The sequence below is a fragment of the Pseudomonas spartinae genome (assembly GCF_965197125.1).
In the GTDB taxonomy this organism is placed as follows: Bacteria; Pseudomonadota; Gammaproteobacteria; order Pseudomonadales; family Pseudomonadaceae; genus Aquipseudomonas; species Aquipseudomonas composti_A.
Window position 1 is genome coordinate 53,657 of sequence record NZ_CBDAMB010000003.1, and the last position, 56,762, is coordinate 110,418.

Below are 56,762 nucleotides of genomic sequence, written 5' to 3' on the forward strand. Positions count from 1 at the left end.
CGTCAAGGACGCCGAGCTGATGGAGTTCGGCTTCATCCAGAGTGACTTCTTTTAACCAACTAGGGCCCAGCGCCCAGGAGGTTGGTCATGCACAGCAAACTATGGTTAGCGGCGAGCATCCTCGCCGCCAGCTTGCCGGTAGGAGCCAGCACCCTGTTCCAGCCCGCAGAGGTCAGCGATCAGGAACTGGCACAAATGCGCGGTCGTTATGTATTGCCGGACCGCATCATCAGCTTCGGTGTGGTGATGACTTCAACCTGGCAGAACGGTGCGGGCCAGGTCATTGGCGCGCAGGTCGCACTGAACGTTGCCAATGGTCAGATACAACCGTCGCTCTACGTCAGGCAGATCAGCTCGTCCGGCGCTGGCAACGGCAGCGTCGTCACCGGCAGCGGCACCATCACTGGCGGCGCTGGCCTGGATAACGTGCAGGGCATCGTGCAAAGCGTGCGTACGGCTGGTGACCTCAATGCCGGGCTCAACGATCTGCGGCTACGGATCACGACGGGCGGTGGCGAAACACTGGTCGACCCCGATGCGCAACCCTGGAGCGGTAGTCAGGACTTCAGCAATGCCGCTGGACTGGTTCGCGTCAGCGCTCGCGCTGGCGGTATCAGCATCGCTCTGAATGCCAGCCAGGGGCAGGGCTCCAGTAGTCAGCAGATCGGTGGAGGTGTGGCCCAGCACGCCAATATCACCGGCACCCTGAACGATGTGCGGAATCTGGCGGCCCTGAACATCGCGCTGCGCGATAACCCGCGCAACCTCAACCTCGAGAACTGCATCGAACAAATTCGGGCCTTGCGCCCTCACGGCTACTGAGACAGGTGCCCATGCGGCACAAGGATCCGGTATATGCGCCGAGCATATGGCGTCATCGTCACGTTCAGCATGAGCTTGTGTTCCAGTCTGCCGGCCGTCGCGGCCGACGACGCCCAGGTCGAGGCTCTGCAGAAGGAACTGCAAACGCTGCGAGCCAATTACCAGACGCAGCAGAATGCGCTGATGGTTCTTGAGCAGCGCCTGCGTCAGATCGAGGGCAGGGCGGCTGCGGCAGGCGGCGGGGCGGCGCCGCTGTCACGCAACCCTCAGGTGGCCAGCGCCGGAACCTCCGCCGGCTATGGTACCGCCTTGAAAGACAACGCCGAGCCGCCCGCGAGCGTGGAGAACCTGTACCAGGAAGCCAGTGGCTTCTTCGGCGGCGGCACCTTCAGCATCGAGCCGGGAATTACCTACAGCCACTACGATTCACGCCAGCTGTTTCTCAACGGCTTTCTGGCACTGGATGCGATCTTCCTGGGCAATATCGGCGTGGATCAGATCAATGCCGACACCTTCACGTTCGACCTGACCGGCCGCTACAACTGGGCGCAGCGTTGGCAGCTGGACATCAATACGCCGTGGATCTATCGGGAAAGTACCTATCAGTCGGCCGGCGCCGGCGGCTCCAGCACCTCGGTCAGCGAGGCGACCGTAACGGGCGATGCAAGGCTCGGAGACATCAACGTGGGCATCGCTTACAAACTGCTGGATGAAGGGGAAGGTACGCCGGATGTCGTCTTGAGTTTGAGGGCCAAGGCGCCGACCGGCGTTGAACCCTATGGGATAAAACTCGATCGCGTGGCAGGGAACGACAACCTGAGCATCCCGGAGGACCTGCCGACGGGTAATGGTGTGTGGTCCATCACCCCCGGTATCACGCTGGTCAAGACCCTCGACCCCACCGTGGTGTTCGGCAATTTCTCCTACACCTACAACTTTGAAGAAAGCTTTGACGACATCAGCCCGCAGCGCGGGGTAAAGGTGCCGGGTAAGGTGGATCTGGGCAATTGGTTTCAGTTTGGCCTGGGTGTGGCGTTCGCCCTCAATGAGCGGGCGAGCATGTCGATGTCGTTCAGTGAGCTGATCAGCCAGCGAAGCAAGATCAAACCTGAAGGGCAGGGCTGGCAGACCATCACCGGTAGCGATGCCAACGCCGCCTACTTCAACATAGGCATGACCTTCGCCGCGAGTGACAAGCTGACCATCGTGCCCAACCTGTCGATCGGACTGACACCCGATGCGCCGGATTTCTCGTTCAGCATCAAGTTCCCTTACTACTTCTGATCCGCAGTGTCAGCGTAGTTGGTGCTTATGCAGCAGTCGGTAGAAGGTCGGCCGCGACACCCCCAGGGAGCGCGCGGCGTTGCTCATGTTGGTCGAGTAGTGCATCAGCGCATCTTCGAGCGCCTGGCGTTCGGCGCTTAGCAGGTAGTCGTCCAGCGGTCGGCAGGGAGCGGAGGGAGTGGCAACCAGACCGATATCCGCTGTTTCGATCTGGCGCCCCTCGGCCAGAACCTGGGCACGCCTGACACGATTGGCCAGCTCCCGCACGTTTCCAGGCCAGCTGTGGCTCATCAGCGCAGTCATGGCGCCGCCACTGAACTTGCGTGGGCGACGGCCTATCTCGCCAGCGTACTGGCGAGAAAAATATTCGACGAACAAGGCGATGTCTTCCTTGCGCAAGCGCAGGGGGGTCGTCTGTATCTGCAGTACATTGAGGCGGTAATAGAGATCCTCGCGAAACCGCCCGGCACTGATGGCCGCCTCGAGGTCGATATGGGTCGCGGCCAGTACCCGTACATCGGCTGCCATGCTTTTGCTGGAACCGACCCTCTCGTAGGTCATTTCCTGGAGGAAACGCAGCAGGTTTGCCTGCATCTCAAGCGGCAGGTCACCTATCTCGTCGAGAAACAAGGTGCCGCCCTGCGCTGATTCGATGCGACCAATCTTGCGTTGACTGGCTCCGGTGAATGCGCCCTTCTCATGACCGAACAGCTCGGAGTGGATCAACTGCTCGGAAATAGCCCCACAGTTGATCGCCACGAAAGGGCCATTGGCCCGCCGAGACTGGTTGTGCAGACGACGCGCCACCAGCTCCTTGCCCGTGCCGCTTTCACCGGTGATCAAAACCGAGGCATCACTTGGGGCAATCTTGTCGATCAGATGACGCAGCTCTCGTGTCGACTGGCTCTGCCCGATCAGTAACTCTCCGGCCGTTACCGGTGGCGGGGTAGTGATACGGCGATAGAGACGGGCCATGCCAGAGGCGCGGCCCAATGTGCAATGCAGGCGGGATGAATCGAAAGGCAGCGTGTGAAAGTCGAAGAACCATTCATATATAAAGTTTGCCAGCCCCGTATTACGGCGCAGGTCGTCACTCATTACCGCTATCCATTCGGTCTGGCTGTCGCGAATCTGTTGCTTTATACGCTCCAGATAATCCAGGTGGTGCGTTTGCAGACAAATCACGCACACATCATAAACCGGTTCGACTTTGCTACTTAAGTCGGCATGGTCCACCAACCACTTGTTTCTTCGCAGCTCGGGAATGAGTTGTTCACAGTCGCTTACAGGTTCTACGATCAACAGACGTCTAGGGTGGTCAAGCGAACCCAGCATACGAACTCCTTTGCCCTTGACGGACAGGAACAGCGCTCGCAGGTTGTTTCTTGGCATGGTGAATGCTTTGCAGTTCACCTATCGAAGCACTTAATATTCACCGCTTAATTCGGTACGGTCGTGCACGAAAGTATGCACTTAAAATACCTGCGAGTCATAAGCGAAGTGTTTTAATAGTTATTGGCTATGTAAGTACTGGCGCGATGGGGAAGTTATAGTCGATGCCATCTGCAAGGCAAGTTAAATCCCCGCAATCCGATGTATGGCGGCTGTTGTGAAAGTTTGATTGCTTATCTCGCCATGCCGCAGTCTTGATGACTGCTGCCTGGCTGGTCAGGGCTGCCAGCCAGGCAGTGATTCGAACAACGTACATGTATACGTCCCCTTCGATTGGAAGCAGCTGCCAATCGAAGGGGAGGGCTCAAGCCGGCGGCTGCCAGCCGCCGCCGAGCGCCTTGTAGATCGCCACGATTCCGCTGTAGAGCTCGACTTCCGCCGAGGCCTGGGCGTCTTCGGCGGCCAGGCGCTCACGCTCGGCATCGAGCAGCACGAGGAAATCCACCGTGCCTTCTCGGTAGCGGATCGCGGCCTGGTCAGCCGCTGCACGGCTGGCTTCGGCCTGGCGCACCAGCGCCACCAGGCGTTGCTGGCGTTTGGCGTAGTCGCTGAAGGCATTTTCCGACTCCTCCAGCGCCAGCAGTACCTGTTGCTCGTACTGCGCCAGGGCGCCGTCGGCTTCGGCTTCGGCGCCGCGCAGACGAGCGCGAACGCTGCCCAGGTCGAAAGCCGCCCAGGTGATGCTCGGCGCCACGCCCCAGGCGCGAGCAGCCGATGCGCCCAGTTGCGAGCCGCGCCCAGCGGTGAAGCCAAGGAACCCGGAGAGACTGACACGCGGAAACAGGTCCGCCGTGGCCACGCCCACTTGCGCCGTGGCCGCCGCCAGCTGGCGCTCGGCCGCCTGGATATCCGGGCGGCGGCGTAGCAGTTCGGCCGGGTTGCCAATCGGTAGCGCTTTGGCGATCACCGGCAGTGGCTTGGGCGCCAGATCCACCTGCAACTGCTCCGGCCGCTGGCCAAGCAGCGTGGCGATGCGATTCTGCGCGCGCACCTGCTGCGCCTGCAGTTGCGGCAGACTGGCTTCGGTGGCGGCGAGGCGTGCATCGGCGCGCAGCACATCCAGTTCGTTACCGACGCCGGCGTCACGCAATTGCTCGGTGATGGCGCGCGAGGCCTGCTGGTTCTTCAGGTTCTCGCGGGCGATGCTTTCGCGCAGTTGTGCGCCGCGCAGGGTGCCGTAGGCGTCGACCAGCTCGGCGATCAGGCTGACCTGCAGCTGGTAGTAGTCGGCCTCGGCCAGTTCGATGCGTGCTTCGCTGGCCTCCAGTTGACGCTGGATACGGCCGAACAGATCCACCTCCCAGGCCATGTCCAGGCCAAGGTCGTAGCGTTCCTGACGAACCCGCTCGTCCGTGGTCGGCGGCTGCTGCGCCTTGCCGAATTCGCCACTGGCACGGCTGGTGACAGTGGGGAAACGGTCGTTGGCCACGTCATCGCGAATCGAACGCGCCGCGCGCAGGCGGTTGAAAGCCACGCGCAGTTCACGGTTGTTCTGCAATGAGCGCTGCACCAACTGATTCAGCGTCGGGTCGTCGAACTGCTGCCACCAGGCGGCTTCGAAGCGACTGCGGTCGTAATTGGCCGCTTCCATCGCGGCAATGCGCGCAGGATCGGTCACGGGTGCTCGGTAATCCGGGCCGACGGCGCAGGCCGACAGTGCCAGGGTCAGGAGAGCGGGGGCAAAGGCTTTCATGCGTGCACCTCCTGCAGGCGGGCGGCTTTGCGGGCTTCGCGTTTCTCGACGAAGGCGCGGATCAGGACATAGAACACCGGCGTCAGCAGCAGGCCGAAGAAGGTCACGCCGATCATCCCGGAGAACACCGCCACGCCCATGGCATGGCGCATTTCAGCACCGGCACCGGAGCTCAGCACCAGCGGCACCACGCCCATGATGAAGGCGATCGAGGTCATCAGGATCGGACGCAGACGCAGGCGGCAGGCTTCCAGCACCGCAGCGACGCGGTCGAGGCCTTCTTCCTGTTTCTCCTTGGCGAACTCGACGATGAGGATGGCGTTCTTGCACGCCAGGCCCACCAGTACGATCAGGCCGATCTGAGTGAAGATGTTGTTGTCGCTACCGGCCAGGATCACCCCGGTGATGGCCGAGAGCAGCACGGTCGGGACGATCAGGATCACCGCCAGCGGCAGACTCCAGCTCTCGTACTGGGCAGCCAGCACCAGGAAGGCCAACAGCACGCAAAGCGGGAAGATGAACACGGCGGTGTTGCCGGCGAGGATCTGCTGGTAGGTCAGGTCCGTCCACTCGTAGGTCATGCCGTTGGGCAGTTCCTGTTCCAGTAGTTTGGCGATGGCGGCTTCGGCCTGACCGGAGCTGTAGCCCGGCGCGGCGGCACCGTTGATTTCGGCGGTGAGGAAACCGTTGTAGTGCATCACCCGATCCGGGCCTGAGCTGTCCTCGACCTTGACGAAGGTCGACAGCGGCACCATCTCGCCACGGTTGTTGCGTACCTTGAGCTGGCCGATCTGCTCCGGCTCCAGACGGAACTGCTGGTCAGCCTGGACGTTGACCTGATAGGTGCGGCCAAAGCGGTTGAAGTCGTTGGCATACAGCGAGCCCAGGTACACCTGCAGGGTGTCGAAGATGTCGCTGATGGCCACGCCGTGGGTCTTGGCCTTCTCGCGGTCGATGGCAGCATCGACCTGCGGCACGTTGACCTGATAGCTGGTGAACACCGACATCGGGTTCAGCTCCGGCAACTGACGGGCCTTGCCCAAGATGTTCTGGGTCTGCAGATACAGCTCCTCATAGCCCAGGTTGCCGCGATCCTGAATCTGCAGACGGAAGCCGCCAATGGTACCCAGGCCCTGCACAGGCGGCGGCGGGAAGATGGCGATATAAGCGTCCTGGATCTCGCTGAACTGGCCGTTGAGTGCGGCCGCGATGGCGCCGGCCGACAGGCTTTTGTCCTTGCGCTGGTCGAAGTCCTTGAGGGTGACGAAGACGATGCCGCTGTTCGGGCTATTGGTGAATCCGTTGATCGACAGGCCTGGGAAGGACACGGTGTTTTCCACGCCTGGGTATTTGGCGGCGATCTCGCTCATGCGCTTGATCACCGTCTCGGTACGGTCGAGTGTGGCGGCATCGGGCAACTGGGCGAAGGCCACCAGGTACTGCTTGTCCTGCTGTGGCACGAAACCGGCCGGGGTGCTGGAGAAGCCCAGGTAGCCGAGCACCAGCAGGCCGCCATAGACCAGCATGGCGATGCTGCTGCCACGCAGCACGCGGCGTACGGTGCCGACGTAGCCATGGCTGGCGCGGTCGAACACGCGGTTGAACGGGCCGAACAGCCAGCCGCCGAACAGTTTGTCGAGCAGCCGCGAGAAACCGTCCTTGGGCGCGTGGTGATCCTTGAGCAGCACGGCAGCCAGTGCCGGTGAAAGGGTCAGCGAGTTGATCGCCGAGATCACCGTGGAGATGGCGATGGTCAGCGCGAACTGCTGATAGAACTGCCCGGTGAGGCCGGAGATGAATGCCGTCGGCACGAACACCGCGCACAGCACCAGCGCGGTGGCGACGATGGGACCGGTCACTTCTTTCATGGCCTGGCGCGTGGCTTCGACCGGTGACTTGCCCAGAGCGATGTTGCGCTCGACGTTCTCCACCACGACGATGGCGTCGTCCACCACGATACCGATGGCCAGCACCAGGCCGAACAGCGACAGGGCGTTGAGCGAGAAGCCGAACAGGTGCATTACCGCAAAGGTGCCGATCAGCGACACCGGCACGGCGGCCAGCGGGATGATGGAGGCGCGCCAGGTCTGCAGGAACAGAATCACCACCAGCACCACCAGCACGATGGCTTCGAGCAGGGTGTGCACCACCGCCTCGATGGAGCCACGGACGAAGATGGTCGGGTCGTAGACGATCTCGTAATCCATGCCTTGCGGGAAGCTTTGCTTCAACTCGGCCATGCGCGCCCGTACCTCGTTGGAGATCTCGATGGCGTTGGAGCCTGGGCGCTGGAATACCGGGATGGCCACGGCCGGCTGATTGTTCAGCAGCGAGCGCAGGGCATACTGGTTGGAGCCGAGTTCGATGCGGGCGATGTCACGCAGGTGAGTGATCTCGCCGTCTTCGCCGGCGCGGATGATGATGTTCTCGAACTCTTCCTCCGTGACCAGACGGCCCTGGGTGTTGATCGACAACTGGAAGCTGTTGCCGGCATCGGAAGGCGGCGCGCCGAGAGCACCGGCGGCGACCTGACGGTTCTGCTCACGGATGGCGTTGACCACATCGGTGGCGGTCAGCCCACGCGAGGCCACCTTGTTCGGATCGAGCCAGACACGCAGCGAGTAGTTGCCCATGCCGAACAGCTGCACGTCGCCCACGCCCGGCAGACGCGCCAGCTCGTCCTTGACGTTGAGCGCGGCGTAGTTGGACAGGTAGAGCATGTCGTAGCGATTGTCCGGCGAGGTCAGGTGCACCACCATGGTCAGGTCGGGGGAGGCCTTGTCCACGGTCACGCCAAGACGCTGCACCTCGGTAGGCAGGGTCGGCATGGTACGGGTCACGCGGTTCTGTACCTGCACCTGGGCGTTGTCCAGGTCGGTGCCCAGAGCGAAGGTCACGGTCAGGGTCAGCTTGCCGTCGTTGGTCGACTGCGACGACATGTAGAGCATGCCTTCCACGCCGACGATGGCCTGCTCCAACGGCGAGGCCACGGTTTCACCGATCACCTTGGGGTTGGCGCCGGGGAAGTTGGCGCGTACCACCACGGTCGGCGGCACCACTTCCGGGTATTCGCTGATCGGCAGCTGGAACAGCGAGATGGCACCGCTGATCAGGATCAGCAGCGATAGCACAGCGGCGAAGATCGGCCGCTGGATGAAGAATTGCGAGAAATTCATGGGTCTGTCCTCAAGGCGCAGGCTTGATCAGCCGCGCGGCGAGCGAGCGTCGATTTTTTCGGCGGCGATACGCGGAGTCTGGCTGCCATCAACGGCTTGGCGCATGCGAGCCAGGTGCTCAAGGGTGTTGTCATCGGCCATGGACACCGACTGCGGGTCGACGGTAGAGCCAGGCATGGCGCGCTGCAGGCCATTGACGACGATCTTCTCGCCCTTGCTCAGGCCGCTACGCACGATGCGCAGCCCCTCCAGCTTCGGCCCCAGCTCGATGGAGCGATAGGACACGGCGTTGTCATCGCCCAGTACCAGCACGTACTTCTTGCCGAGATCGGTGCCGACCGCTTCGTCCTTGATCAGGGTGGCTGCGTAGGACTTGCTGCCCACCAGCTTCAGGCGAGCGTAAAGACCCGGGGTGAAGCGGCCATCCTGATTGTCGAACACCGCACGACCACGGATGGTGCCGGTGCGCGGGTTGACCTGATTGTCGAGAAAGTCGAGCTGGCCCAGGTGCGGGTGATCGGTCTCATCGGACAGGCCAAGGTAGACAGGGCTGGCGCCACGGGCGTCGGTGCCGGCTTCACGGGCCAGTTCGGTGTACTTGAGGAAGGCGCGCTCGTCGGCATCGAAATAGGCATAGACCTTGTCGGTGGACACCACCGAAGTCAGCAGGCTTTCACCCGCGCTGACCAGGTTGCCCCGAGTGATTTCGGCGCGGCTGACACGGCCGTCGATGGGAGAGGTGATGCGGGTGAATCCGAGGTTCAGACGAGCGTTCTCCAGTTCGGCGGCAATCGCTGCGACCTGAGCCTGAGCTTCGGTGGCGGCACTGGCGCGAGCATCGGCCAGTTCGGCGGAGATGGCGTTGCTCTGGCGCAGACGTTCGCCGCGGCGCGCTTCGCTGGCGGCACGGGCCTGGTTGGCGCGGGCCTGCTGCAACTGTGCTTCGAGACGTTTGACTTCGGCCTGGAAGGGGCGCGGATCGATCTGGAACAGCAGATCGCCTTTCTTCACCAGAGTGCCTTCGTCGAAGGCGACTTTGTCGATGTAACCGGAGACGCGCGGACGGATTTCGACGGACTGTGGGGCTTCCAGGCGGCCGGTGAATTCGTCCCACTCATTGATCGGCTGTTCGATCACTTCGGCGACGCTGACCTTGGGCGGCGGCATTTGCGCCTGGGTCTGCGCGGCCTGATCGCAACCGCTGAGTGCGAGGGCGCCGGCGAGGGCCAGAGGGAATATCCAGATGTTCTTGTGCTGCTGTTCCATGGGTGACTCCGCCAGTCGGATTTGTGGATGGGCGGAGTCTGCGGCGAGTCTCGTAGGGCTACGAATCGAACGCCATGAATTTGAATATCATCGGGAATGATAAAAGATAGAGTTGAATCAATTTAGAGCTATGACAGTGCGCAAAGGTTCCTGGCGGCACTTCGCTGGTGCGTTTCCGGATGTTTTACAGGCTATCGGGGTCGCCACAGAACATCTGAATGCGCGAGCGTAACCAGCGCTCGGCCGGGTCGTTGTCCTGGGCGCCGCGCCAGGCCATGTGCAGCTCGAAGGTCTGGGCCTGGATAGGCAGGTCTTCGGCGCGCAAGCCGCCTGCGGCAGTCAGAGCGGCGGCGGTGTAGTCAGGCACGCTGGCGACGATGTCGGTCTCTGCCAACAGGGTCGCCAGGCCGTTGAACTGCGGCACGGCCAGCACCACATGGCGCTCGCGGCCGAGCTTGGCCAGTTCATCATCGATGAAGCCCGTCAGGTCGCCGGCGAAGGACACCAGCGCATGGGGGCGGGCGCAGTAGTCATCGAGGCTCAGCGCACCGGGCACGGTATCGGCGCGCAGCAGCTTGGCCTTGCTGCGGCGCAGAACCTTGCGCTTGGCATTGGCCGGCAGTTCCTCGGTGTAGGCCACACCCACGGAAATTTCGCCGGAGGCCAGCAGGCCGGGCATCATCAGGTAGTTGGTACGACGAATCACCAGCACCACACCAGGGGCTTCGGCACGCAGACGGCGAAGCAGCGCAGGCAGCAGGGCGAACTCGACATCATCGGAGAGGCCGATGCGAAACACCGCCTTGCTGGTGGCAGGATCGAAATCGGCGGCGCGGCTGACGGCGGTGGAGATGGAGTCCAGCGCTGGCGAGAGCAGGGCATAGATTTCCTGCGCGCGCGGGGTCGGCTCCATGCTGCGGCCGGTGCGCACGAACAACGGATCGTCGAACAGGGTGCGCAGGCGGGCGAGGGCGGCACTGATGGCCGGCTGGCCCAGGAACAGCTTCTCTGCGGCCCGGGTGACGCTGCGCTCGTGCATCAAGGTCTCGAAAACGATCAGCAGGTTCAGGTCGAGGCGACGCAGGTCGTTGCGGTTCATCCGGGTACCATTCGAGGGATACGGGCCTTGTCAGCACGGCGCTGCAAATGAGAGCCTTTGCCTGGGCAATAGTACGGGCAGTGTGCAGCGGATTGAAAGCTGCCGAATCACTGACAGGCATGAAGACTATCGATAGAGTCTGATAGTGTCGCCGCCGAACAGCGGATAGAGTCCACAGTCATTGAAGTGTTAATCCGCGATCAAGCTCGAGGTAAGCGATGTCCCGCATGATCCGTTTTCATAAGTTCGGCGATGCCGAAGTGCTCCAGTACGAAGAGGTTCCGACGCCCGTGCCCGGCCCTGGTGAGGTGCTGGTGCGCGTTCAGGCCGTGGGCCTGGGCTGGAAAGACGTACTGTGGCGACAGAACCTGGCGCCCGAGCAGGCCAAGCTCCCGGCTGGTACCGGTTTCGAACTGGCCGGCACCGTGGCCGTATTGGGCGATGGTGTCAGCGACTTCGACGTAGGCACCGCCGTTGCCGGCTTCCCGGCCAGCACGCCGAACCGTTACCCGACCTGGGGCGATCTGGTGCTGATGCCCAGCCACGCCCTGACGCGTTACCCCGATGTGCTCAGCCCGGTCGAGGCCAGCGTCCATTACACCAGCCTGCTGTTCGGCTACCTGGCGCTGATCGAGCTGGCGCACCTCAAGCCCGGCCAGCACGTGCTGATCACCGAGGCCAGTCACTGCATGGCGCCGCAGACCGTGCAGCTGGCCAAGGCACTGGGCGCCAAGGTCATCGTCTCCACCAGCTCGGCGGAGGATCGCGAGTTCCTGCGTGGCCTGGGGGCCGACAAGGTGATTGCGACCGAAGAGCAGGACCTGGTCCTGGAGGTTGAGCGTTACACCGAAGGCAAGGGCGTCGAAGTGATTCTCGACCAGTGTGCCGGCCCGCAGATGAAACTGCTGGGCGATATCGCCGCGCCGCGCGGCAAGCTGATTCTGTACGGGATCAACGGTGGCAACGACACGGCCTTCCCTGCCTGTGCAGCGTTCAAGAAGCACCTGCAGTTCTTCCGCCACTGCGTGCTGGATTTCACCGGTTGCCCGGAGCTTGGCATCGAGCCGAACAACGAGGCCGTGCAGCGTGCCATCACGCACATCAATCAGATGACCGCCGACCGCTTGCTGACGCCGGTGATCGACAAGGTGTTCGACTTCGAAAACTTCATCGAAGCGCATCGTTACATGGAAACCTGCCCGAACCGTGGGCGAGTGGCCCTGAAACTGGCTGCGGATTAAAGTCCGCGGTCAGATGGTCGCTATACCCGGTAGGTTTACCGTTAGTTCAAGGACAGTTTCATGACTATGGTCATCGGTGACGCGCTATCGCTGTTGTTGTTTCGTTTGCATAGCGGCCGTTTGCTGGGCATCAACCTGCTCAAGGTCAACGAGATCATTCCCTGTCCTGCGTTGACCAAACTGCCCAGCCGCCACCCCAATGTGCGCGGCATCGCCAGCCTGCGCGGTGCTGCGGTGACGGTGATCGATCTGGCGCGCGCCATCGGCGAGCAAGGTGCGGCTGACGAGGATGACGGTTGTCTGATCGTCACCGAGGTGAGCCGCTCGCGTCAGGGCCTGCATGTGAAGGGCGTCGAGCGCATCGTGCAATGCTCAACCCGCGATGTGCGTCCACCGCCTGCCGGATCCGGCAGTCGTGCCTTCATCACCGGCGTGACTCAGATCGATGGTGCCATCGTGCAGATTCTCGATATCGAGAAGGTATTGCATGACATCGCTCCAGCACTCGAAGAAGCGCCGGTCGGGCAACTGCTCGACGGTCAGGATGGCCGCCTGCTGCAGGGGCGTCGCGTGCTGCTGGTCGATGATTCGCAAGTCGCACTGCAACAGACCCTCAATGTCTTGCGCCAACTAGGGCTCGACTGCACGGCAGTGCGCAGTGCCCAGGCAGCGCTGGAACAGCTTCATGAGTATCAGCAGGCCGGCATGCCGTTCGAGCTGCTGGTTTCGGATATCGAGATGCCGGAGATGGACGGCTACACCCTGGTTCAGGAAATCCGCCGCAGCTCCGATATCGCTGCTACCTACGTGCTGCTGCATACCTCGCTGGACAGCACCATGAATACCGAGAAGGCGCGTGCAGTCGGCGCCAATGCGGTACTGACCAAGTTCTCCTCGGTCGATCTCAGCCAGGCACTGCTCGACGCCTTTCGGCAAATGAGCGGACAAGACTGAAGCGCTCCCTGCAAGCCCTTGCCGGCAAACGGCAAGGGCTTGCCAGGCTTTCTCTCGATCAAAAATAAAACCCAATACTTTCAATGAATTAAGCGCGCCGTTTGAGCTGGCATGCGCTTTGTATCAGTGCGCCTGGCAATTGCAATTCAGTCAAGGAGCACGACATGAGCACCATTGGAGGCGTTGGCAGTTACGGCGGTCTATCGCTGAGCGGATTGCGCAACAAGCAGAGTGAAGAGCAAGGCGAGTTTGCCCAACTGGCGCGCAACGTGGAGAAGACCACGCGCTCGGCAAACGCCGAGTCCGAACGCGAGTTTCGCGCCAGACAAGCCACGGATGAGGGCTTTGCCCGCTTGCGTGTGGAGTTGCAGAACGGGTCCGAAGGCAAGGTGGAAGCTGCCGTCAGTTCGGGGGCAGTGGAAGAGCCGAAGGGCGAGGATAGCGGTGACGCCGCATTGGCGGAGTTCATGGCTTACATGGCGATGACACCGGCGGAGAAGATTCGTCACGGCATCCTCAATGAGATGGGGCTGACCGAAGAGGACATCGAAGACATGTCGCCCGAGCAGCAGCAGGCTGTCGAGCAGGAGATCGCTCAGCGCATGAAGGACCGTGCGGATATGCAGGCTCAAGAGGACGGCAAAGGCCGCTCTTATGGGCTGATTTGAGCCGTGCTTGCCGGCGCTGATTGAGCCATTTCCCGGGGAAGAAGGGGCAACGGACTGAGAAACGAACCGTGGAGACTCTCCATCTTTGGTTAAGGCCGTTTGGAATTTTTATGGGCTGGATTGTCTATCAATCTACGACAGTGCAACCGTTGCGTTGCGACCTGTCGAGCAGTCATCCCCATAGAGAATCTTTATCCGGACGTTTCCAATATGGATGTTCTTTCCGAGTTCTTCGAGCGCACGAGCCTGCAGGGGCGACTGTTATTCGCCGGCCCGGTAGACGGTACGTTGGTGCTGGACAGACCCCCTGGCATGGCATTCATCCACGTGATCGAGCGCGGCGCACTGGATATGGTGCACGCCGACAAGCCGCGCATTGCGATCAGTGAACCCAGCGTGCTGTTCTGTCCAAGCACCTGTTGCTACAAGTTGCGCGCGCACCAGCCTGGCGGTGTGGATCTGATCTGCGCTTCCTTTCAGTTCGGGCGCTCGGGGCAGCAGCCCTTTCCTCTGGGACTGCTGGAAACACTGGTGTTCCCGTTGAGTGCCCTGGAGCAGCTGGGGCCTGTGATCGGTTCCCTGGTCAACGAATTTCGCACACCGGCACCAGGGCGCAGCAAGGCACTGAATCTGTTGTTCGAATATGTGTTCGTCCTGCTGGTGCGTCGCGCAGTGAGCGAAGAGCGCATCACCAGCGGTCTGCTCTATGCCTTGCAGGACAGCCAGCTTGGGCCAGCCTTGATCTGCATCCATCAGGAGCCTCAGCAGGCCTGGAGCGTCGAGCGCCTGGCCGAGCTGGCGAAGATGTCGCGCACCAAGTTCGCTGCGCTGTTTTCCGAAGTCATGAGCATGACGCCCATGGCCTATGTGACGGCCTGGCGCATGAAGGTCGCGCAGGACCTGCTGTGTGAGGGCATGCCGATCAAGGTGGTCGCCGATGCGGTGGGTTACGCATCGCAGGCGTCGTTCTCGCGCACCTTTGCTCAGCATGTCGGGCAACCGCCAGGTGAATGGCTGCGCGCAGAGGGCGAGGACCCACCTGCGAAGCTGCAGGTGCAGATCTACCAGGATTGACCCGCGCCCAGGGCAATAAACCCTGGGGCGGGGTGCCCGCTCAGGCGACGACGGGGATCAGCGGGTCGGCAGCCGCCAGGGCGACGTCGCGTTTGGCTTGCGGCGGGTAGATCCACTGGGTGTTGATCTGCATCTTGAGTTCTTTGCCAGGCTTGCCGGTCAGCACCACCTTGCGTTCCCAGCCTTCGGTGAACACCGCGCCCCAGGCGCCCAGATCCAGGCAGGTGACGTACTTGGGCTGGCTGTAGGGAATCGGCTCGACACCGAGCAGATCGGCTGCCGCGTTGTTGCCGGAGGAGCGGCCGAGGGCAATGGCGTGCTGGCAGGTCATCAGTGCGTGGTTGCCCAGATCGTCCACTGCGGCATAAGCGGTATCACCGGTGGCGTAGATGGCGTCCTGGCCCAGCACCTTGAGATTGCGGTCGACGTGCAGGCGCCCGAAGGCATCGCGCTCACCATCGACTTGCTGGGTCAGCGGCGAAGCTTTCACGCCCACGGTCCAGACCACGGTGCCGGCTTCGATGCGCTCGCCGTTATCCAGCCGCACTCCATGTTCGTCGACCATCGACACCGGGCTGCCGAGTTTCCAGGTTACCCCCAGGTCGTCGCTCGCTTCAGCGATTATCGAGGCGATCTGCTCACCCATGACGCTGCCGACCTGATCACCCATGTCGACGACGATCACCCGCACGTCGGCCTGGTCACCCAGGATAGCGCGCAACCGCGCCGGCATTTCCGTGGCGGTTTCGATACCGGTAAAACCACCGCCGACCACCACGACGGTGTTACGCGCCTGGCTGGCCGGCTTGTCGCGCAGGCCCTGTAGATGGGCTTCGAGTTGCTGCGCCGACTCCAGGCTGTCGACATCGAAGGCGAAGCGGTCGATACCGGCCAGAGGAGGCCTGGCAACCTGGCTGCCAGAGGCCAGAATCAGGCGGTCGAAAAGCAGCTCGGCCTGTGCGCCGTTTGCGTCACGGTAGATGACCCGCTTGCCTGCGGCGTCGATGCGTGTCGCGCTGCCTTGCACGAATTGCACGCCGACTGCTTCGAACAGCGGGCCGAGTGGCGCAACGCAGGTGCTCAGGTCGCTTTCGTAGAAGCGCGGGCGCACGCGCAGTTCGGCTTGCGGGGCGAGCAGGGTGACCGTGACATCCAGGCGTTGGTGCTGGTCCAGCAGGCGAACGGCGCTCAGCGCACTCCACATGCCGCCGAAACCGGCGCCGATGATCAGGATCTGCTGTTTCATAGGGTTGATTCCCGTAGTTGAAGATAAAGGTGTTGGCTGACTACGGGTTCGATTGTGTGGTTGTTTTGGATCAAGGTATTGATCCAATATCTGCACAAATAAGTGGTCCACTTTGGAGCATCCATGCCCGTCGAAAAAGCCCTGCCACACGTGGTCTTTCTACCGCTGGGAACACCGGAGGAGGGGACTAGCCTGCAGGAGTGGCTGTATGACTCGTTGCGCAGCGCGATTCTGGGCGGGCGCCTGCCGGCTGGCAGCAAATTGCCCAGCACCCGCGCCATGGCCGAGTACTACAGCCTGGCGCGCGGCACGGTGCAGGCGGCCTATCAGCAACTGCTTTCCGAGGGTTATCTGCAAGCGCGTACCGGCAGCGGTACACGTGTCAGCGAGGTATTGCCGGACCCGACGCTGAATGCAGGGTACGTCCGGCGCAAGGTGGTGGCGGCGATCGAGGACAAGCGCGCGGCGCCCGATACGCCATGGCTGAAACGTCTGGCGCAGATCGAACCCATTTTCTCCCGGCACACATTGCCGAGTGGTCTGCGCGCGTTCTTTCCTCATCGTGGTGATATCAACGCCTTTCCCATCGATCTGTGGCGCAAGCTGCACACGCAGCAGCTGCGCAGCTCGCGCCTGAACATGCTGCTCGACGCCGATCCGGTGGGGTTGCCGGGGTTGCGCGAGGCCATTGCCGGTTATCTGGCCATCGCACGTGGCGTACAGGTTTCGCCCGAGCGCATCCTGGTGCTCGGCAGCGTGCAGCAGGGGCTGGATATCTGCCTGCGTCTGTTGGCCCCGGGTGATTCTCAGGTATGGATGGAAGACCCCGGCTACCCCGGCGCACGGCAGTTGATGGATATCTCTGGCGTGACACGCGTGGACGTGCCAGTAGACCGCTCCGGCCTCGATGTGGACGAGGGCATACGCCTGGCGCCAGGTGCTCGGCTGGCTTACGTCACGCCGTCACGGCAGGCACCGTTGGGCGGCGAGCTGTCGCCAGCGCGCCGTCTCGCCTTGCTGAAGTGGGCAGCGGAGCAGGGCAGCTACATCTTCGAGGACGACTACGACAGCGAGTACCGTTTCATCGCCAAGCCGATTCCGGCCCTGCGCTCGATGTCAGGCGCCGAGCACTCGGTGATCATGGCAGGCACCTTCAGCAAGCTGCTGTTTCCCTCGATTCGCCTGGCCTACCTGGTCATGCCGCCGCAATTGGTCGAGAGCTTCACCCGCGTTTCGGCGCTGATGTCGCGCCATGCCAACAGCCTGGCGCAGGCCGTACTCGCCGACTTCATCCATGAGGGCCACTTCGACCGTCACGTGCGGCGCATGCGCAAGCTCTACGCAGCGCGTGCCGATGCCTTCGCCGAGGCGGCGCACAGGCATTGGCGAGGGTTGATCGAGGTGCCGGAAATTCGCGCGGGGATGGATATCGCCTGCCGTTTGCAGGTGGAGAACGAGCAGGAGGCTTTTGCCCGTTTTCAGGCGGCCGGTATCGATGCCATACCGCTGTCGCGCTACTGCGTCAGCCCTCGTGGTCCAGGCCTGGTGATGGGCTTTGCGCCCTACGAGGAAGGCGCCATCGAGGCGGCAGCCAAGGCCGTCGCGCAGGCGCTGCGCAGCTGAGAGCCGCCCCGGGCGAAGCCGGGGCGGAGAGCATCAGAGGATGCTCAGCGGGTACTCGACGAAGGCGCGGATCTCGTTGAGATCCGGCCCGACGTCGGTGCTGGAGCGGTAGATGGAGTTGCGCAGGCGAACATGCAGATCCTTGGCCGCACCACTCTGGATGGTGTAGCCGATCTGGTTGAAGATCTCGCGTTCGGTGCCGTTGTTGTCGTTGCCGGTATCGATGTTGTCACCGCGTACGTAGGCGAACTTGTAGCGCAGACCCGGCACGCCGTACTCGGCGAAGTCCAGCTCGTAGCTGGCCTGCCAGGAGCGCTCGTCCTTCAGGTTGAAGTCCGAGTAATAGGAGTTGGCCAGGTAGATACTCGAGCCGCCGTCGCCATAGTCATAGGCAAAGCCGGCATCGCCGCTGTTGCGCTGATGCGCGACGATGAAGGCATGGGCGCCGATGCTGTACTTGGCCGCCAGGCTCCAGATGGTGTTGCGATCGCCCTGGCCATCACCGCCGAGATCCACGGCGGCCACCGAGCCGGTGTCGTACTTGGTGCGGTAGATGTTGAAGTCGAAATTGAGCGCCTGCTCAGCCGCCAGCGCCAGGTTGTAGTTGATGTTGGCGTAGTAGCGTTTGTACATGTCCTCGAGGTCGGAGTGATACACCGCCAGGCTCAGATCATCGCTCACGGCGTAGCTGCCGCCGAGCACGTCGATGCTCTTGAGTCGGTTGGGATCGCGTGCCGAATCGCCCATCGGGCTGTCCGCGGTGAAACGGCCGGCGTTCAGTTCGAGCCCTTCGATCTCGTTGCTGGTCACCAGCGTACCGGTGAAGGATTGCGGCAACAGGCGGCTGTCGTCATGGGCCAGAACCGGCAGGGAAGGGAACTGATTGCCGTACTTGATCACGGTATTGGAAACACGCAGTTTCACCGCGCCGCCGGCCTGGGACAGATCGTCCACCGGACGGCCTTCGCTGTCGGTGTCGAAGAAGGCGCGATAGTTACGTCCGCGGCCGCTGTCGAGCTTGACCCCGAGCAGGCCGAAGGCATCGACGCCGAAACCGACGGTGCCCTGGGTGAAGCCGGACTCGAAAGTGGCGATGAAACCCTGACCCCAGGTCTTGGCGTCGTTGGTGTGGTCTTTGTAATCACGGTTGAAGTAGGCGTTGCGCAGCAACAGATTGAGGTTGGCGTCTTCGACGAAACCATTGGCTTCGGACTGGCTGCTGGCATGAGCCAACTGCCCACCCAGCGCGAGGCTGCAAGCCAGCGCGAGACAGTGCTTCTTGTGCATGGGGGCTCCCGGTGTTGGTGTGCTGTTCTAAACGCGCCTCACATCGAGGTAAGGCCCGGCCCAGAGGGGCGCGCATAGAGTTATCACCCGGCATGCAGATGCACTATTCAAGCTGATCGATGATCACTATCGACGACTTCGATGCGCTGATCAGGGCGAAGGACGATAGGCTTTACCCCGATGAAGACTTCCGAGCGGCGGCCTTTGTATCACTCACGGAGGCCGACGCTCTGGCTCCACTTCATCTCCTTTGGTTAAGACGACTTGTGGCCGCCTGGTGATCCAGTGCGGCCTTTTTTTCGTCTTCACCATGGCATCGCGCAGGCGGCCAGATGCTCAATGAAAGTCGCGGCTGCGGATATCCAGACCGGTCAGCATGCTCGTCAGATCCGTCAGGCGCCCGGCAATCACGTGGCGCACACCTTCGACCGTTTCCAGATGACCATCGACGCGCAGCATCTGCGACTGCACCAGGGTCCGTCGTTGCCGCTCGGCCAGGTCGTGCCAGACAACCACATTGACCAGGCCGAACTCATCTTCGAGCGTGACGAATATGACGCCGCTGGCGGTTTGCGGCCTTTGCCGGCCGATCACCAGGCCGGCGATGCTGACCGGCCGGCCATGCTCGACCGCCAGCAAATCATGGGAACTGCGGCAGCGCTCGGCGCGCAATGCCTCGCGCAGCATGGCCAGCGGATGCGGGCCGAGAGTAGTGCCAAGCGTGGCATAGTCGGTCAGCAGATCTTCCCCCTGCGAGGGTGCAGACAGGCTCAGGCAGGCTTCACTCGGCGCAGACACGCCGGCGAACAGCGGCAACTGCTCCTCGACGCCGGCCACCGCCCAGCGCGCCTGGTAGCGGTGGCCAACCAGAGCCCCAAGTGCGCCGGCATCGGCCAGCCGCTCACGCGCCGAGGCGTCCAGGCGTGCGCGCCGACTGAGGTCTTCGACATCGTGAAATTCACCTGACTGGCGCGCCTGTTCTATACGACGTGCATCGGCCTCGCGCAGGCCGCGGATCATTCTCAGCCCCAGGCGGATGGCCGGCTCGCCCTGTTCATTGGACTCCAGGCTGCAGTCCCAGTCGCTGTAGCGGACATCCACGGGACGTACCTCGACGTCATGCCGCCGCGCGTCCTGCAGCACCTGATCGGGGCTATAGAAGCCCATCGGCCAGCTGTTGACCAGGGCGCAGGCGTAGGCCGCGGGCTCATGACACTTGAGCCAGCAGCTGGCGTAGGCGAGCAGGGCGAAGCTGGCGGCATGCGACTCGGGAAAACCGTAACTGCCGAAGCCCTCGATCTGACGGAAGATCCGCTCGGTGAATGCCTGCGTGTAGCCCTTTTCCAGCATGCGCGAGGTGAGCCGCTGCCGATGAGGCTCAAGGCCGCCATGGCGTTTCCAGGCGGCCATGCTGCGGCGCAGTTCATCCGCTTCGCCTGGGGTGTAGTCGGCGGCGACGATGGCCAGTTCCATCACCTGTTCCTGGAACAGCGGCACACCGAGGGTGCGCTCGAAGACCGGTTCGAGTTCCGCGCTGGGGTAGTCGATGGCTTCTTCGCCGTTTCGCCGGCGCAGGTAGGGATGCACCATGTCGCCCTGGATCGGCCCCGGACGAACGATGGCCACCTGGATCACCAAGTCGTAGAACTTATTGGGGCGCAGACGCGGCAGCATCGCCATCTGCGCGCGCGACTCGATCTGGAACGCGCCGATGGTGTCCGCGCGGCTGATCATGGCGTAGGTGTCCGGGTCTTCCTGGGGCAGGGTGGCCAGCGTCCACCGCTTGCCGCGATAGCGTTCGACCAAGGCGAAACAGCGGCGCAGCGCGCTGAGCATGCCCAGGGCCAGCACGTCGACCTTGAGCAGCCCGACCCTGTCCAGATCGTCCTTGTCCCACTGAATCACGGTGCGTTCGGCCATGCTCGCGTTCTCCACCGGCACCAGCGTATCGAGCGCATGCTCGGAGATGACGAAGCCGCCGGGATGTTGTGACAGGTGCCGGGGAAAACCGATGAGCTCACCGGTCAGTATCAGCACGCGCCGGAGCAGTGGATTTTGCAGATCGAATCCCGCTTCCTGCAGACGCTCGGGCGAGGGCGGACCGCTGCTCCAGCGACCACAGCAATCAGCCAGCGCATTGACCTGATCCGGCGGCAGGCCGAGGGCCTTGGCGACGTCGCGTATCGCCCCGGCGCCGTGGTAGGTGTTGACCACCGCCGTGAGCGCTGCACGCGTTCGCCCGTAGCGGCGAAACACGTACTGGATGACTTCTTCTCGGCGCTCATGCTCGAAATCGACGTCGATATCCGGTGGCTCGTTGCGCTCGCGGGAGAGAAAACGCTCGAACAACAGCCGGCTGTGCGTAGGGTCCAGCTCGGTGATGCCGAGCGCGAAGCAGACGCTGGAGTTGGCCGCCGAACCCCGGCCCTGACAGAGAATATGCTGCTCGCGGGCGAAGCGGACGATGTCATGCACGGTCAGAAAGTAGCTTTCGTATTGCAGCTCGGCGATCAGCGCCAGTTCGTGCTTGATCTGAGTGCGGGCAGCGGGCGGCACGCCCTTGGGCCAGCGCTCGCCGGCACCACGTTCCACCAGATGCCGCAGCCAGGACGTGGCGTCATGACCTGCCGGTACCAGCTCGTGCGGGTAGTGGTAGTCCAAGTGCGCGAAATCGAAGCTGCAGCGCTCGGCGATGCATAGTGTTTGCGCGAGCAGCTGCGGCGGATACAGCTCGGTCAATTCTTCGCGTCGGCGCAGATGGCGTTCGCCATTGGCGAACAGATAGGCACCGGCCTCGGCCACGGGCAGATGATGGCCGATAGCGGTCATGCAATCCTGCAAGGCGCGGCGGCCACGGGCATGCATGTGCACATCGCCACAGGCCACGGCCGGCAAACCGTGAGCGTCGGCCAGATCGAGCAGGCGCTGCAGGCACGCGGCATCGTCCGCGCCGCGATGCAACTCCACGCCCAGCCACAGGCGCCCCGGCAATAACGAACGAAGCCAGGGCAGGGCGCTGCTATCGCCATGGCTGAGCCAGATGCCCAGCAGCCCCTCGAGCGGCGCAACGAAGTCTTCATGCAACAAGCGGTAGGCGCCCTTTGCCGCTCGGCGTCTTGCCCGGGTGATCAGCCTGCATAGCGCCTGATAGCCCTTCAGATTCTCGGCCAGCAGCACCAGCTTCGGGCCATTTTCGATCAGCACCTCACTGCCCACGATCAGCTTTACGCCGCTCTTCTTCGAGGCCTCCCAGGCGCGCACGATGCCTGCAAGCGTGCATTCATCCGTGATCGCCAGGGCCCGATAACCCAGCAGGGCCGCCCGCTCGAACAACTCCTGGGCACTGGAAGCGCCACGCTGAAAGCTGAAATTCGACAGGCAGTGGAGTTCGGCGTAATCGCTCACGCGAACCACCCGTGCAACAGCAACGGACCGTCACTGCCAACCGTTCGGTAGGCCCAGCCGCGCTGGCCGGCACGGGTTTGCACCACGTAGTAGTCGCGGCGCACATCCCCGCCATCCCACCAGCCGGACTCGATGCGTTCCGGGCCGCAGAGGATGCGTAGCGAGCTTTCACGCAGTGGCTGGGGTTCGCTCAACAGCCAGCCGGGACGCGCACTGCAGGGTGGCAGCAAGGGGCTGATCGGTTCGTTCTGCCAGGCATATTCGGGGCGATGATCCGCTCTGGCTCCAAGGCCATGCAGGGCGCCATCACCCAGGCGAGCGCGCAACCGTTCGCGTAACTGCTCCCAGGGCTGGTTCTGCTGCGGGCGCTCATCGAACAGTTGCTGGTGTTGCGGCGCGAAGACTGGCAATTCACGCGCCACCAGGCGCACGGCCAGCACCGGCGCCGCTAGCTGCTGATGCTGCAGACGGCCGCGGGTCAGCTCGAACAGCATGCCTGGATCACGCTCGGCGCTGAGCAAGCCCACCTGCACCTGGGTATCGCCCCCCGTGCGGTGTTCCAGGTGCAAAGCAAAGCGCTGAACGCCACTGTCACGACCGGCCAGGTAAGCCGCCAGATCGGCTGTCAGGCGGCGCAGTGGGAACAGCAGCGCCTGATGCGACTCCACCTCGAAATTCAGCTCGATACGGGCATCGAATACATCCGCAGGCGTATAGAAATCCAGCGCCAGTGGGCGCTGGCCAAGCAGGGTATCGAGGTGGCGCAGTACCTCGGCAGGAAAGCGCTTGGCCAGGCTGTCGCGCGGCAAAGCCAGCAGCTGGCGCAGTTGCCTGAGCCCCATGCGATTGAAGGCAGTGGTTACCGAGGCAGAAAGCCCGAGTCGGTCCACTGGCAAGGGATCGAGCATCTGCTTGAGCGTCTGTTCATCGCTTGCCATCAGGCCATCGCCGATATTGACCAGCACCCGCGCAGCAGCCGGATTCGGCGCGACGGCAATGCGGTGCTGGAAAGCCAGTGCCGACAGCTCGCTGCGCAGACGCGCCTGAAAGCGCGGCCAGGGGCCGAACAGGCCCAGGCTCGATTGCACTTCCAGCAACAAGCAGCGCGGATAATGGAGACTGACCTGGGCACTGAAGCCGTAGGCCCAGGCGGCCAGAAATTGCTGCCAGTGTTCGATGGCCGCAAGATCATACGGCGCTGTTGCGAACCCGTGCGTGAGCGCCTGCGCCGCTGTCAGTGACTGCCCGGGTTTCAGCCCCAGAGCTCGGGCTGGCGGGTTGACTGCTTGCAGTACGCGCCGTTGCGGCGAGCCGCTCAGTAACACCAGTGGCTCATCAGGGTTGGCGCGCTGCCGCTGCACACCGTCCATGGCCAGCTGCGGCAACAGGATGCAAGCCCAGAGCATGGCCGGCTCAGTGCCAGGCAAACGCAAGCGGCTGCGCAGGCGGAAAACCGCCCCTGCACTTGATCACCCGCAGCTGCGCAGGCTGACCTTCGAGCACCAGACGCAGAGCGGCCGGCGAGGGATTGGCGGCCTCCGTCTGTGGCCGATAGGCAAAAGCCAGGGTTTGCCCAGTGCCAGCGGCCACTTGCAGGCGTCTCAGCGAACGGTCATCGGCCTGACGCAACCAGCACAGCACCGCCCCGCAACTCCCCGAGCGCAAACATTGCTCGGCAGCCCACAAGGCATCGCGGCCATTGGCCTGGATGATGCTCAGGTGGCGCAAGTCGACGCCGGCCTGAATCCAGGCCTGGGGATAGGGCAGGTGAGGAGGGGAGACGAGCACGACCCGCTCCCCCGCGCTACTGAGGCTTGCAAGGGTCGGCCACAGCAAGCTCAGCATCACCGATGCCTGGCGCACTCGTGAGAATTTCACTGAGCGCAGCCGTAGGCCAGCCGCCTCCAGGCAATGCGGCATCGAGAAAAGGGTGTCCAGTTGAGACATTGGCGCTGGATGGCGATGAAACGGCCTGGCCTCGCCACACACGGCGAGCGTCGATCAATCGGTCAAGCGCAACCACGGATGACATGGGGTAACGACCATATACTGTATATAGATACAGTATTGTGCGTGCGAGTGACCCTGGTCAAGTGGCTGGCATCGGGCCTGCTGCGGTCCATGCTCAACGCCATGCGATGCATGGACGCTACAGGTAATAGAGGGCCGCACGGGTAACCCAGTGCGGCCCTCTATTTGATGGACATGACCCTTGGCCGTCAGGGATGCAAGACCGTAGCAGCCTCCGACTTGAATAGCCGCGTGCGAATGTCCTTGGCAAGCATCAGGAAGAGCAGGGCAAAGCCCACATAGCCGTTGATCACGTAGACGATATTGATCAGGCGATCGAAGGGGATGGTCAGGCCAACCAGGGTACCGATTACTGCCAGCACTACCAGCAGGATGCGGTGACGCTGACTGTTTTCGTCCGGAGCAAAGCGCTTTACCGGCGCCCACAGCAGTGGCGCTGCAGTGGTGAAGATGGCAACGAACACGATGAGTGCAAAGCCCAACGCCAGTGTCGGGTGAAGCTTGGCGATCAACGCCAGCGTGGGAATCTGCGTACCGGCCACGTCATCGAGATGGGCCGCCAGGCCCAGCATCATGGCCAGTACCGCCAGGCTGAACATTACCGCGCCCAGCGTCGCACCCCAGCGGGCTTCTTTTCTGCTGGAGGCCGATTTGCCCAGATTGGTCATGAACGCCGCCAGCCACATCATGCAAAAACCGACATAGGACGCGCAGGCAATGAACCAGTTGCTGCTGGCCTGCAGGACGGTGCGATCAGTCACCAGTGGTTCCAGTTGCTCCGCATAGTTTTGCAGCCCGTCAGGCGCCATTGCATAGCTGACGATGCCAATGACGATTGCCAGAACACTCAGCAGCGGGCCTATCAAACCGATGATTTCCACCAGCCGCTTGAAGCCCAGCAGCAGCGTCACCAGGGCAAGACTGCCCATTGCCACGCCACCGATCCAGTTCGGCCAGCCGAACTGCTGATGTAGCGCGGCGCCTGCGCCGGCGATCATTACCCAGAAGGACATGAACAGGAAAACGACTGAGAAATAGTCGAAAAAACTGCCGAGCAGTTTGCCGCAGTAATATTGATAAATACTTTTAGGCTCGCTGAACTGCTGCTCATAGCCGGCACTTACGAAGCTGAAGTTGACATAGATGAACAGCAACAGCATTAGCGCAACGCTGGCGACGCCACGATAACCGTATGCCACGAAGTACTGCATGATCTCCTGACCCGTGGTGAAGCCGGAGCCCACCAGCAGGGCGATCAGTGCTCCACCTGTCAAAAGTACGCGCATCAGGCGCACAGGATTGTTGTTCCGAGTCATAAGTATTGCACCTTGAGTTCTTGGTTTTGTTGAGGTTGCAGTGGCGGTGTGGCGGGTTCCTTGCGGCTGGAGATGCAGGAACAGTAAGCTCGGGACGTCGTTTTCAATGCACCCGCAAGCGACATTGAGTCGTTCGGTTGCGACGCACCTTCAGGGCCATGGCGCTGAAAGAGTTGCGTTTTACCGAGCGCGCGGCTATCGGGGAAAATTCAGATACAGCGAGGAGAGGGCGCTTACGCGATAACGCCATTGGCAAGTTTGGTGAACATGCCAACTCTGATAACAACGCAAACAAGGGCTGGCTCGGATGGACGCCTTGAAATTGTTACCCAAACGTAGTTTCAGCGAAGCCATGCAGGGGAAGAACCTGCGTTTCGTAGATGACAAGAAGCAGCCGGTCAAACAGGCCCGGGTAGGTTTTCTGTTGCTCGAGCATTTTTCCTTGCCGGCTTACACCCAGGCGCTCGACACCATGGTCACGGCCAACCTGATCAGCCCTGGCTGCTTCATTACCGAGTCATTCAGCCTGACGGGCGAATCGGTAACCAGCGACCTGGGCTTGGTGATCTGTCCTGGCGCACAAATTCAGTTGTCGCACATGGCGGACATGGATCTGCTGGTGATCTGCGGCGGTCTGCGTACGCCGCTGAAGGCCTCGCCAGCACTGAGCGCCTTGCTGCATGGCGCGAACAAGCAGTTCGTAGAGCTGGCTGGGCTCTGGAACGGCGCCTGGTTTCTTGGGCAGGCCGGGCTACTGGATGGCTATAAATGTGCGATCCATCCGGAGAATCGCGCCGTACTGGCGGAGGTCGCCAGAAACAGCCAGGTGACCAGCGAGAGCTACATGGTCGATGGCAACCGGCTGACGGCCGCCAGTCCCAGCGGTGCATTTCATATGGTGATGGAATGGATCCGCAAGCGGCATGGCCGGGAACTGGCCGATGGCATCGTCGATATCCTGGCCTTCGAAGAGTCGCGCTACCGTCGCGCACGCCCGGCACTGCACGACAAGATGAGCGAGCCGCTGCGCAATGTGGTGCAGCTGATGTGCGCCAACATTGAAGAGCCCCTGAGCCTGACCCAGATCGCCCAGTATGTCGGGCGTTCCAGGCGGCAGATCGAGCGGCTGTTCCAGGATCAGATGACGACCACGCCGGTGCGCTATTACCTGGAGCTGCGCCTGACTGAAGGACGCCGGCTGCTGCAGCATTCCGATCTGCCGATCCTCGATGTGTCACTGGCTTGCGGGTTCGTCTCATCGAGTCATTTCAGCAAGTGCTACACAGAGTTCTATGGTTACTCGCCATCAAAGGAAATGCGCTTCGGCAACGTCCGTTCGTCAAAATGCGAAAAACCTGGACCGAGCACCTGACGGCAGCCTAAGTAATAGTTCGCATAATGTATATTATGTTAAATAGCGTATTGAGTCAGATGCCCCTTCTTGATCGGGTGTCAGCATCAACGGTCCAAGGCCAATCGTCTTTAGGGCGCTGCTTGAGAATCCAGATCGAGGCCCCGTTCTATCGGGGCCTGCGTGCCTGATGAGCGAGCGCTAGGCAATCACAGGTGGAAATCACCCGCTGCCTCCGGCTGGTAAAGCACTTTCCGGATTTCAATTCGGCGGGTCCGCTCAGAAATCCGCCAGTCGATGGCGTCTCCCTCCTGATAACCGAGGATGGCCGCGCCGATGTCGGAACACACCGAATACTTGCCGGCGCTGCTGTCAGCATCTTCTGGATAGACCAAGGCCACCTCGATCTCTTCGTCGTCCAGCTGCAGCAAGGCTCTGGAGTTCATCGTGACGACATTGCACGCCACCTGATCCGGTTTGACGACAATGGCCCGCTCAAGCTCATGCTCGAGTTCAACAACGGCCGGACCTTCCTCGAGCGCGATCAGGCTCTCTAGCCGGGCCTTGTCGACTTCAGTGATGTAGATCCCACCTGAGTCGCCAATGGCATCTTCACGCAAGCACTGCAGATAGCGCCCCGACGTCATGGAAAATGTTTTCAAGGTCGGTGTTTCGCTCTCGAGCAGAAAGCCGCTGCGCAGAAACGCTTTCAGCGAGCGCTTGTTGTCCGGGTGGATCTTGGCGATGAGTTTCCCGGCCCGCATGTCGAGGAAGGCCAGCTTCATGCCTTCGCGGATCGTGCCTGCACCAAGGTTTCGCCCCCATTTGTCGCTGTCTCCGATGGCCAGGACTATCTCGCAATCTGAGCCGGTCTTGATCAGGCGAACAAAGCCCACAGGGGCGTCATACCGGTCGTAGGCCATGAAAAAACGGCCGCCCCGGTTGAATAGATGGGTCAGGATCGGCAATTGCGTGCGATCGATGGCTTGCTCGATGGATCGGCAGACATCGCGCGAATCGCTCAGATAGCGAGTCACGCGCTCATCCTCCAACCAATCCATCAGTGTCAGTGCATGTGCCCGAGTAATTTCTGGGCACAGCGAAATGAAAGGCTTGTTCATCTTCACCGTACTTATCTGTAAGGATGAAAGCCCTTCATGGCTATGGCCATGACGGTTCTTTCGGCAACCGGCTATTTTAAGGCATAACGCGGTCAATGCCGAGACACGGCGTAAAACCTGACAGGCGCCCTCCTCTACATTTCCAGCTTCGCCCTGACACGGCTTTCGAAGTCGACGCTGAGGCTGATGTGTTCCTGCAACTGCTGACGAAACCGTGGCGACAACTGCTCTGCGAACACCTGCTCGACGCCATGGCGTATCCGTTGCTCGTTACGCAAGGCAGCCCGTATGCGTGTTCGCCCAAGCTCTGGCAGCAGCAAGACAGTAAAACTTCTCCAGCCATGGCGCAGAGCGTCCAGCAGGCTCAGGTGCTGCGCTGGGCGGCCGCCGTAGGTCAGGATCTGCGCGTGCAAGCAGTCGATCAACGCCGAGCATTGCTGTTCGCGTTCGTTGAAAAGACGCTGCTGCTCGGATGTGCTCGCTCTGCCAGCCAGTCGCCGATAACTCAGGCGAGCATCGTGACAGCTCATCAGAAGGTGGTTGAGCTGAGTGATGGTCTTGTCCAAGGTTGGCATGCAGACGCCTCCCCCATGGCTCTTCTATGCGTGGCAATCACACCGGGGGCGCGCGGCGTCCGCGGCACCCGGTAGATGGAATCAGCTCTTGGCGCGTGCTGCGTCACGCATTGCCCTGACTTCATTGTGATTACGCAACACACCCTGGTACTGGCGCTCGACCAGACTGCGAACTTGCGGTGGCAGGTTCTGGGTCAGGGCTTCGCTGTAGCGCTCCTTGGCCACATCTTCACCACGCTCGGCTTCGTTGAGAATCGCCTCTTCGTCCTTGCCGGTAACCAGTGATTTCAGGTCGACCCAGCGGCGGTGCAGGTCGACCCAGCGGCGGTGCAGGTCGGCGCCGGTGCTGGTGCTGTCCTCGGGCTCGCCACCAAGCTCCAGTACAGCCCGTTGCAGTTCTTCCGCGGCGTCGGCGCATTGCCGCGAACGTTGCGAGAAAAGCTGCTTCATGTCGGGTCGTTTGACGTCTTCGGCGCACACCTTGAAGCCCGCCTCGCCGTCCTTGCAGGTTTCGATCAGCTTGTTGAGGGTGTGTACCAGATCTTTGCGATCGTCTGTGAGAGCCATGAATTGCCTCCAGGCCGAGTTAGCGGCCATTGCTTGATGGTATGTCCCGTCATGGGGCGTACAGGGTTTCCGACGTGCAGGCTGCGCTGATCGTTCAGGGAATATTCCTGTCGGCAGTCAGGCTATGGCGCTTGTCATCGTCCTGACAAAAAGCTTGAACGCAGGGCGAGTCGCGAACTCTTCTACCAGGGGAGCGTGCCGGGCATCGGTGACAAATCGAGCGCGCCTCTTGCTTCCCCGGATCGCCGCAGCGTCGCCCTTCTCCTCATTTGCGGCGGTTCGTTCTTTTTTCATTCGGGAGGCGACAGCGGCTTACTCGGCTGAGCAGCCGAACTCACATCCAGCCAGGCAGTCACAACGTCGTGGCCTGCCCACCAGGGCCACGTGCTCGGAACGAACGGACGCACGGGAGAGCATCGATGCCACTGCTCAAACTGCTGCATTTCATGGCGCTGATCGGCTGGTGCGGTGCACTGCTGTACCTGCCGGCGATGATTGCCGCCAGCGCGCGCAGCAGCGATGACGGGTTCTATCGCGACCACCCCCAGCTCACGCGCACGGTGTTCAACCTGCTCGCTACCCCGGCTGCCTTGCTGGCCATCGGCTCAGGCACGGCGCTGTTTCTACGTGAGTCGATATTCGCCCCCTGGTTGATCGTCAAGCTCACCACCGTCGCGGCGATGGTGCTCTGCCACGCGCTGTGCGGCGTACTGATTCTGCGCCGCGAACGCATCGCTGAAGCCGCGCTGCGGCGCGACTGCCTACTGATCGGCCTGCTGTTGAGCGCATCGATCGGCGCCACGCTCTGGCTGGTGCTAGCCAAGCCATTCTGACCACGGAGACCGCCTGAACATGCCCGGCCTGCCCTGCTCTCTCTACCCCCCAGTAGCTGGCAAACCGGAGCCGGACGCTTCAGCGGGTGTCGACGCCTACGCCATGCTCGTACACCAGGCGTCCACCGAGATAAGCCGCCAGACCGATCAACGCGGCCGTGAGCAGCGACAGGTACAACCCCCAGCGCTCCATGCCCTGCTCCGGCCCGGCATAGCGCAGCAGCCAGTTCAGCGATGCCAGCGACAGCATCATCACCGCGATGATGGCGTGGCACCAGGCGGTGATCTTGCGCCGAATGCTGCTGACCGTGAGCAAGTCGACCAGCCCGGCCAGACTGGCGATCCAGCCACCGAAAGCGCCGACACCCGCCAGCCAGAGACTGGCGCGGGCCCAGAACGGATCGGCCAGCAGCAGGTAGGCGATATCCGTTGCAACCAGGCCAAGCAGTGCGGCGACGGGAAAGTGGATCATCATCGGGTGCAGCGGGTGCCCGGCGATGGCGGCGCGACTGACGATGACTTCCTTTATTTCGGCCATCCGGGCCTCCCTGTGCAGATAAGTGATGTGCGGAAACAGGGGCGCGACTGGCTGTCCCCCTGTTTCAAGTTGACCACGCTGACGCTGGCAGTTCCGTTTCTGGTTGCCTGCGAGGGGCCGCAATCGGCGCTCGACCCGGCGGGGCCGATGGCGCGTGAAGTGGCGATGCTGTGGTGGGCGATGTGCGCCTTCGCCACGCTGGTGCTGATCGTGGTCACGGCGCTGTGGCTGCATGCCATGCGCCGCAAAAGCTCGCCGGTCGATGACGTCCGGGCGCGGCAGCTGACGCTGCGCTGGCTGGTCGGTGGCGGGCTGCTGTTGCCGACGGTGAGTGTCCTGCTTCTGCTGCTGTTCGGTATTCCCATCGGCCATCGCATGCTGCCCTTGCCGCTGGCTGGCGAGCAGCCCATGCGCATCGAGGTTGTCGGTCATCAATGGTGGTGGGAGGTGCGGTATCCGGACAGCGGCGTGGTCACCGCCAACCAGCTGCATCTACCGGTCGGTCGGCCGGTGGACCTCGACGTCACCAGCGCCGACGTCATCCACTCCTTCTGGGTGCCGCGCCTGGGCGGCAAGATCGACATGATCCCCGGCCGCGACAATCGCATCCGCCTGCAGGCCGACCAGCCAGGCACGTTCCGCGGCCAGTGCTCGGAGTTCTGTGGCACGCAGCACACCCACATGATTCTCGATGTACAGGCTCACGAAGAAGAGGACTTCGCCAACTGGTTGCAGGCGCGCCGCGAACAACAGATCAGCGCCCTGCCCGGCCCTGCCGGCGACACCTTCGCGGCTCACTGCGGCCAGTGTCATCGCGTGGCGGGCGTCAGCGACGGAGCCCGCGCGCCGGACCTCAGCGACATCGGCGCCCGAGCCTCCCTGGGCGCCGGCGTCGTCAGCAACAAGCCGGGGGCTCTGTTGCACTGGCTGCAGGAGCATCAGCGACTCAAACCCGGCAATGCCATGCCGTTGCATGACCATCTGGACCCCGATCACCTCAGTGCCATCGCCGACTGGCTGGAGACCCTGCGCCCGTGAGTACGCCAAGCAACGATCAGGTAGTCGCCCAGGAACAATTGCACGATCAGTTCAACGAGGTATGGGGCAACCCGCGCGGCTGGAAGTCGCTGACCATCGTCAACCACACCACCGTCGGCATCCGCTTCATGCTTACCGGGTTGGGCTTCTTCCTGTTCGGCGGTTTGCTGGCGATGCTGGTGCGCACGCAGCTGGCGATACCGGGCTACGAATTTCTTGAGCCGGACATCTACAACCAGGTGTTCACCATGCACGGCACGGTGATGATGTTCCTGTTCGCCGTGCCGATGATGGAGGGCCTGGCGGTCTACCTGATTCCGAAAATGCTCGGCGCGCGCGACCTGGTATTCCCAAGGCTGTCGGCGCTGGGCTACTGGTGCTATCTGTTCGGCGGGTTGATTCTGTGCGCCAGTCTGCTGCTGGGCATCGCGCCGAAGGCCGGCTGGTTCATGTACACGCCGCTGTCCAGCGCGGTGCATACGCCAGGGCCGAACTCGGACTTTTGGCTGATCGGCATCACCTTCGTGGAGATCTCTGCGGTATCGGCCGGTGTCGAACTGGTGGTGTCGATCCTGCGCACCCGCGCCGAAGGCATGTCGCTGAACAAGATGCCGATCTACGCCTGGTACATCCTGGTCATGGCCATGATGATCGTGGTCGGCTTTCCGCCCTTGATTCTCGGCAGCATCCTGCTGGAACTGGAGCGCGCCGTGGGCCTGCCGTTCTTCGAAGTCGCGCGCGGCGGTGACCCGATTCTCTGGCAGCACCTGTTCTGGCTGTTCGGCCATCCCGAGGTGTACATCATCTTCCTGCCCGCAGCAGGTATCGTCTCGACCCTGTTGCCGGTGTTCTGCCAGCGGCCGCTGGTGGGCTATCGCTGGGTGGTGCTGGCGATCCTCACCACCGGCTTCATCAGCTTCGGCCTGTGGGTTCACCACATGTTCACCGTGGGCATTCCGCAACTGGCGCAGGCGTTCTTCTCTGCGGCAAGCATGCTGGTGGCAGTTCCGACCGGCATCCAGGTGTTCGCCTGGATCGCAACGCTGTGGATCGGCCGGCCGCTGTATCACGTGCCAATGCTGTGGCTGGTGGGATTTCTGGTGATCTTCGTCTGCGGCGGCCTGACCGGCGTGATGTTGGCGCTGGTGCCGTTCGACTGGCAGGTGCACGACACCCACTTCGTGGTGGCGCACATGCACTACGTGCTGGTGGGCGGCATGTTCTTCCCGCTACTGGCTGGCATCTATTACTGGCTGCCACACTTTTCCGGGCGCATGCCGTCGGTGCGCCTCGGCAAATGGGGCTTCTGGCTGGTGTTCATCGGTTTCAACCTGACCTTCCTGATCATGCACTGGACCGGGCTGATGGGCATGCCACGGCGCATCTACACCTACCAGTCCGGCCTCGGCTGGGATTTACCCAACCTGATCTCGTCGATCGGCAGCTTCATCATGGCCATCGGCATCGCCACGGTGCTGCTCGATATCGTGCTGCACTTTCGCTTCGGCCAGAAGGCCGCGAAGAACCCCTGGGGCGCGGACACTCTGGAGTGGAGCACTCATCTGCCGCCCAGCCCCTACAACTTCGTCAGCCTGCCGCCGGTGCGCACGCGCCACCCGATGTGGGAGCTGCCTGATCTGGAAGAGCGTATCGACCGTGGCGAGTTCGCCTTGACCGTGATCGACCACGGCCGGCGCGAAACCTGGGGCGTGGAGCCGCTGACCGGCAAGGTTCGCGAAATCATTCACTTGCCCGGCAATAGCTGGTTGCCGTTCGCGGCGGCGACGTTCATCGCCATCACCTGCCTGGGGCTGCTGAGCAAGTTCTACTGGGTTGCGCTGGCTGCCAGCATCGTCGCGGTGCTGGTACTGCTGCGCTGGAGCTGGGAGAACGGCGCGCACCCGTTGGCGGCGCCGGACGCCCGCGTGCAGCCCGGCGAGCCGCCCCTGCACTCGCGCACCTGCGATGGCCCCGGGCTGTGGGGCATGGGCGTCACCCTGCTGGCCAATGGTGCCTTGTACCTGTCGCTGCTGTTCGGCTGGTTCTATCTGTGGACAGTGTCGCCGAACTGGCTGGTGCCGGACGATCTGGTAATGGATCAGCGCCTGCTTCTGGCCAGCGCCGTATTGCTCAGTATTGCCGTGCTCTGGCAGCGGCCTGTATTGCGCCGCTTGCGTCAGGGCCAGGGGGAACCTGCTGCCTTGATCGCCTGTTTTGTTGGGACGGCGCTGCTGGGCGCGTTGCACGCCGGGCTGCTGCTCTGGGCGCTCGTGGCGGGCGACCTGGCGCCGCGCGCAACCGCGCATGATGCAGTGATCGTGGTGATGCTCGTCTACAGCTTCGCGCATGGAGCGCTGGCGACCATTCTCAGTGCACTACAGGCGTTGCGTGTGCATCACGGCTACGTATCCAGGCGCACACCCTATGAACCGCTGGTGGTGGAACAACTCTGGCAATACAACCTGGCCGTGATGTGGATCACCTACTGCAGCGTGGTGCTGCTCCCGACGACCTTCGGAGGCGTTTGATGCAGCCGCTAAGCTCGCCCTACAACCCCATCCACATTGGCCTTGGGCTGGTGCTCTGGAGCCTCTGGTTCGTCGTGCTGTACGGCGGGCTGTCGATTGGTTGCGCACTGGCACCTCCTGATCCGGCGCAAGGCCAATGGACCTGGCTGAACGCTCTGCTCGCCCTGTTCAGCCTGGTAACCGTGATCGCGTTGCTGGGTTTGGCCTGGCTGTTTCGACGTGCCGCCAGGCGTACGCGTGAAAGCCTGTCGGCCCGCTTCGTGGCACGCCTGGCCGCAGGTGTGAACCTGATCGGCGCCATCGCCACCGTCTTCGTTGCCCTGCCAACGCTGAGCCTGCCGCCATGCATTTGATGACCGCAGCTCTGCTCCTTCTACCCGGCAGCGCCGCCGCCCATGGCCTGCTGGACGGCCACCTGCAGCTCAATGAGCGCGCTCCATTGTTGTTGAGCGCCCTGCTGCTCGGCGCTGCCTGGCTGCTGTATATCCTTGGCTGCCGCAGGGTACGCCCGCACGGACGAGAAGCGCTGTGGATGCACCTGGCGATGATCATCACCGTGCTCGCGGTGTTCGGTCCCATCGACGATTGGGCGGAAACCAGCACCAGCCTGCACATGGTCCAGCACATGCTGTTCATGATCGTCATCGCCCCACTTTGGGCGCTGGCACGACCGCTGCCGCAATGGCGGGCGATGCTCGGTGGCTGGATGGCCCCGGTGTCCGAGGCAATTCTGCGCAGCGGCCGCTACCCGATGGCCCTGGCCATGCTGCACGGTGCGATGATCTGGGTCTGGCACACACCCAGCCTGTACACGCTGGCACTGGACAATACCTGGTGGCACGCCATCGAACATGCCTGCTTCCTGTTCAGCGCCTGGCTGTTCTGGTGGTCCTGCCTGCGCGCCAACCCACGGCAAGTCCCGTACGCGCTGATGGCCATTCTGCTGACATTGATGCACACCGGCCTTCTCGGCGCCCTGCTCACCTTCGGTAATACGCCCTTCTATGGTGAGTCCCGCTCCCTGGAAGACCAGCAACTGGCGGGGCTGTTGATGTGGGTGCCGGGCAGTCTGGTCTACCTCGCGGCGGCTGGTTGGATCAGTTGGCGTTGGCTGACACGGATCTGGCGTCGTCAGGCGCGAGAAGGCGCGGAGGATTCCCTTTAGCCAGGCCCATGCCTCGTACAAGCTTTATTCAAGTTTTCCAGGGGCATATTCCTGCTTCGCGAAACTGCACCATGAATTTGGTTCAAAGTATTTTTTCTGTCGGTGTGAGACAGTAAGTCTGTTTTCCGGCGCAAGATACTGTGCTCAAACAATAAAACAATGATCAGGGTAATGGGTTGCGGAAATTCCTCTCCCTGATCAGCACCGCGAAGACCATCTTGTATAACTCCAGTACATGATGTCACTTTGGAATTTCTTTTTACCAATCGTCCCAACTGTTGGTATGCACTGGATACGCCGTTATGTTTCAAGGGCGCTATTAAGGAGAGCCAGATGAAACATGACTTGGAAAGTATCAGATCGGCGCTGGCCGATTACGAAGTTGCCATGACCCCACGCCCAGACGGCAGCGTCGTACTGACCGTTGCCGGTGAACAGCGCCGCTTGGTACGTGTACTCGATGCCAGTTGTTCGATGCAGGAGTTCATTCGCCTGATTCATTTCGACATGACGCTGGATGAAGATGCGGAGTCGATCAATGAAGCGGTCAAGCACTGCAGTACCACGCAGTTACCTACCTACTCGCGTGAACCGCTCTTCCGTACGCGTCTCTCTCGTTTATGGTCCATGAGAAAACTCACCAAGAAATGAGGAGGTGCGCAAATGTCCAGACGCAACGACTCAGAGTTGGCCCGTCACAAGCCTGAAGAGCTGCAGGGAAGGATCAGAAGGCATATGCCCTACCGGCACCAGCTGATGTACGAATGGCCCTACGTGGCTGGCTCGACCTGCCTGGTGGTGCTGCTGATCTGGCAGCCCTTTCAGCCTCCTGCGCTGGCGGTAATGCTTCCAGTATCGCAGCCTGGCGCTCAGACCATGCAGCGCTCGTTACAGGAGATCGACGCGAACTGCTATCAGATACAAAGCGAGACATTGGTTGAGCCTCTCTGCCAGGGTTGTGCCCAGGGCGAGCAGTCCGCCGCCAACCTCGATGCATCCTCCGAGTTCAGTCGCTCGATTCTGACCTGCCAGGATATTTACCCTGACCTCGCCCATGAGGTCGGTAATGACATACCCGGCAACATGACGATTGACGTGATCAAGTCCAACCACTCTTTCTAACTGATCATGAGACTCGCGTCTGGTATTTGCGGCTTATACATGACCGATACCCGTGCTTGTCTAAGCGATTCAACGGGTGGTTGTCGACATGCATATAGGCCCTGCTCACAACGAGCGTGCTTTTCATTGCAATGTTCACGACCAATCCAGAAGGGCGACAGCTACAAGTTGAAATTCTATCTGGCGGCATATGCTCGACCAGTTGCTTGGCCATTGATGACGACATCGAGAGACATTCATTGGGGGCGAGATGAGTGTTTGAAGTGAACATTTTTTAATGAAGACAACGGCTTGGCTAATTCAATGCCGTGTGAAAGGTGAACAGTATTCATGAAGCGATAACGCTGCAGAAAAGGTCGAGTCTTTATTTGCAACGATCCGTCATCTCAACGGCCAATCAAATCGTGGGAGTTTTCAGCACGACATCGGCGCACACAGGCACCTTGGCATATACGCATCACCTGATGACTTCGTCCGCAAGCGACCCTGCGCATTCACTTTTCACCCCCCGCCTGCCGGCACACCGCAAGAACCTGAAACCGCTGGAACAAGCCGACAAGGCAGGCAGCAATCAAGAGGAAAAGACAGGATGAATGGCGCTCTGAACACCCCCTGGATGCGCTGGGGTAAACGCGCACTCACCCTGTTGCTTCTTCTGGCCATATCCACGCTGCTGTATACCTCGCTGCGCAATCTGGACTGGGGGGAAGTGCGTCAGGCGCTGAGCGCTTACAGCCCGCAGACCCTGTTGCTGGGGGCGCTGATCACGCTCGCCAGCTACCTGGCGTTCGGCGGTTACGACCTGCTCGGCCGAAAGTACAGTCGCCATCACCTGCCTGCGCGCCAAGTTCTGCCGGTGGCGATGATCTGTCACGCCTTCACGCTCAATTTCGCCACCTGGATGGGCAGTGTGGCGATGCAATACCGCTTGTACATGCGCCTTGGCCTCGGCACCTCGACGGTGACGCGCATCCTAAGCCTCGGCCTGCTGACCCACTGGGCCAGCTGCATGATGCTGGCCGGGGTGATCTTCTCTCTGCGCCTGATAGAGCTGCCGGCCAACTGGAAGTTGAGCATGACCGGCTTGCAGCTGCTTGGTTTTGCCCTGCTCGGGCTGGTCAGCGCCTACGCCGGAATCTGCGCGTTTTCCCGCCAGCGCGTCTGGCACCTGCGCGAGCGCTCCGTCACCCTGCCCTCGCTGCGTATAGCCTTGCTGCAACTGTGCCTCGGCGCAAGCAACTGGTCGCTGATGGCCGCACTGCTCTATTGGCTGTTGCCGGACGGCGCCGCCTATACCTCGGTACTGGGGGCACTGCTGATCAGCGCGATGATTGCGTTCGTGGCACGTGTTCCAGCCGGGCTCGGCGTGCTGGAGGCCATGTCTCTCGCGCTGTTGCAGCGTCAGCACAGCCAGTCCAGCCTGATTGCCGCGCTGGTCGCCTACCGTGTGCTCTATTACCTGCTGCCACTGCTGGTGACCAGCGCCCTCTACGTGGCACTGGAGAAACGTGCAAAAGCCCTGTGCAAGCGCAGCGAACAGCCGGTCGAAACGCTACCTGGCTAAGTGGCATCAGCAAGACGTCCGCGCTACGCCTCAAATTCCGCGCGCCCTACCGCCCGGCGGATGGTGGGAACTTGCAGGCGCGTCAGGCCGGTCTATCTCACATCATTCAGCAAAACTGGAGGTATGAGATGGCCAAGCCATTGCACCTGATCAGCTACACCCTGCACGACCGCTCGCACAGTGTGGAAGTCGAGTCTGACCGCGAGCAACTGACGCCCTACCAGGCTCGTTTCTATCTCAGTGCCCTTCACACCTTCGAGTGGCCCAGCGAATTCAGAAATGTACAGGTCACCCGCATCCTGCAGCCGAAGAGAGAACGCGCCAGCCCGACTCATCGCGTCCAGCGCTGAGCATGCCGCAGACGCCCGAGCGCACTCGTGGGCCTACAACAATTCAAAGACGGCGCGAGTGTTCTCAGCGCCCCCTTGCTAGGGGGCCTTGTCATTGCCACCGGGCACGAATATCAGCGGAATGATGTGTAGCACGGTGAGCACCAGCACTGTCGCCAGTACCGCTGTCGCCTCACGCCCCAGCCCCACTGCCACACCAATTGCGGCGGCGGTCCAGAGCCCGGCGGCGGTGGTCAGGCCATGCACGTCGGACATGCGCTGGCCCTTGAGAATTGTGCCGGCGCAGACGAAACCGATGCCGGCGGCGACGCCCTGGATGACCCGGCTCATGGCGTCGCTGTCACCGCCATCCTGCTCCAGCGCCATGACGAAAATTGCCGCGCCGACGCATACCAGCATATGCGTGCGCATCCCCGCCGCCTTGCCGGTGACCTCGCGCTCGTAACCGAGCAGACCGCCGAGCACCGTCGCCAGCAATAGGCGCAAGGTGGCGCGGGTCATGTGCTCGACCTGGCCGAGGTCGGAAAACTCCATGAACAGGGTGGCAAGAATGCGTTCGCTGACGTCCATAGCGCGATCCAGGTGCGAGTATTCCTTGATCTGAGCGATCAGAACTGCAGAGGTTCGATGGTTTTCTTGCGCCGCCTATCCGGCCAGGGGAACCAAGCTTGGGCACCGGGCTTCTTCCCTATGACCCTGTCACATCGTGGAGGAATCCAGCATGCCCCGAGGAAGCAAAGCCAAATACACCGCCAAGCAGAAGCGCAAAGCTGAACACATCGAAGACAGCTACAAGGCCCGTGGTGTCCCTGAAGACGAGGCCGAAGCACGCGCCTGGGCCACGGTCAACAAACAGTCCGGCGGCGGCGACAAGCCTGGCGGATCTGGGCGCTCCACCAGTGCGGCGAGCAAGCAGACGGCACGCGAGTCCTCTGCCCGGCGCGCAGTGAAAACCCGCCAAGGGGTGCCCAGACCAGGCCGAACACTGGAGAGCATGACCCGCATGGAATTGATGGAACTGGCACGCAAACGCGACCTTGTCGGGCGCTCACGCATGCGCAAGCAGGAGTTGCTGGAGGCGCTGCGTCACGCCAGCTGACAAGCGCCAGGGCGCACATGGCGACGCGGTAGCAGAAACGCCAAGGCCCGCAGAGCGCGGGCCTTGGCCGGGTGGTCACGAGTCTCTGGATGCTGGCCTCTTCTGACCACCCTTGCGCCCGGCTTCCGATGCCCTCTGGCGGTCATTGGCGAAGTTGCCGCCGCTGTTGTGACCACCTTTACGGCCGGCTTCGGACGCCTTTTGACGATCGTTTGCGAAGTTACCCGGATTTTTGCTGGTCGCCATTGCTGGTACCTCCTGATAATGACTCGCGAGGCGTGATTGCCTCTACTTGAAATCAGGCAAACCCACTCCCGAGTCGTTCAGGCTTTTTTCACCGGCATCGGCGCGTCACCAGCCAGCGCTGGCGCCTGGTCAGCCGCTCAGACGGCCTTGAGTTGTGGGCTGGCAGTCACCGGATGGGTCTTGTGGCGATTCTCGAAGCAGAAGTTGGTGGCCTGCACATAGCCCTCAGCCGAGCCACAATCGAAACGGCGGCCCTTGAACTTGTAGGCCAGCACGCAGCCCTGCTGGGCCTGTTTCATCAAGGCATCGGTGATCTGGATTTCACCGCTCTTGCCCGGCTCGGTCTGCTCGATCAGTTCGAAGATATCGGGTGTGAGGATGTAGCGACCGATGATCGCCAGGTTCGACGGCGCGTCCTCCGGGTTGGGTTTTTCCACCATGCTGTCGATGCGAAAGATGTCGTCACGCAGTGCTTCGCCGGAGATGACGCCGTAGCGCGAGACCTCCTCCATCGGCACCTCCTGGATGGCGACGATGGAGCAACGGAACTGTTCGTAGAGTTTGACCATCTGCGTCAGCACGCCGTCGCCATCGAGGTTCAGGCACAGGTCATCGGCCAGCACCACGGCGAACGCCTGATCACCGATCAGCGAGCGACCGGTGAGAATGGCGTGACCAAGACCCTTCATCTCCACCTGGCGGGTGTAGGAGAAGGTGCACTGATCGATCAGGTGACGAACGCCACTCAGGGATTTTTCCTTACCGGTGTTGGAAATTTCGTGCTCCAGCTCGTAGCTGATGTCGAAGTGGTCCTCCAGCGAGCGCTTGCCGCGACCGGTGACGATGGCGATTTCATTGAGCCCTGCCTGGAGTGCTTCTTCGACGCCGTACTGGATCAACGGGGTGTCGACCACCGGGAGCATTTCCTTGGGCATCGACTTGGTAGCGGGAAGGAAGCGGGTGCCGTAACCGGCAGCGGGGAACAGGCATTTCTTGATCATGAGTTCGGTACCAGTTTAGTAATTTGGTACTAGAACCTGACCTGTATAGAGCCGCTGCGGTTCAAGATTTTTCCCGATGAAGCTGTTTTGCCGCTGCGCTTTTGCGCCATTGGGCACCCTCCGTCCAAGCGCCCAACACGTTGATCTGCAACTGCAAGACAGATATCGCACCTAAGCGAGATAACTGCTCACTTTAGTCAGATTACCTCCGGATCAAGGAAATTCACGGATCCCGTTGGGCCAGCGACGCCGGTGCGCGCAACCGGGCCCTCTTCCACCGCCACGCCCTGCTCGGCCAAGTAGGTGATGACGCGCTCTACCGGCCACTATCGATTTTTCCCAACGGTGATCTGATCGAAAAATGATCAGATCACCGCAGGTTTCGGTGTTTCTAGCGCTGTGTTCGATGATCGCGTAGGAGTCGGCGTTGGCCAACGCACAGCCAGCGAGCGGCCACCTCTGGTTATCCAGGGGTGGCCGGTTGTCAGGGGCCTGTCAGCCGAGATCAACCTGCCAACAAGGCGACTCCTGCCCCCGCTGAAGCCACCCCGAGCACTCGGGTCAGCACGGCCGCATTGATCGGAAACCAGCGTGCCAGCGCATAACCGGCAGCATGCAGGGCTGAGGTCGCGATCACGAAACCGATCGCATAAGCCGCTGGGCTGCTCATTTCCGGCAATTCGAGACCATGGGCCATGCCGTGAGCCAGCCCGAAGAGGCCTGTGATGCCCAGGGCAAACGCTACCGGTGGGCGCGCCGCCATAGCGACCAGCAAGCCCAAGGTGAGCACCGATGCCGCGATGCCGGTTTCCAGGTACGCAATGGCGAATCCATCGAACCCCAGCAGGCCACCGAGCAACATGCCGCCGACGAAGGTGACGGGCAGCATCCAGCACGCCCTGCCCTTTTGTTGCGCGGCCCAAAGACCGACCGCGAACATGGCCAGCAAGTGATCCATTCCGCCCAAGGGGTGCCCCACACCCGCCATCAGGCCCGAGTCACCATGCCCCGGATGGGCAAATGCGAATACCGGTATCAGGCACAAGGCTGCGCCCAGAGAAAGTCGTATCGATTGAGTTGGTTGCATGAAACACTCCTGAATGCTGATAAAGAGGGACTGACGCTGTTGATTCAACGGCTCGGCGGTTTAGGGAATGGACCACGGGCTTGCTCATAGGCTTGAGCCACGCGCAAGGCCACGGCGTCCTTGAAGCGTGGCGCGACGATCATCATCGCCACCGGCAAGCCGTCAGCCAGACCTGTGGGAATCGAGGTCGCCGGGTGGCCGGTGAGGTCGAACGGCGCGGTGTTGCTCAGCATGTTCAGCGCGCTGTGGACGTACTCTTCGATCGGTGCGTCGGCGGCGGTCAAGGTAGTCGCCACGAAGGGCATGGTCGGCATCACCAGCACATCGAAATGCTTGAACGCCTCGTCGTATTGGCGAGTGAGTGCTGGCACCAGCATGCGCGCCTTGGCGTAGTAGGCGCCGTGCAGGTTCTTCAGGCTGTAGTGGCCGGTCAAGGCTACGGCCCGAACGCTGCTGGACAACGCATCGGCATGCTCACGGCGCTTGGCGCCGAAGTAGCTCATGATGTCCGGATCGTAATAGCCATCCACGTTCATGCCGTAGCCGTTGCCTTGCAGCATCTGATACGCCGCGCCATCGGTGGCGATGACATTCCACATGTCCAACGCCACGCCCGAGTGCCAAGGGGCGCTGGCTTCGCCTACCGTCGCGCCAAGGCTCTGCAGTTGGGCAACCGCTGCCTTGACCTGAGCATCCACCTCGGTCTGGGATACGCCGGGAATCGCGAAGCCTTCACGCAACACGCCGACTCGCAGCCCTGCTACGCCCTGATCCAGGGCGGCCACACAGGCGACGGCAGGTGGATTCTTCTGCCGCGAGTCGAGACCATCGGCCCCAGCGATGACATCGAGCATCACGGCCACGTCACGCACGCTATTGGCCATCGGGCCGACGTGATCGATGGTTCGTTCGATCGGGAAGGCCCCGGTGTAAGGCACCAGGCCGTAGGTGGGCTTGTGGCCGACAATGCCGCTCCAGGCCGAGGGCATGCGGATCGATCCGCCCTGATCCCCGCCAATCGCCATGTCGACTTCCTCGAGAGCGACCAGCACGGCACTGCCGCTGGAGGAGCCGCCGGCATTGCGGGTTGGATCCCAGGGATTTTTCACCGGCCCACTGGCGGCGGTGAAGCTGGCGCCGGAGAAGCACAGGTCCTCGCACACCGACTTGCCTACCACGGTCGCACCAGCGGCGAGCAGGCGTTTGACCACGGTCGCATCTTCTGCCGGGATGTAACCGTCCAGGCTTAGCGAGCCGTTGGCCATTGGCACGCCGGCCACGGAAACGTTGTCCTTGATCACCACGGTCTTGCCCGCCAAGGGGCCTTGGGCCGCTCCTCTGATCTGGGTTTTCACGTACCAGGCACCGTGCAGATTATCGGTGTCCGCCACCTTGCTGTATTCGCGCTGCGGTGGTTGCTGCGCCACTGTTGCGGCATAAATCGCGTCGATGGCTTCGTAAGAGCTCAGGGTTTCATCAGCCAAGGAGAGAAAAGACGCCATCTGTGCGTCGCTCAGCTGATAACCATGGTCTTGCGCTGCAATCAGAAAATCAGCCTTGCTCGGGCGTTTCACGGTCATGTGGGGGTCTCCAGGTATTGGTTAAAGGCTGCCGTGATCAGGCAGGCAACCATTGACTCGAGCCAGCTACGCGCTTGCGCAGGTACGGCTCGCTCCGGAGGACCCCGTTGTCCAGGCCGGCCGCCGCGCGGGGCCCCATACTTGCCGAATCAGGGCGTATGGCGGCCAGCGCGCAGAAAGAGGGTCCGGCCCACTGGGCCGGACGCTCAGAATCAGGTTTGTTGAAACAACTCGTGGGCCTTGACCAGCGCCTCGGCGATCTTTTCCACCGGTTCGCGCTTGGCCATGGCCTGATCGCGCAAGGCGTTGTAGGCGTCGATTTCCGACATGCCCTTGGTTTCGATCAGGATGATCTTGGCTTGCTGCACGGTGCGTATCACGGCCATCCGCCCCTCCAGCCGCTTGACGTGCTTTTCCCGCTCGCGCGCCTTGCGCGATTGACTCAAGGTCAGCGCCAATGCCGTGAGCAGGCCGAACGAGCGAACCGGCGACGGGATCACCGAGCAGGCATTGAGCTGCAGCAAGGCCTCGACGATGATCGGATTTTCATAGGCGATCACCGGGATGACCGGTGGCGTGCTGGCATGCAGCAGCCAGGGTGTTTTGGTCGACAGGCTTTCCGGGGATACCGCAAGCACGATCACGTCGACCTCGGCATTGAGTCGCTCGGGAATTGGCCATTGCACGCGTACCTGACAACCGATGCGCTGCAGTTGCGCAGTCAGGTTGCGGCCATCCTCGTCATCCGGGTGCACCACGAGCACGCTGATGTCGCGCAGGTCCTTGATCCCTGCGCTGCTGTCAGCGCGTTGCCGTTTCTTGGCCGCGCGCAGGGTCATAGCGCGCTCCCGGAGCGCCAGTCATTCAAACGTGGCGCAATGGCGTATGGATCGGGTTTGAGGGCGCCCTGGCTTTCATAGAGGATGTCGAACTGGCCCTCGGCGTTGGCCCGCCCGATGCGTGAAAACAGGTAGGTGTGATGGTTGTGCGGGTCGACGCGCACGCGTCCTTGCGGCGCCTCGAACTCCAGGCCGCGCATCGCTTGCAGCACGTCATCGACCTCGGTGCTGCCTGCGATGAGAATCGCCTTGGCCAATAGATGGGTCTGAAAGTAGGCGGCTTCCCAGCAGCGGTCGGTGACCTGCTCCTGGCCAAACAAGGCGCGATACTCTGCGATGCATTGGTGGTTGACTGCGCTGTCGACCGACTGAAAGTAGGTCGCCGCCGATATGTGCCCCGTGCCCAGATGAACGCCCATCTGCTTGATGTCGGTCTCGCTGGCGGTCAGGCTGGCGATCGGCATGCTGGCCGGATCGAAACCGGCATCGGCATAGGCCTGGTACAAGTGCGCCATGGATTCGCCCACGACAGTGGAGAAGATGAAGGACGGTTTCAGTTCCCTGGCCTTGGCCATGAGCTTGGCGAAGTCTTCGGGCCGAGCGTTCTTCAGCGGCAGGTAATATTCGCCGAGCTTGATGCCTCCCCGTTCGTACAACAGGTCGCTCATCAGCCGGTTGGTCTCATAGGGATAAACGTATTCGGAGCCAATCATCAAGACCCGGTTGCCGAAGTGATCGAGCATGTAATTGCCCAGCGGCACAGTGTTGTGATTGGGTGTCGCACCGGTGTAGATGATGTTGCGTGAGTACTCGAAGCCTTCGTAGTACACCGGGTACATCAGCAGTGCGTCGTAGCGTTCCACGATCGGCAGTGCGGCCTTGCGCGCAGCAGAGGTGTAGCAGCCGAAGAAGAAGCGCAGGTTTTCCTCGCGGATCAACGATTCGAGATGCATGGCATACAGCGCTGGGGTCGAATCGGGATTGCGGGTGATCAGCTCCAGAGGCTGCCCCCCTACTCCACCGGCTGCATTGATCTGCTCGATCGCGAATTGTGCGCCGCGCATTGTCGAGCGCTCGGCGGCTGCCGTGACGCCGGTATCGGAAAACACACCGCCTATGCGGATCACCATGCCTATCAACCTTGTTCGGAGACCGAACGCCCGGCATCCGTCAGGATACGAGCCCTCGGCAAAGAGTCATCATGCAAAAAGTCGGAGAACGCTGGCCGTGGATTAACGGCTGCAATCAGGCTATCTGTGCCTGAAACCGGCGCGACTGCGCTGTCGAGGCCGGTCATGCGAGGGGCCTTCCACACCTGCCGGAAATGGGCGTGTGACAAGGAACCCTGCGAGGGTACTGCCCCTATGCAGATTGTGGGCCACTGCCCTTTTCAACGACCGCTGCGTCGAGCCCAGCCATGGGCGCGCTGATGATTGGCGGCACGAACCAGCACCCGTCGCCGCCGTGAAGCACTCACGTTTTTGGTGCGCCGCCACCAGCCTTGCACCAAGGGAGCGCAACGCCAGTCGGGCGTGCAATTAATGCAGGGAATGACGCGGGTTGCTCAAGATAGCCCCTGATCAGGCCATCTCTGATAATTGGCACCACCCTTGCACTCACCCTCTCGAGACATCGCGCTGGCTGTCTGCCCTACGCCCACTTGGCAAGTAGGGAGGCGCCTGACGTACGACTGGCTTGGACACAGTTGTCCCGCCAGATTCGGCACAAGAAGCCTGACCTCCCGGTTATTCGTTTAGCCGGGACGTCGGGCTTTTTTCATTCAAGGGGAAAAATGAGATGCAATACGACAAGCGCCGTTTGATCAAGCACGCCCTGCTGCTGGGGGCCTTCAGCCTGTTGCCGTTTTCTCTGGTCAATCAGGCGCAGGCAGCAGAAACCGTCAAGGTGGGGATCATCCATTCGCTCACCGGCACCATGGCCATGAGTGAAGCCTCGGTGGTGGACGCGGAAAAGCTCGCCATCGATGAAATCAATGCCAGTGGCGGCGTGCTGGGCAAGACCATCGAGCCGATCATCGAAGACGGTGCAAGCGATTGGCCGACCTTCGCGGAAAAGGCACGCAAGCTGCTGGAAAGCGATCATGTGGTGGCCACTTTCGGCGCCTACACGTCGGCCTCGCGCAAAGCCGTGCTGCCGGTATTCGAGCGTAACAAGGGCCTGCTGTACTACCCGACCTTCTACGAAGGATTGGAGAAATCCCCGGCCATCATCTACACCGGTGCCGAAGCCTCGCAGCAAACCCTGGCCGCGGTTGGCTGGCTGATGGCCAACAAGGGCAAGAGCGTCTACCTGATCGGTTCCGACTACATCTGGCCACGGACCACGAACAAGCTCGCCCGTGCCTCGGTGAGCAAGCATGGAGGCTCGATCGTCGGCGAGGACTATCTGCCCCTGGGAAGCATCGAGTTCTCTTCGGTCATCAACAAGATCAAGGCGGCCAAGCCCGACATCATCCTGTCGACCGTCGTCGGCGGCTCCAATGTTGCCTTCTACAAACAGCTCAAGGCCGCCGGCATCGACAGCAGCAACCAGACCCTGATGGCGCTGGCCGTTACCGAAGAGGAAGTCACCGGTATCGGCGCCGAAAACCTCCTCGGGTTTCTGACCTGCATGAGCTACTTCCAGAGCCTGAAGAACCCGGTCAACGAAAAATTCGTCGCTGCGTTCAAGGCGCGCTACGGCGACAACCGCGTGGTAGGCGACCCGATGGCTGCCGCCTACACCGCGGTTTACCTGTGGAAGAACGCCGTGGAGAAAGCCGGCAGCTTCGATGCGGCGGCAGTGATTGCAGCGTCTTCGGAGATGACCCTCGATGCGCCTGAAGGCGAGGTCAAGGTGCACAAGGACAACCACCACCTGTGGAAGCGTGCGCGCATCGGCACCATCAACGCCGAGGGCCAGGTCGACGTGATCTACGAGTCCGCGCCGATTGAACCCAATCCCTTCCCGAAACTGTAACGCGAGGCCCGGCGCGACTCACCTCGCGCCTGCGGCCACCCCGAGGTTCTGAAACGGGTTCGCCCATGTGCAGCGACAGGTAGTGACGCAATGACTCTCGATATTCTGATCATGCAGGTGTTCAGTGGCTTCTCACTGTTCTCGGTATTGGTGCTGATGGCGCTGGGGCTGACCATCGCCTTTGGCCTGATGGGGGTCATCAACATGGCCCACGGCGAGCTGATGGCGATGGGGGCGTACATGACCTACGTCACATCACTGGTGTTCCAGCGCTACTTCCCCGAGCTCATGGGCTGGTACTTCATCATCGGCATCGGTGTCGCCTTCGTGGTGACCTTTGCCTTCGGCCTCCTGCTCGAACGCTGCTTCATCCGCTTCATGTACAACCGTCCGCTGGACACCTTGCTGGCCACCTGGGGCCTGTCGCTGGTGCTGCAGCAAGTGTTTCGCCAAGTGTTCGGCCCCAAGGAAGTCAGCGTGCCGACCGTGGAATGGCTGCAGGGTGCCTGGAGCCTCAGCGAGACTCTGGAGCTGCCGCTCAACCGGATTTTCATCATTGGCCTGACGTTCGTCATCGCCGCTGCGGTGTTCCTGTTCCTCTACCGCAGTCGCTGGGGGCTGCGTATCCGCGCGGTGACCCAGAACCGTGCGATGGCCGGTGCTGCAGGCATCAACACTGCACGCGTCGATTCCGTGACATTCGCCCTGAGCTGCGGCTTGGCCGGGATCGCCGGCAGCTCGTTCACCATGCTTGCCTCGACGGGGCCGATGAGCGGCCAGCAGTACCTGGTGGACACCTTCATCGTCGTCGTGTTCGGCGGCGTCGAAAGCCTGCTCGGCACCTTTCTCTCCGCCTTCGCCATCGGCCAGACGCAGATATCGCTGGAGTATCTGACCACCGGCTCCATGGCCAAGGCGATCACCCTGATGGTGGTGATCGTGTTGCTGTTCTTCCGCCCCAACGGCCTGTTTGCCGCGAAAGTGAGACGTTGAGATGAACGACATGACAAATACCCGGCCACAGGCACCCTCGCGTGCTCGGCGCTGGCTCAATGCCGGCTGGTTGCCGCTGATCGAGCGACATGGCCTGATCTGGCTGTCGATCCTGTTGTTGGTCGTCCTGCCGCTGAGCCTGGGCGACTTTCGCCTCGGGCTGGCCGGCAAGTACCTCAGCCTGGCGTTCTGCGCCCTGGGCATGGTGCTGATCTGGGGCTACGGCGGCATCCTGAGCCTCGGCCAGGGCATCTTCTTCGGCCTGGGCAGCTACATGATGGCCATGTACCTCAAGCTGGAAGCGACCGCCAACGATGAAGCGGCCAGCGCCCTGGCGGCCTTCTACGGATCGGCCCTGCCCGACTTCATGATCTGGAACAGCGTCGAGGCGTTGCCCTGGTGGTGGAAACCCTTCGAGTCGGCGACCTTCACCATCGCGGCGATTCTGATCATCCCCCCGCTGCTGGCGTTTGCGTTCAGCTACGCCTACTTCAAGAAACGCGTAGGCGGCGTGTATTTCTCCATCATCACGCTGTCTCTGGCGTCGATCATGTCGATCCTGATCATCGGCCAGCAAGGTTATACCGGTGGCGCCAACGGCCTGACCGATTTCAAGACGGCGTTCGGCCTGAGCCTGCAGACACCCCAAACACCCTGGATCCTGTACTTGCTCACCGCCCTGCTGCTGCTCGGCTGCGTGGCGCTGTTCGGGCTGATTCTGCGCAGCCGTCTGGGCAAGGTGGTGGTGGCCATTCGTGACCGAGAAGACCGCGTGCGCTTTTCCGGCTACAACACGGCGTTGTTCAAGGCCTTCATCTTTGCCGTCGCCGCGCTGATCTCGGCCCTGGGCGGGGTGATGTTCACGCTCCAGGTCGGGCTCGCCTCGCCCTCTCTGGTGGGCATCATTCCCTCCACCGAAATCGTCATCTACGCCGCCCTGGGCGGACGTCTGTCACTGGTCGGCGCGGTGTACGGCACGCTGCTGATCGGCGTGGCGAAAACCTACCTGTCGGAGAACTTTGTCAACTTCTGGCAGTACTTCATCGGCTTCCTGTTCATGGGCGTGGTGCTGTTCCTGCCAGCGGGGCTGGCCGGGCTGTTGCAGCGCTTGAGCAACAAGGAGGGGCAGTCATGAGCGCGATATTGCTGAGTGTCGAAGACTTGACCGTGTCCTTCGATGGTTTCAAAGCCGTGGACAACCTCAACTTCTACGTCGAGCAAAACCAGGTGCATGTGGTGATCGGCCCCAATGGAGCCGGCAAGACCACCCTGCTGGACATGATCTGCGGCAAGACCCGCCCCAGCGCCGGGAGCATCCGCTTCAAGGATCTGCAGCTGGCCAACATGATCGAGTACCAGATCACCCGTGCCGGGGTCGGGCGCAAATTCCAGAACCCTTCGGTGTACGAAGACCTGACCGTGCGCGAGAACCTGGACATCTCCTCGCCGGACAAACGGGGCATTTTCAACTGCCTGTTCGCCCGCAAGGACAAGGCCCTGGAGGCCGAAATCGAACGCACCGCCGAGATGATCTTTCTGCACGACCAACTGGGCCGCAAGGCCGGCCTGCTGTCCCATGGCCAGAAGCAATGGCTGGAAATCGGCATGCTGCTGATGCAGCGCCCCGAACTGCTGTTGCTTGACGAGCCGGTGGCCGGCATGAGCGCCGGCGAGCGGGAAAAAACCGCAGGCCTGCTCAAGCAGATCGCCAAGGGTCGCGCCATGGTCATCATCGAACACGACATGGAGTTCGTGAAATCGGTGGCCGACAAGGTCACCGTTCTGCACCAGGGCAAGACCCTGGCTTACGGCTCAATGGATCAGGTGCAAAACGATCCTCGCGTCATCGACGTCTACCTGGGGCACTGAGCATGCTGACCGTTAACAATCTCAACGTGTATTACGGCGAAAGCCACGTCCTGCGTAACCTGGAGCTGAATCTGGCGCCCGCAGAATCCCTGGCGATCATGGGCCGCAACGGCATGGGCAAGACCACCCTGCTGAAAAGCCTGGTGGGCATGCTGCCCGCCCGCAGTGGCAGCATCCAGCTGGTGGGCGAAGAACTGATCGGGCGCAAGAGTTACGACCGGGTCGCGGCGGGCATCGGTTTCGTGCCCCAGGGGCGGATGATCTTTCCTTACCTGAGTGTCGAAGAAAACATTCTGAGCGGCATGCAGGGCGCGCCTACCGCGCGGATTCCCAACTACATCTACGAGTATTTCCCGGTGCTGTTCGAGATGCGCCGACGCAAGGGCGGCAACCTTTCCGGTGGTCAGCAGCAACAGCTGGCCATTGCCCGGGCACTGGTCTCCAACCCCAAGGTACTGATCCTCGACGAACCCACCGAGGGCATCCAGCCGTCGATCATCAAGGACATTGCCCGCGCCCTGAACCAGTTGAAGAAAGAACGCGGATTTTCCTTGGTCGTCTCCGAACAGGTGCTGTCGTTCGCCATGGCCGTGGCCGACCGCTACCTGATCATCGAGAAGGGTGAATTCGTCCACAGCGAGACGCAAGAAACCCTCGATCGCGAGCGCATCCTGCGCTACCTGACCATCTGACTCGACACAGGACAGCATGCCATGTTGATACTCGAGCGCATCCTCGGCCAAGCCAGCGACCCCGCCCTTGCCGAGCAGCTTCATGACCTCAGCCACCGCGGTCAGGTCGAAACCCTGAGTCTTTCGGCCAGCGATATCCAGCGTCATCGTCTGCGCCTCGCCAGCGACCGTGGCACCGACTGCGCCATTCGCCTGGAGCGTCATCAGAACTTGCGCAACGGCTCGGTGCTGATGCTCGACGGCGAGCGAGCCATCGTCGTGCAGATGCAAGATCAGCAATACCTCTCGTTGCGCCCTCGCGACGCCGCTGCAGCGCTGGAGCTGGGGTATTTCGCCGGCAACATGCACTGGAAAGTGCACTTTGCCGACGGCCTTTTACAGATTCCGCTGCAGGGCCCGGAAGCCGATTACCTCGAACGCCTGGAAATGATGCTGGCAGACGGCCGAGTGTCGCGTTTATGAACCCATTGCACAGCAGTCTGTTGGCCTTGCAGCAGGCCGACAGTTTTTTCCCTGGGGGCGCCGTGGCCTGGTCATGGGGGCTGGAGACACTGGTTGCCGATGGGCGCCTGGGCGCCACCAGCGCAGTGGCGCTCGCACGACGGCAACGGGGTGTGCCGCGCGATCGCAGTGCGCAGGTAAATGGTTTCGTCGAAGGCCAGCTACGTCATCGATGGGCTACTTTCGACCGGGTGTTCCTATCCGCTGCCTGGCACGCCGCCGACAGTCTCCAGGCATTGTCCGCGCTGGATGCACGGATCGAGGCGTTGACCCTCGCCGAAGAGCTGCGCCAGGGCTCGCGCCGGCTAGGCCAATCATTGCTGGGCGTGCATGTGGCCATGGGCACATCTAGCGCCGAAGCCTACCAGCAGTGCATCGCCAGTGGCGCCGCTGCGGGACATCTTGCCGTGGTGCAAGGCTTGCTCTGGCAGCGCCTGGGCATGGATCTCGATCACTGCCAGCTCGCCGCCGCACACGGGCTGTGTACGGGGTTGGTCAGCGCTGCCGTTCGCCTGGGCGTGATGGGCCACCTCGATGCGCAACGGATACTGACCGATATCCAGCCGCTGCTGCTGGAACTCCTCGCCCAGCCCGTCCCCGATCTTGAAGACGCCAGCGGCTTCACCCCCATGGCCGAAATTGCCGTGATGCGCCACGAATCCCAGGAACTCCGACTCTTTGCCAATTGAAGCGACGAGCGCTGCGCCTGCCACCGAACGAGGAACATGAACATGCTGTTGACCCCAACAGAACTCGAGCGATTGACGCTCTACACGGCCGCCGAGCTTGCGCGTAAACATCGGGTCAAGGGTCTGCGCCTGAACTTTCCAGAGGCCAGTGCCCTGATTGCCGACGAGATTCTCGAAGGCGCGCGGGAAGGTCGTAGCGTCGCCGAACTCATCGGCTTCGGCTCGACGATACTCAGTACCGATGACGTCATGCCGGGCGTCGCTGAACTGCTGCCGGTGCTGCAAGTGGAAGGCACATTCCCCGATGGCACCAAGCTGGTCACCGTGCATCAGCCGATTCGCCCCGGGCGCTTGCCGCTGGAAAGCATGCCACCGCCTGGGGAAATCATCGCTGCGCCAGGCGACATTCAACTGAGCGAAGGCCGGCCCAGAGCGAGCCTGCGCGCCGTCAACACCGGTGACCGCCCGGTGCAGATCGGCAGCCACTATCACTTTTTCGAGGTCAACAAGGCGCTGGATTTCCCCAGGGAAATTGCCTTCGGCATGCACCTGGATATCCCTGCCGGCACTGCCGTCCGCTTCGAGCCTGGCGAACTGCGCGAGGTGCAACTGGTGCAATTTGGCGGCAGCGGCGACATCCATGGTTTCAGCGGCCTGACCAACGGCAACCTGCACGACCCCGCCTGCAAGGCTGCAGCCCTGCAACGCGCACGCGCTCAACACTTCAAGGGGGCCTGAGCCATGGCCACGATGACTCGTAAAGAATACGCCGCCATGTACGGCCCCACCGTCGGCGATGCCGTGCGCCTGGGGGACACCTCGCTGCTGGCCGAAGTCGAGTTCGACCATTCGGTGCCAGGCGATGAATGCCTGCACGGTGGCGGCAAGAGCTTGCGCGACGGCATGGGGCTGATGCCAGGCTACGACAGCGCCGACGGTGCACTGGACATGCTGATCTGCAATGCGCTGATCATCGACCCGGTGCTCGGCATCGTCAAAGGCGACATTGGCATCAAGGAAGGCAAGATCGTTGCCATCGGCAAGGCCGGCAACCCACAGGTCATGGATGGCGTGCATCCACAACTGATTTGCGGTGTGGCCACCACCGTGCGTGACGCCGAAGGGTTGATCGTCACTCCCGGCGGCATCGATGTGCACGTGCATTTCGACTCGGCGCAGCTATGCGAGCACGCATTGGCGTCCGGGCTGACCACCTTGATCGGTGGTTCACTCGGCCCGATCACGGTGGGCATCGACTGCGGCGGCGAATGGAACGTGGGCAAGATGCTGCAGGCTTCCGAAGCCTGGCCGATCAACTTCGGGTTTCTCGGGCGCGGCAATTCCAGCAAGCCCGAATCCTTGCTGGGACAACTGCGCGGTGGCTGTCTGGGCTTGAAGATTCACGAAGACTGGGGCGCCATGCCAGCGGTGATCGATACCTGCCTCAAGGTCGCCGACGAATACGACTTCCAGGTGCAGTTGCACACCGACACCCTCAACGAGTCGGGCTTTCTCGAGGACACGCTGGCGGCCATCGGCGATCGCACCATTCACATGTACCACACCGAAGGCGCGGGCGGCGGGCATGCGCCGGACATCATCAGCGTCGCCGGCAAAGCCAACTGCATCCCCTCCTCCACCAACCCGACCAACCCCTACACCCTGAACACTTTCGACGAGCATCTGGACATGATCATGGTCTGCCACCACCTCAATCCAGACGTGCCGGAAGACGTCGCGTTCGCCGAATCCCGTGTGCGCCCGCAGACCATTGCCGCCGAAGATATCCTGCATGACACCGGCGCGATCTCGATCCTTGGTTCGGACAGCCAGGGCATGGGCCGGATCAACGAAGTCATCTGTCGTACCTGGCAACTGGCCTCGAAGATGAAGGATCAGCGCGGGCGCCTGGCAGAAGAAGCAACCGCCCTGGGCGATAACGAGCGGATCAAGCGCTACATCGCCAAGTACACGATCAACGCGGCGCGGGTGTTCGGTATCGACCGCTACATCGGCTCTCTGGAGCCCGGAAAAATCGCCGACCTGGTGCTATGGCGGCCCGCGTTCTTCGGGGTCAAGCCGGAACTGGTGGTCAAGGGCGGCTTCATCGTGCACGGCGTGATGGGGGATTCGGCGGCATCGCTGTACACCTGCGAACCCTTGATGATGCGTCCGCAGTGGGGTGCCTTCGGTGAAGCCCCGCAGGCGTTGTCGGTGAACTTCGTCAATCGTCTGGCCGTCGAGTCCGACACGGCCGCCAAGCTCGGCCTCAAGAAAGCGCTGCTGCCGGCCATCGGCACCCGCACTCTGCGTAAATCCGACATGTTGCACAACGATGCCTGCCCCGATATCCGGGTCGATCCACAGACATTCGACGTATACGCCGACGGCGAGCGCCTGACCTGCGAGCCGGTCAGCGAAGTCCCTCTGGCCCAGCGCTACATGCTGCGCTAACCCTACAGGCACAAAGGAGGCAAATGATGAAAACCTCGTTCAATGCGCAATCGGCTAGCGAGTTGCCACTCCATCCCGGCGCCGCCCGTGTCGGGATCGGCGGCCCGGTCGGCTCGGGCAAGACCCGCCTGCTGGAGCAACTGATCCCACGCTTCATCGCCCGTGGTACCGAACTGGCGGTCATCACCAATGACCTGGCGACTCGCGAGGATGCCGAGCGCGTCAGGCGCAGCGGCCTGATCGATGCCGAGCGAGTACGCGCCGTGGAGACCGGAGCATGTCCGCATACGGCGATCCGCGAAGACCCGACAATGAACCTGCAGATGGCAGACGAGCTCGAAGCGCGTTTCGCAGGGCTCGATCTGCTTCTGATCGAGTCGGGAGGCGATAACCTGGCTTCGACGTTCTCCCTTGATCTGGTGGATTACTGGATTTTCGTCATCGACGTGGCAGGAGGCGACGACATTCCGCGCAAGCGAGGTCCCGGGGTGTTGAGTTGCGATCTGCTCGTCGTCAACAAGTACGACCTGGCGCCCTATGTCGGTGTCGACCTGCCGCGCATGCGCCGCGAGTCCGATGCTGCACGTGACGGCAGGCCGGTGCTGTTCACCAATTGCGCCACGGGTGAAGGCGTCGATGCGGTCGTGGACGCGATCAGCCGCGCCGTGCTGTTCGACCGCTCATGAACGCACCTCAGAGGTTGTTTCGTCCCTTGACCGAATCCGTGGAACCTCAAGCGTGGATCACCTTCAGCCAGAGCGCGGGTGGCGACAGCTATATTTCTGCGCAACAGGTAGGTTACCCCTTTCATCTGGGTCGCACGCTCAAGCTCCCCGACGATCCGCCAGGTATGGCGGCGGTGTACCTGCAATCCTGTTCGGGGGGGATTTTTGCAGGGGAGCGTCTGCACGTGCGCCTGCACGCAGAAGCCGGTAGCCAGGTGCACGTCAGCACCGGTGCTGCCACCATCGCGCATAGCATGCTCGAGCAGCCGGCACGACAAGTGGTCAGTCTGGAGGCAGAAAACGGCGCGCTGCTCGAATACCTGCCGATGACCACGATCTTGTTCCCCCACGCGAAACTGCACAGCCGGGTAAACGTGACCCTGCACCCAGAAGCCCGGGTAATGCTATGTGACGCGTTTTCTCTGCATGCGCCGCAAGGGAGCAGCGAAACCTTCGATGTTTATCGCGCCGATCTGGAAGTGCGCAGCCCCAGCGGCCAGCTCTTGGCGGGAGACACGCTGGCACTGAGTGGCGAAGACATGCGCCGTCGATTGCCCGGCGTCAGCGAGGGCATGCAAGCGTTGTCGACATTCATGCTGCTGGGACACGGTCTGCCGGTCGACATACTCAAACAGCAGCTGCGCGATGCACTGTCCGTCCTGCCCGACAGCTACGTTGGCGTCAGCGCATTGCCCAACGATTGCGGGGTCAGCGTACGCGTCATGACCCTCGACGCGGTGGCGTTGCGCCAGGCCCTGCACTGCATCTGGTCCTGTGCCCGCGAACAGCTGACCGGCATCACGCCCAGGCCACGGCGCAAATGAGCGCTCGTGCCCCACTCGTCACGTCGCAACGGCGCACAGGAACCTGGTCTTTCCTCTTGATCAGGGCTTATCAAGCAGATGGAATCGTGGCAACGCCAGGTGCCAATGGATGGCGGCCAGGCGCGCGAGCAGCACGACCAGCATGGCGGCAGCAGTATCCAGCCAGTGCGGCGTGCCGATCATGCGCAGGCCGATGAAGGTCAGCGCCCCGGCGATGCAGGCCGTGGCATAGATTTCCTTCTGGAAGATCAGCGGGATCTCGTTGCACAGCACATCGCGAATCACCCCACCAACCACCCCGGTCATCACCCCCATGATCACCGCGGTGCTGATCGGCGTACCGTGCTGCAGCGCCAGTTCGGTGCCATACACGGTGAACACGGCCAGACCGAAGGCATCGGCGATCAACAGACCCTTCTCGTGAATCGGCCGAGTCATGCGCACCCAGGCCACGGTGCCCAGCGCTGCCAGCGAGGCCACCAGAACGTAAGTGTCGTCACGAATCCAGCTGACCGGATGATTGTCCAGAATCAGGTCGCGCAAGGTGCCACCACCCAGGGCGGTGACGATGGCCATCACCAGCACGCCGAATAGATCCATGGACTTGCGGCCCGCCATCAGGGCACCGGTGATGGCGAACACCGCCACGCCGAACAGGTCGGCGACGTAGAAAAGGGTTTGCATGCTGTCCTCAGCGGCTGACCGGCGTACGCAGGGTGACGAACTCCTCGGCGGCGCTCGGGTGCACGCCGATGGTCTCGTCGAAGATCTGCTTGGTCGCACCGGCCTTCAGTG

The 56,762-nt window shown here is 61.9% G+C and carries 52 protein-coding genes and 3 pseudogenes (2 of these 55 running past the window's edge); 31 read left to right on the forward strand and 24 right to left on the reverse strand.

What is annotated here, in order from left to right:
• The 3 genes in view from fapD to fapF are tightly spaced (at most 33 nt apart) and all read left to right on the forward strand, a layout consistent with a single transcriptional unit that may run on beyond the window.
• Positions 1-55, forward strand: partial view of a fibril amyloid maturation endopeptidase FapD gene (gene fapD, locus ACN8M7_RS07615; RefSeq protein ID WP_490260347.1) — the end only. It extends 641 nt beyond the left edge of the window; only the last 55 of its 696 coding nucleotides appear in the window; the start codon falls outside the window, past its left edge; its stop codon occupies positions 53-55.
• Positions 56-87: 32 nt separating this feature from the next.
• The gene (gene fapE, locus ACN8M7_RS07620; RefSeq protein WP_490260348.1) at positions 88-822 is read left to right on the forward strand and encodes a fibril amyloid subunit FapE; all 735 of its coding nucleotides are present in this window, start codon (positions 88-90) and stop codon (positions 820-822) included.
• Positions 823-855: 33 nt separating this feature from the next.
• Positions 856-2,106: a fibril amyloid transporter FapF gene (gene fapF / locus ACN8M7_RS07625; protein WP_061239450.1), complete on the forward strand. Its 1,251-nt coding sequence runs from the start codon at positions 856-858 to the stop codon at positions 2,104-2,106.
• A 9-nt stretch (positions 2,107-2,115) separates the two neighbouring features.
• Here fapF and ACN8M7_RS07630 read toward each other — a convergent pair whose 3' ends face one another.
• From ACN8M7_RS07630 to ACN8M7_RS07650, 5 genes are all read right to left on the reverse strand, one after another.
• Positions 2,116-3,441, reverse strand: a complete 1,326-nt coding sequence (locus tag ACN8M7_RS07630) for a sigma-54 dependent transcriptional regulator (protein ID WP_490260739.1) — start codon at positions 3,439-3,441, stop codon at positions 2,116-2,118.
• Between the two features lie 421 nt (positions 3,442-3,862).
• Positions 3,863-5,251 (reverse strand): efflux transporter outer membrane subunit, encoded by a 1,389-nt coding sequence (locus ACN8M7_RS07635; RefSeq protein ID WP_490260349.1) that lies wholly within the window; start codon positions 5,249-5,251, stop codon positions 3,863-3,865.
• Positions 5,248-8,427 carry an efflux RND transporter permease subunit gene (locus ACN8M7_RS07640; protein WP_490260350.1) on the reverse strand — a complete coding sequence of 1,060 codons (3,180 nt, stop codon included), beginning with the start codon at positions 8,425-8,427 and terminating at the stop codon, positions 5,248-5,250. Before ACN8M7_RS07640 ends, ACN8M7_RS07635 begins: the two co-directional genes overlap by 4 nt.
• A 27-nt stretch (positions 8,428-8,454) precedes the next feature.
• A complete protein-coding gene (mexE, locus tag ACN8M7_RS07645) occupies positions 8,455-9,693 on the reverse strand; it encodes a multidrug efflux RND transporter periplasmic adaptor subunit MexE (protein WP_490260351.1) in 1,239 nt (412 codons plus the stop codon).
• A 184-nt stretch (positions 9,694-9,877) separates the two neighbouring features.
• Positions 9,878-10,792, reverse strand: coding sequence for a LysR substrate-binding domain-containing protein (locus ACN8M7_RS07650; protein WP_490260352.1), 915 nt, complete (start codon positions 10,790-10,792; stop codon positions 9,878-9,880).
• A 218-nt stretch (positions 10,793-11,010) separates the two neighbouring features.
• Here ACN8M7_RS07650 and ACN8M7_RS07655 point away from each other — a divergent pair, with 218 nt between their 5' ends.
• The 4 genes from ACN8M7_RS07655 to ACN8M7_RS07670 all read left to right on the forward strand — a co-directional run bounded on the left by ACN8M7_RS07655 (position 11,011) and on the right by ACN8M7_RS07670 (position 14,729).
• Positions 11,011-12,033, forward strand: a complete 1,023-nt coding sequence (locus ACN8M7_RS07655; protein ID WP_490260353.1) for a zinc-dependent alcohol dehydrogenase family protein — start codon at positions 11,011-11,013, stop codon at positions 12,031-12,033.
• A gap of 60 nt (positions 12,034-12,093) precedes the next feature.
• A complete protein-coding gene (locus ACN8M7_RS07660) occupies positions 12,094-12,987 on the forward strand; it encodes a chemotaxis protein CheV (RefSeq protein ID WP_490260354.1) in 894 nt (297 codons plus the stop codon).
• Between the two features lie 164 nt (positions 12,988-13,151).
• On the forward strand, positions 13,152-13,655 hold the full coding sequence (locus tag ACN8M7_RS07665) for a hypothetical protein (RefSeq protein ID WP_490260355.1): 504 nt from the start codon (positions 13,152-13,154) through the stop codon (positions 13,653-13,655).
• Positions 13,656-13,865: 210 nt separating this feature from the next.
• Positions 13,866-14,729, forward strand: a complete 864-nt coding sequence (locus tag ACN8M7_RS07670; protein WP_061239432.1) for a helix-turn-helix transcriptional regulator — start codon at positions 13,866-13,868, stop codon at positions 14,727-14,729.
• 40 nt (positions 14,730-14,769) lie between these two features.
• Here ACN8M7_RS07670 and ACN8M7_RS07675 read toward each other — a convergent pair whose 3' ends face one another.
• A complete protein-coding gene (locus ACN8M7_RS07675; protein WP_490260356.1) occupies positions 14,770-15,975 on the reverse strand; it encodes an NAD(P)/FAD-dependent oxidoreductase in 1,206 nt (401 codons plus the stop codon).
• A 123-nt stretch (positions 15,976-16,098) separates the two neighbouring features.
• Here ACN8M7_RS07675 and pdxR point away from each other — a divergent pair, with 123 nt between their 5' ends.
• Positions 16,099-17,598, forward strand: a complete 1,500-nt coding sequence (gene pdxR / locus ACN8M7_RS07680) for a MocR-like pyridoxine biosynthesis transcription factor PdxR (protein WP_490260357.1) — start codon at positions 16,099-16,101, stop codon at positions 17,596-17,598.
• 33 nt (positions 17,599-17,631) lie between these two features.
• Here pdxR and ACN8M7_RS07685 read toward each other — a convergent pair whose 3' ends face one another.
• The 5 genes and pseudogenes from ACN8M7_RS07685 to ACN8M7_RS07705 form a co-directional block, all read right to left on the reverse strand.
• The gene (locus ACN8M7_RS07685; RefSeq protein ID WP_490260358.1) at positions 17,632-18,885 is read right to left on the reverse strand and encodes an OprD family porin; all 1,254 of its coding nucleotides are present in this window, start codon (positions 18,883-18,885) and stop codon (positions 17,632-17,634) included.
• A 336-nt stretch (positions 18,886-19,221) separates the two neighbouring features.
• Complete coding sequence (locus ACN8M7_RS07690) at positions 19,222-22,290, reverse strand: error-prone DNA polymerase (protein WP_490260359.1); 3,069 nt, start codon at positions 22,288-22,290, stop codon at positions 19,222-19,224.
• Entirely contained in the window at positions 22,287-23,696 is a 1,410-nt protein-coding gene (locus ACN8M7_RS07695; protein WP_490260360.1) for a Y-family DNA polymerase, read from the reverse strand. The genes ACN8M7_RS07690 and ACN8M7_RS07695 overlap by 4 nt, the downstream gene beginning before the upstream one ends.
• Positions 23,697-23,703: 7 nt before the next feature.
• Positions 23,704-24,322: pseudogene (gene imuA, locus ACN8M7_RS07700) on the reverse strand (translesion DNA synthesis-associated protein ImuA).
• Positions 24,323-24,509: 187 nt separating this feature from the next.
• On the reverse strand, positions 24,510-25,607 hold the full coding sequence (locus tag ACN8M7_RS07705; protein WP_061239588.1) for a YkvI family membrane protein: 1,098 nt from the start codon (positions 25,605-25,607) through the stop codon (positions 24,510-24,512).
• Positions 25,608-25,944: 337 nt separating this feature from the next.
• Between ACN8M7_RS07705 and ACN8M7_RS07710 the strand changes: the two genes are divergently transcribed.
• On the forward strand, positions 25,945-27,009 hold the full coding sequence (locus tag ACN8M7_RS07710; RefSeq protein WP_490260361.1) for a GlxA family transcriptional regulator: 1,065 nt from the start codon (positions 25,945-25,947) through the stop codon (positions 27,007-27,009).
• A gap of 188 nt (positions 27,010-27,197) precedes the next feature.
• Here ACN8M7_RS07710 and ACN8M7_RS07715 read toward each other — a convergent pair.
• The 3 genes and pseudogenes from ACN8M7_RS07715 to ACN8M7_RS07725 form a co-directional block, all read right to left on the reverse strand.
• A pseudogene (locus ACN8M7_RS07715) lies at positions 27,198-28,159 on the reverse strand (bifunctional GNAT family N-acetyltransferase/nucleoside diphosphate kinase regulator).
• A gap of 84 nt (positions 28,160-28,243) precedes the next feature.
• Positions 28,244-28,684, reverse strand: a complete 441-nt coding sequence (locus tag ACN8M7_RS07720) for a DUF2383 domain-containing protein (RefSeq protein ID WP_490260362.1) — start codon at positions 28,682-28,684, stop codon at positions 28,244-28,246.
• Positions 28,685-28,765: 81 nt separating this feature from the next.
• Positions 28,766-29,251, reverse strand: a complete 486-nt coding sequence (locus ACN8M7_RS07725) for a ferritin-like domain-containing protein (protein WP_490260363.1) — start codon at positions 29,249-29,251, stop codon at positions 28,766-28,768.
• 419 nt (positions 29,252-29,670) lie between these two features.
• Here ACN8M7_RS07725 and ACN8M7_RS07730 point away from each other — a divergent pair, with 419 nt between their 5' ends.
• Positions 29,671-30,084 (forward strand): CopD family protein, encoded by a 414-nt coding sequence (locus ACN8M7_RS07730; RefSeq protein WP_490260364.1) that lies wholly within the window; start codon positions 29,671-29,673, stop codon positions 30,082-30,084.
• Between the two features lie 79 nt (positions 30,085-30,163).
• Here the strand turns inward: ACN8M7_RS07730 and ACN8M7_RS07735 are convergent, their stop codons facing one another.
• Positions 30,164-30,622: a DUF2231 domain-containing protein gene (locus ACN8M7_RS07735; RefSeq protein WP_061239395.1), complete on the reverse strand. Its 459-nt coding sequence runs from the start codon at positions 30,620-30,622 to the stop codon at positions 30,164-30,166.
• A gap of 147 nt (positions 30,623-30,769) precedes the next feature.
• Between ACN8M7_RS07735 and coxB the strand changes: the two genes are divergently transcribed.
• The 9 genes from coxB to ACN8M7_RS07780 all read left to right on the forward strand — a co-directional run bounded on the left by coxB (position 30,770) and on the right by ACN8M7_RS07780 (position 38,389).
• Entirely contained in the window at positions 30,770-31,660 is an 891-nt protein-coding gene (gene coxB / locus ACN8M7_RS07740) for a cytochrome c oxidase subunit II (protein WP_061239394.1), read from the forward strand.
• The gene (gene ctaD, locus ACN8M7_RS07745; RefSeq protein WP_490260365.1) at positions 31,657-34,188 is read left to right on the forward strand and encodes a cytochrome c oxidase subunit I; all 2,532 of its coding nucleotides are present in this window, start codon (positions 31,657-31,659) and stop codon (positions 34,186-34,188) included. Before coxB ends, ctaD begins: the two co-directional genes overlap by 4 nt.
• Positions 34,188-34,541 (forward strand): hypothetical protein, encoded by a 354-nt coding sequence (locus ACN8M7_RS07750; RefSeq protein WP_490260366.1) that lies wholly within the window; start codon positions 34,188-34,190, stop codon positions 34,539-34,541. Before ctaD ends, ACN8M7_RS07750 begins: the two co-directional genes overlap by 1 nt.
• Positions 34,532-35,353 carry a cytochrome c oxidase assembly protein gene (locus tag ACN8M7_RS07755; RefSeq protein WP_490260367.1) on the forward strand — a complete coding sequence of 274 codons (822 nt, stop codon included), beginning with the start codon at positions 34,532-34,534 and terminating at the stop codon, positions 35,351-35,353. Before ACN8M7_RS07750 ends, ACN8M7_RS07755 begins: the two co-directional genes overlap by 10 nt.
• 333 nt (positions 35,354-35,686) lie before the next feature.
• On the forward strand, positions 35,687-36,004 hold the full coding sequence (locus tag ACN8M7_RS07760) for a hypothetical protein (RefSeq protein WP_061239390.1): 318 nt from the start codon (positions 35,687-35,689) through the stop codon (positions 36,002-36,004).
• A gap of 12 nt (positions 36,005-36,016) precedes the next feature.
• Positions 36,017-36,475 (forward strand): hypothetical protein, encoded by a 459-nt coding sequence (locus ACN8M7_RS07765; RefSeq protein ID WP_490260368.1) that lies wholly within the window; start codon positions 36,017-36,019, stop codon positions 36,473-36,475.
• Positions 36,476-36,792: 317 nt separating this feature from the next.
• Entirely contained in the window at positions 36,793-37,068 is a 276-nt protein-coding gene (locus tag ACN8M7_RS07770; protein ID WP_490260369.1) for a hypothetical protein, read from the forward strand.
• Entirely contained in the window at positions 37,065-38,039 is a 975-nt protein-coding gene (locus ACN8M7_RS07775) for a UPF0104 family protein (RefSeq protein ID WP_490260370.1), read from the forward strand. Before ACN8M7_RS07770 ends, ACN8M7_RS07775 begins: the two co-directional genes overlap by 4 nt.
• Positions 38,040-38,167: 128 nt before the next feature.
• On the forward strand, positions 38,168-38,389 hold the full coding sequence (locus ACN8M7_RS07780; RefSeq protein ID WP_061239388.1) for a hypothetical protein: 222 nt from the start codon (positions 38,168-38,170) through the stop codon (positions 38,387-38,389).
• A 78-nt stretch (positions 38,390-38,467) separates the two neighbouring features.
• On the opposite strand, the gene ACN8M7_RS07785 is transcribed toward ACN8M7_RS07780, so the two are convergent.
• Positions 38,468-38,959, reverse strand: coding sequence for an MgtC/SapB family protein (locus ACN8M7_RS07785; protein ID WP_490260371.1), 492 nt, complete (start codon positions 38,957-38,959; stop codon positions 38,468-38,470).
• 151 nt (positions 38,960-39,110) lie between these two features.
• On the opposite strand from ACN8M7_RS07785, the gene ACN8M7_RS07790 reads away from it, so the two are divergent.
• Positions 39,111-39,488, forward strand: a complete 378-nt coding sequence (locus ACN8M7_RS07790; RefSeq protein WP_490260372.1) for a Rho termination factor N-terminal domain-containing protein — start codon at positions 39,111-39,113, stop codon at positions 39,486-39,488.
• Positions 39,489-39,563: 75 nt separating this feature from the next.
• Here ACN8M7_RS07790 and ACN8M7_RS07795 read toward each other — a convergent pair.
• From ACN8M7_RS07795 to ACN8M7_RS07820, 6 genes and pseudogenes are all read right to left on the reverse strand, one after another.
• A pseudogene (locus ACN8M7_RS07795) lies at positions 39,564-39,713 on the reverse strand (con-10 family general stress protein); the annotation flags it as partial.
• Positions 39,714-39,871: 158 nt separating this feature from the next.
• Complete coding sequence (gene galU / locus ACN8M7_RS07800; RefSeq protein WP_061239384.1) at positions 39,872-40,735, reverse strand: UTP--glucose-1-phosphate uridylyltransferase GalU; 864 nt, start codon at positions 40,733-40,735, stop codon at positions 39,872-39,874.
• A 505-nt stretch (positions 40,736-41,240) separates the two neighbouring features.
• The gene (locus ACN8M7_RS07805) at positions 41,241-41,822 is read right to left on the reverse strand and encodes a HupE/UreJ family protein (protein WP_490260373.1); all 582 of its coding nucleotides are present in this window, start codon (positions 41,820-41,822) and stop codon (positions 41,241-41,243) included.
• A 44-nt stretch (positions 41,823-41,866) separates the two neighbouring features.
• Entirely contained in the window at positions 41,867-43,402 is a 1,536-nt protein-coding gene (locus ACN8M7_RS07810) for an amidase (RefSeq protein WP_490260374.1), read from the reverse strand.
• A 212-nt stretch (positions 43,403-43,614) separates the two neighbouring features.
• Entirely contained in the window at positions 43,615-44,241 is a 627-nt protein-coding gene (locus tag ACN8M7_RS07815) for an ANTAR domain-containing response regulator (RefSeq protein WP_061239381.1), read from the reverse strand.
• Positions 44,238-45,371, reverse strand: coding sequence for a transporter substrate-binding domain-containing protein (locus ACN8M7_RS07820; RefSeq protein WP_061239380.1), 1,134 nt, complete (start codon positions 45,369-45,371; stop codon positions 44,238-44,240). The genes ACN8M7_RS07815 and ACN8M7_RS07820 overlap by 4 nt, the downstream gene beginning before the upstream one ends.
• Before the next feature lie 667 nt (positions 45,372-46,038).
• Here ACN8M7_RS07820 and urtA point away from each other — a divergent pair.
• The 11 genes from urtA to ACN8M7_RS07875 all read left to right on the forward strand — a co-directional run bounded on the left by urtA (position 46,039) and on the right by ACN8M7_RS07875 (position 55,967).
• On the forward strand, positions 46,039-47,220 hold the full coding sequence (urtA, locus tag ACN8M7_RS07825; protein ID WP_061239379.1) for an urea ABC transporter substrate-binding protein: 1,182 nt from the start codon (positions 46,039-46,041) through the stop codon (positions 47,218-47,220).
• 90 nt (positions 47,221-47,310) lie between these two features.
• Positions 47,311-48,213 carry an urea ABC transporter permease subunit UrtB gene (gene urtB, locus ACN8M7_RS07830; protein WP_061239378.1) on the forward strand — a complete coding sequence of 301 codons (903 nt, stop codon included), beginning with the start codon at positions 47,311-47,313 and terminating at the stop codon, positions 48,211-48,213.
• Between the two features lies 1 nt (position 48,214).
• The gene (gene urtC / locus ACN8M7_RS07835) at positions 48,215-49,348 is read left to right on the forward strand and encodes an urea ABC transporter permease subunit UrtC (RefSeq protein WP_490260375.1); all 1,134 of its coding nucleotides are present in this window, start codon (positions 48,215-48,217) and stop codon (positions 49,346-49,348) included.
• Complete coding sequence (gene urtD / locus ACN8M7_RS07840; protein ID WP_061239376.1) at positions 49,345-50,082, forward strand: urea ABC transporter ATP-binding protein UrtD; 738 nt, start codon at positions 49,345-49,347, stop codon at positions 50,080-50,082. The genes urtC and urtD overlap by 4 nt, the downstream gene beginning before the upstream one ends.
• Before the next feature lie 2 nt (positions 50,083-50,084).
• The gene (gene urtE, locus ACN8M7_RS07845; RefSeq protein WP_490260376.1) at positions 50,085-50,774 is read left to right on the forward strand and encodes an urea ABC transporter ATP-binding subunit UrtE; all 690 of its coding nucleotides are present in this window, start codon (positions 50,085-50,087) and stop codon (positions 50,772-50,774) included.
• Positions 50,775-50,795: 21 nt separating this feature from the next.
• The gene (ureE, locus tag ACN8M7_RS07850; RefSeq protein WP_490260377.1) at positions 50,796-51,236 is read left to right on the forward strand and encodes an urease accessory protein UreE; all 441 of its coding nucleotides are present in this window, start codon (positions 50,796-50,798) and stop codon (positions 51,234-51,236) included.
• Entirely contained in the window at positions 51,233-51,964 is a 732-nt protein-coding gene (locus tag ACN8M7_RS07855) for an urease accessory protein UreF (protein ID WP_490260378.1), read from the forward strand. Before ureE ends, ACN8M7_RS07855 begins: the two co-directional genes overlap by 4 nt.
• 42 nt (positions 51,965-52,006) lie before the next feature.
• Complete coding sequence (locus ACN8M7_RS07860; protein ID WP_490260740.1) at positions 52,007-52,702, forward strand: urease subunit beta; 696 nt, start codon at positions 52,007-52,009, stop codon at positions 52,700-52,702.
• Between the two features lie 3 nt (positions 52,703-52,705).
• Positions 52,706-54,418 (forward strand): urease subunit alpha, encoded by a 1,713-nt coding sequence (gene ureC / locus ACN8M7_RS07865; RefSeq protein WP_490260379.1) that lies wholly within the window; start codon positions 52,706-52,708, stop codon positions 54,416-54,418.
• Between the two features lie 26 nt (positions 54,419-54,444).
• Positions 54,445-55,104, forward strand: a complete 660-nt coding sequence (ureG, locus tag ACN8M7_RS07870) for an urease accessory protein UreG (protein ID WP_061239371.1) — start codon at positions 54,445-54,447, stop codon at positions 55,102-55,104.
• Positions 55,101-55,967, forward strand: coding sequence for an urease accessory protein UreD (locus tag ACN8M7_RS07875; RefSeq protein ID WP_490260380.1), 867 nt, complete (start codon positions 55,101-55,103; stop codon positions 55,965-55,967). The genes ureG and ACN8M7_RS07875 overlap by 4 nt, the downstream gene beginning before the upstream one ends.
• 60 nt (positions 55,968-56,027) lie before the next feature.
• Here ACN8M7_RS07875 and ACN8M7_RS07880 read toward each other — a convergent pair whose 3' ends face one another.
• Both ACN8M7_RS07880 and gorA read right to left on the reverse strand, forming a co-directional pair.
• The gene (locus tag ACN8M7_RS07880) at positions 56,028-56,651 is read right to left on the reverse strand and encodes a trimeric intracellular cation channel family protein (RefSeq protein ID WP_490260381.1); all 624 of its coding nucleotides are present in this window, start codon (positions 56,649-56,651) and stop codon (positions 56,028-56,030) included.
• Positions 56,652-56,658: 7 nt separating this feature from the next.
• Positions 56,659-56,762, reverse strand: partial view of a glutathione-disulfide reductase gene (gorA, locus tag ACN8M7_RS07885; protein ID WP_490260382.1) — the final stretch only. 1,255 nt of this gene lie beyond the right edge of the window; only the last 104 of its 1,359 coding nucleotides appear in the window; the start codon falls outside the window, past its right edge; its stop codon occupies positions 56,659-56,661.

Coding starts and splice junctions, on each gene's coding strand:
- ACN8M7_RS07650 (WP_490260352.1), bottom strand. CDS start 10,792: ATGAACCGCAACGACCTGCGTCGCCTCGACCTGAACCTGCTGATCGTT.
- ACN8M7_RS07790 (WP_490260372.1), top strand. CDS start 39,111: ATGCCCCGAGGAAGCAAAGCCAAATACACCGCCAAGCAGAAGCGCAAA.
- ACN8M7_RS07730 (WP_490260364.1), top strand. CDS start 29,671: ATGCCACTGCTCAAACTGCTGCATTTCATGGCGCTGATCGGCTGGTGC.
- mexE (WP_490260351.1), bottom strand. CDS start 9,693: ATGGAACAGCAGCACAAGAACATCTGGATATTCCCTCTGGCCCTCGCC.
- ACN8M7_RS07720 (WP_490260362.1), bottom strand. CDS start 28,684: ATGCCAACCTTGGACAAGACCATCACTCAGCTCAACCACCTTCTGATG.
- ACN8M7_RS07635 (WP_490260349.1), bottom strand. CDS start 5,251: ATGAAAGCCTTTGCCCCCGCTCTCCTGACCCTGGCACTGTCGGCCTGC.
- urtB (WP_061239378.1), top strand. CDS start 47,311: ATGACTCTCGATATTCTGATCATGCAGGTGTTCAGTGGCTTCTCACTG.
- ACN8M7_RS07760 (WP_061239390.1), top strand. CDS start 35,687: ATGAAACATGACTTGGAAAGTATCAGATCGGCGCTGGCCGATTACGAA.
- ACN8M7_RS07855 (WP_490260378.1), top strand. CDS start 51,233: ATGAACCCATTGCACAGCAGTCTGTTGGCCTTGCAGCAGGCCGACAGT.
- urtC (WP_490260375.1), top strand. CDS start 48,215: ATGAACGACATGACAAATACCCGGCCACAGGCACCCTCGCGTGCTCGG.
- ACN8M7_RS07785 (WP_490260371.1), bottom strand. CDS start 38,959: ATGGACGTCAGCGAACGCATTCTTGCCACCCTGTTCATGGAGTTTTCC.
- ACN8M7_RS07655 (WP_490260353.1), top strand. CDS start 11,011: ATGTCCCGCATGATCCGTTTTCATAAGTTCGGCGATGCCGAAGTGCTC.
- ureC (WP_490260379.1), top strand. CDS start 52,706: ATGGCCACGATGACTCGTAAAGAATACGCCGCCATGTACGGCCCCACC.
- ACN8M7_RS07805 (WP_490260373.1), bottom strand. CDS start 41,822: ATGCAACCAACTCAATCGATACGACTTTCTCTGGGCGCAGCCTTGTGC.
- fapF (WP_061239450.1), top strand. CDS start 856: ATGCGCCGAGCATATGGCGTCATCGTCACGTTCAGCATGAGCTTGTGT.
- ACN8M7_RS07780 (WP_061239388.1), top strand. CDS start 38,168: ATGGCCAAGCCATTGCACCTGATCAGCTACACCCTGCACGACCGCTCG.
- pdxR (WP_490260357.1), top strand. CDS start 16,099: ATGCCCGTCGAAAAAGCCCTGCCACACGTGGTCTTTCTACCGCTGGGA.
- ACN8M7_RS07860 (WP_490260740.1), top strand. CDS start 52,007: ATGCTGTTGACCCCAACAGAACTCGAGCGATTGACGCTCTACACGGCC.
- ACN8M7_RS07705 (WP_061239588.1), bottom strand. CDS start 25,607: ATGCGCGTACTTTTGACAGGTGGAGCACTGATCGCCCTGCTGGTGGGC.
- ACN8M7_RS07660 (WP_490260354.1), top strand. CDS start 12,094: ATGACTATGGTCATCGGTGACGCGCTATCGCTGTTGTTGTTTCGTTTG.
- ACN8M7_RS07630 (WP_490260739.1), bottom strand. CDS start 3,441: ATGCTGGGTTCGCTTGACCACCCTAGACGTCTGTTGATCGTAGAACCT.
- ureG (WP_061239371.1), top strand. CDS start 54,445: ATGAAAACCTCGTTCAATGCGCAATCGGCTAGCGAGTTGCCACTCCAT.
- ACN8M7_RS07675 (WP_490260356.1), bottom strand. CDS start 15,975: ATGAAACAGCAGATCCTGATCATCGGCGCCGGTTTCGGCGGCATGTGG.
- ACN8M7_RS07815 (WP_061239381.1), bottom strand. CDS start 44,241: ATGACCCTGCGCGCGGCCAAGAAACGGCAACGCGCTGACAGCAGCGCA.
- ACN8M7_RS07725 (WP_490260363.1), bottom strand. CDS start 29,251: ATGGCTCTCACAGACGATCGCAAAGATCTGGTACACACCCTCAACAAG.
- urtE (WP_490260376.1), top strand. CDS start 50,085: ATGCTGACCGTTAACAATCTCAACGTGTATTACGGCGAAAGCCACGTC.
- ACN8M7_RS07710 (WP_490260361.1), top strand. CDS start 25,945: ATGGACGCCTTGAAATTGTTACCCAAACGTAGTTTCAGCGAAGCCATG.
- ACN8M7_RS07755 (WP_490260367.1), top strand. CDS start 34,532: ATGCATTTGATGACCGCAGCTCTGCTCCTTCTACCCGGCAGCGCCGCC.
- urtD (WP_061239376.1), top strand. CDS start 49,345: ATGAGCGCGATATTGCTGAGTGTCGAAGACTTGACCGTGTCCTTCGAT.
- ACN8M7_RS07685 (WP_490260358.1), bottom strand. CDS start 18,885: ATGCACAAGAAGCACTGTCTCGCGCTGGCTTGCAGCCTCGCGCTGGGT.
- fapE (WP_490260348.1), top strand. CDS start 88: ATGCACAGCAAACTATGGTTAGCGGCGAGCATCCTCGCCGCCAGCTTG.
- ACN8M7_RS07880 (WP_490260381.1), bottom strand. CDS start 56,651: ATGCAAACCCTTTTCTACGTCGCCGACCTGTTCGGCGTGGCGGTGTTC.
- ACN8M7_RS07765 (WP_490260368.1), top strand. CDS start 36,017: ATGTCCAGACGCAACGACTCAGAGTTGGCCCGTCACAAGCCTGAAGAG.
- ACN8M7_RS07695 (WP_490260360.1), bottom strand. CDS start 23,696: ATGCTCTGGGCTTGCATCCTGTTGCCGCAGCTGGCCATGGACGGTGTG.
- urtA (WP_061239379.1), top strand. CDS start 46,039: ATGCAATACGACAAGCGCCGTTTGATCAAGCACGCCCTGCTGCTGGGG.
- ACN8M7_RS07810 (WP_490260374.1), bottom strand. CDS start 43,402: ATGACCGTGAAACGCCCGAGCAAGGCTGATTTTCTGATTGCAGCGCAA.
- ACN8M7_RS07775 (WP_490260370.1), top strand. CDS start 37,065: ATGAATGGCGCTCTGAACACCCCCTGGATGCGCTGGGGTAAACGCGCA.
- ACN8M7_RS07665 (WP_490260355.1), top strand. CDS start 13,152: ATGAGCACCATTGGAGGCGTTGGCAGTTACGGCGGTCTATCGCTGAGC.
- ACN8M7_RS07820 (WP_061239380.1), bottom strand. CDS start 45,371: ATGGTGATCCGCATAGGCGGTGTGTTTTCCGATACCGGCGTCACGGCA.
- galU (WP_061239384.1), bottom strand. CDS start 40,735: ATGATCAAGAAATGCCTGTTCCCCGCTGCCGGTTACGGCACCCGCTTC.
- ACN8M7_RS07640 (WP_490260350.1), bottom strand. CDS start 8,427: ATGAATTTCTCGCAATTCTTCATCCAGCGGCCGATCTTCGCCGCTGTG.
- ACN8M7_RS07750 (WP_490260366.1), top strand. CDS start 34,188: ATGCAGCCGCTAAGCTCGCCCTACAACCCCATCCACATTGGCCTTGGG.
- ureE (WP_490260377.1), top strand. CDS start 50,796: ATGTTGATACTCGAGCGCATCCTCGGCCAAGCCAGCGACCCCGCCCTT.
- coxB (WP_061239394.1), top strand. CDS start 30,770: ATGGCGCGTGAAGTGGCGATGCTGTGGTGGGCGATGTGCGCCTTCGCC.
- ACN8M7_RS07670 (WP_061239432.1), top strand. CDS start 13,866: ATGGATGTTCTTTCCGAGTTCTTCGAGCGCACGAGCCTGCAGGGGCGA.
- ACN8M7_RS07875 (WP_490260380.1), top strand. CDS start 55,101: ATGAACGCACCTCAGAGGTTGTTTCGTCCCTTGACCGAATCCGTGGAA.
- ACN8M7_RS07735 (WP_061239395.1), bottom strand. CDS start 30,622: ATGGCCGAAATAAAGGAAGTCATCGTCAGTCGCGCCGCCATCGCCGGG.